Raw genomic sequence first — 56,896 nt, 5'->3', positions numbered from 1 at the left:
CCAAGGGCCACGGCGCCTACGGTGAGCTGCACATCACCGAAGACGTGTCCGCCTACACCAAGGCCAAGGTCTTCCAGAAGGGCACCGTCACCCCGATGATGGGCCGCTTTTCCACCGTCGCCGGCGAGCAGGGATCCCCGGATACCTGGCGCGACGTGCACGGCTTTGCCCTGCGCTTCTACACCGAAGACGGCAACTTCGACATCGTGGGCAATAACACCCCGGTATTCTTCCTGCGCGATGGCATGAAGTTTCCAGACTTCATCCACTCCCAAAAGCGCCTGGGCTCCAACGGCCTGCGCGATGCCGATATGCAGTGGGATTTCTGGACCCGCAACCCTGAATCCGCCCACCAGGTGACCTACCTGATGGGTGACCGCGGCACCCCGAAGACCACCCGTCACCAAAACGGCTACGGTTCCCACACCTTCCAGTGGGTCAACGAAGATGGCGAGGCCTTCTGGGTGAAGTACCACTTCATCTCCCGCCAGGGCGTAGAGAACTTCACCGATGAAGAGGCCACCGTGGAAGCCGGTAAGAACCCGGATAGCCACCGCGCGGACCTCTACAATGCCATCGAAGAGGGCAACTACCCCATCTGGGACGTCAAGGTGCAGATCATGCCGCTTGCGGAGGCAGAGGACTACCGCTTCAACCCCTTCGATCTGACCAAGGTCTGGTCCAAGAAGGACTACCCGCTGCACGATGTGGGCTATTTTGAGCTCAACCGCAACCCGCGCAACTTCTTCGCCCAGATCGAGCAGGTTGCGCTGGATCCCTCCAATATTGTGCCGGGCGTTGGCCTGTCCCCGGATAAGATGCTGCAGGCTCGCGTCTTTGCCTATGCTGACCAGCAGCGCTACCGCATCGGGCCGAACTACAAGCAGCTGCCGGTCAACCAGCCGCGCAATGCGGAGAAGGTCAATACCTACGAGCACGAGGGTCCCATGCAGTATTTCTACAATGCTCCAGAGGATCCGGTGTACTCGCCCAACCGCCATGCGAAGGGCGCGGGTGTGCTTGACGATGCCTCCGTCAACAACCGCGAGGACCTCGAGACCACCACCGCGGCGGACCTCTACGTGAACCCAGACCCCCACGGTCAGGACTTGGTCCGCGCGCCATACGTGCGCCACGCGGAAGACGATGACTTCGTCCAAGCACGCGACCTGTACGAAAACGTCTATGACGATGCCGCCAAGGAGCGCTTGGTCACCAATATCACCAACGCGATGGCCGGCGTGTCCGAAGAAACCGAAGAGCGCGTGTACCAGTACTGGACCAACGTCCACCCGGACTTGGGTCAGCGCGTGCGCGAGGTCTTCGCTGAAAAGAAGTAGCCCACTACTGCGGTGTACTGCTTCTTAGAGGCGTAAAGCAAAGCCGCCTTCGACCATCCCTGCGTCCTCACCCCACAGTGAGCTGCTGTGAGTTGGGTGGAGTAATTGGTCGAAGGCGGCTTGTGCGTTAGGCGGGATTAATCGCAGCGGCGCATATTGTCTGCAACAAAGCTCGGCGCGCCCTGATTGATCCATTTGTCTACGTCATAGCACGGTGCGGTCAAACCACTATTTGTTTCACCGATGGGTTCAATAGTTGTCCATGCGCCATCGCTAAAACGTGCCCAAGCGGTCCAATCTGTACTGTCTTTGCCAAAATGAGCCCATTCCCCGTCGCAATCCGACACCACAATTTTGCCCATATCGGGCTCTAGAGACGAGAAGGTACTTGGGGAACAATCACCTTTGGCCTGCGTGGTAGTGGTAGTGACTGTTGTCTCCTGTGGTGCAGGTGGCTGTGCAGTAGTTTCTACCGTTTCTACCGGGGAGGTTGTGGGCGAGTCCGTCGTAGTCGCCGTTTGCTCCGTGGAACTTGTAGTGCTGGAGCTGGAGCTGGATTGCGCCACGGCATCAGAAAACTGGGGCTCACTGGAATCGCCAGAGTTATCGGCATCATCGGTGCAGGAGACCAATGCCATGCACAGCGGAAACGCGGCTACGCACGCCAAGGCGCGGGAGTGAGAGAGTTTTAGAGGATTAGACATGTCTTAATAGTAGATTCTCTTTGTAATGCGTGGGGATCGGCGCGCCTGCAGAAAGGGAATGACCTGCAGCGATAGGTTACTAGCATGACCAAACGCCTTGCCTCGACCGCGCCCACCGCGTCCGCGAGTTCCTCGCGGTGGCGCACACTCTTACTGCTCGTATTGCTCGCCGTACCGCTTATCGTTGGTACCGCAGTGGCGGCCTGGTCGCAGTGGGAACCGGCGCATGCGTGGTCGAGCGCCGCGCAGCCTTATGGCGCGCCGCAGGCGAATTCGACCTCGCCAGAGCTTAAGGAAGCCGCCGAGGCCGCCAGCCACGCCCAAGCGCAGGCTAGCATCCTGAAATCTGGCGCGGATCGGTTAAACAAGGGCACCAGTGAGCTGGATAAGGGTGCTGGGGAATTAGGCGAGGGCGTCGAAAAGCTCGCCGGTGGTTCGCAAGAGCTGGTGTCGGGGCTTAACCAGTTGCAGTCAGGGACCAATACCCTCGGCGGTGGGGCGACGGAACTGGCCAATACCGTCGGAGGGGCCGTTGACCAGGTCGTGGGCCTGGGAGCCGTCCAAGGCCAAATCCTAGAAGCCATCGACGGTACGGTGCGCGACCTGAAAGGAAATGATTCCAAGGAAGCGAAACAAGTTCGTTCCCAGCTGGGGGATTTGCGCAAGCAGGTGGAAAACTTCCGCCTCGATGAATCCCTGACTGGGGAGCTGAAGAAGCTGAAGGATGGCTCGCGCGATCTCTCCAATCAGCTGGCGGTAAGCGGTTATGCCTACCACGATGGCATCAACCAGGCCGTGGCAGGTGCGCAACAGCTCAACCAGTCCATAGCGGAGCTCAATAGCCGTGTGGATGAGGCTCTCGATGGGGTGGGCCAGCTTGACGATGGCGCCGGCAAGCTCACCGGCATGGCGGAACAAAACCAATCGAACCTGGGCGCGGTGCAGCGCGCCCTGCCTCCCGCGCACGTGGCCGCGGAGGAAGATGCGCGCCAGCTGAGCCCGGTCATCGCCATGCTCATTTCCGCGCTCGTCCTGCTGGCTGGATCCGCGGCCGGAGTGGCGTGGAAATTGGGATTCCGCCCGTGGCTGATGGTTCTCGGCGGATCGCTGGCAGCGGTGGCTATCGGGGAGATCCTGCTCTTCGTCTTGTCCATCGGCCTTACCCCCATCGCCGCGGTGGCCGCCGGAGGGGCGCTGTTCTTGGGTGCCCTGTCCTCCGCTCTTATCGTGCGTGGCCTGCTCGAACTGTGTGGCATGACCGTAGGATCCATCCTCGCCGCGATCTTTGGCATTGGGCAGACCGCATTGGTGGGGTGGCTGTGGAAATCCGCGGCCATCGCCGGGGTGGACAAGGTGTGGCAGGTAGTAGCTAACCTTTTGCCGCTCAACTGGACAACGGCGGCTGTCACCGTGGCGGGCAACGATGGTGAGGCAGTGGTGCTGTGGACCGGCCTTGCCGTATTGGGCGCTATCACTCTTGTAGGTCTGAGTGCAGTGAAATGGATCGTGCCTGCCAGGAAGAACCCAAAAACAGGCGCTAAAGTATGAAATTGTGTACTTAAATAGGCAAAAGCTTGTATGAAGCTGGCAATATTTGCCATCGCTATGGTTGGAATGCGAGGAGTGTTATTCTTGCTAGTGCTCACACCGTCTACTTAGGGGGTAGGCGAACGGCTTGCGCCGTTGTGAGTGATAGGGAATAGGGGCGACGCGGTGCTGTAGGGGCGCCGCGTCGTTTCCCGTTTTGCCCAAAGCTATTTATCCAGGTCGGCCCAGGGGGATATGTGCGGCTCACGGCAGGAATGTGCGCTACCACACAGCAGTGTTTAACATTAGCTATACGTCCATTGGCTAATGGCGTGCGCCAGGCGGGCGCCAGTGACTTTTGAAGGAGCGCAATGCAGACCTCCCTGGGGCTGACCCTGATGGGACTGGCCATCATCTTTGTGACGGTGGGCATCCTCATCCGCGGCCGCGTTAATCCCATCATCCCCATGACCCTGGTGCCTGTCATCGGCGCTGTGATAACCGGTTTCGGCGTAGAAGATATCGCGGATTTCTTTGGTGAAGGCTTAAGTTCTGTCATCAACGTCGTGGTGATGTTCATCTTCGCCATCATTTTCTTCGGCATTTTGCAGGATGTGGGGCTTTTTACCCCGGTGATCCGCAGCCTCATCAAGGCGACCCGCGGCAATGTCATGGCCGTGACCATAGGCACGGCCGCCATCGGCATCGTGGCACACCTCGATGGATCGGGTTCCACGACCTTCCTTATTACGATTCCCGCATTGCTGCCGCTGTACCGGGCGCTGCACATGTCGCGCTATGTCCTAATTACCATCGTGGCCCTAGCCGCTTCGGTGATGAATATGGTCCCGTGGGGCGGGCCACTGGGGCGTGCCGGTGCGGTGGTTGAGCAAGACCCGAACGATATTTGGCTGCACTTATTGCCCATTCAGGGTGTGGCAGTGGTCCTCATCTTTGCTACTGCCACCCTGTTGGGCTGGCGCGAAAACCGCCGCTTGGCCAAGCTACAGGAAAGCGGCGAGATTAAGGGCACCATCTCTGTGGACGTGAATTCGTTGGCGGATGATTTTTCCGCCAAGCAGGCCGAGGAACAGCAGAAACTCGGGTTTAGGTACCGGAAATCCCGGTGGGTTACCATCGCGAATATCGTCATCGCTTTGGCTGTGCTCGCCGCCCTGCTTTCGGGCCTGCTGCCGCCGGCGCCCGCGTTCCTCATTGCTACCACCATTGCCTTGGTGGTGAACTTCGACGGCGCGATGGAGCAGGGCGATGCCTTGCGGCGTCACGCCCCCAACGCCTTGTCCATGGCCGGAGTGATCATCGCGGCCGCGATGTTTTTGGGCGTGCTCAATGAGACCAAGATGCTAGAAGAAATCGCGCTGAGCCTGGTGAATGTTCTCCCAGAAGGAGTGGCACCGTATTTGCACCTCATCGTGGGATTCTTTGGGGTTCCGCTAGACCTGTTGACCTCCACGGATGCGTATTACTTCTCGGTACTGCCCATCGTGCAGGGCACGGTGGAGTCCTTCGGCGTCAGCGGGATGGGCGCTGCGAGCGCCCTCATTATTGGCAACGTGGTGGGAACCTTCGTCTCCCCATTTTCGCCGGCGCTGTGGCTGGCGCTGGGACTGGCGGACGGTCAGATGGGCAAGTACTTGAAGATAGCCTTCCCCGTCGCATGGGTATTTTCCATCATCCTCGTCGCCATCGCATTCTTTACCGGAATGCTGGCCTAAGTCGCGGGCCCTGGAATCCAAGGGCCCTGCAGACATGGAAAAAGCCCGCAGTTTCCTGCGGGCTATTGTCGGGATAACAGGATTTGAACCTGCGACCTCTTCGTCCCGAACGAAGCGCGCTACCAACCTGCGCCATATCCCGGTCTACTGCTTAAAAGCAGTACTGAGATACTTTAACGCATGGTGAATGAGATCGACAAAACGGCAGGTCTAGTCCGCCTCAGTGATGCTCAGCAGGGTGGCCGAGGGGCGGCAGAATAAACGCACTGGGGCGAATTTGGACGTGCCCAAGCCATTGGAGACGTGCATCTTCATAGGGCCGAAATCATGCAGGCCCTGTGCGCGCGGGCGATCGATGCCGCAGTTGGTCACGATGGCGCGCGACCCAGGTAGGCAAATTTGCCCACCGTGGGTATGACCGGAAAGGGAAAGCTGGTAGCCATCGGCGGCGAATTTTTCGAGCACTCGCGGCTCGGGGGCGTGGAGCAGGGCGAGCGATAGATCGGCATCCTCGTGGGGCGGGCCGGCGATTTCGGAATAATCATCCAAGTCGTGGTGCGGATCGTCCACACCGGCCACGGCGAGGCGGACATTGCCCACCTTGAACTCGTGGCGGGCTTGGTTGCCGTCGTACCAGCCGTGCTCCACGAAGGCCGCGCGCATGCCGCGCCAAGGCAGGTCAACGTAGGAGGGTTCGCGCTTTTTGCCCAGCAGGTACTTAAAGGGGTTGACCGGGCGCGGCGCCCAATAATCATTGGTGCCAAACACGAACACGCCGGGTCGGGCGAGCAGCGGGCCGAGCGCGCGCAGGGTATCGGGCACGGCCTGCTTATCGGAGAGGTTATCGCCAGTATTGACCACGAGGTCTGGCTCCAGTGCATCGAGGGCGGAGACCCAATCGATCTTGGTCTGTTGCCCCGGGATCATGTGCAGGTCAGAAATGTGCAGCAGGCGGAACTCTTCTTCGCCGCGCAGGGTGCCCTTGGGAAGGAGCGGAAGAGTATATTCCTTGAGCTCGAATTTCGTGAGCTCGCTAAAGCCCCAAGCAGCAACACTTAGGCCTGCGGCGACGCCGCCAAGAATCCGTTGAAGTTTCACAGCTTCTACACTACCTGCCTTAAATGGACGTATATTGAAAGGCATGAGCGAGCTAAAAGATACTATCCGAGCAGATCTGAAAACGTCGATGAAGGCCAAGGAAAAGCAGCGCACCAGCGCCATTCGCGCGCTGCTCGCGGCAATCCAGGCCGAGGAAACCACTGGCTCCCGCCATGAGCTGGAGGATGAAGACATCCTCAAGGTCATCGCGCGCGAGATTAAAAAGCGCCGCGAGTCTGCGGAGGTCTATGAAGAAAATGGCCGCCCGGAATTGGCAGAGGCTGAGCTTGTCGATGTCCCCTTCTTCGAGGCCTACCAGCCGCGCCAGCTCGATGATGCGGAGCTTAAGGCATTGGTAGAAGAAGCAATTGCTGAGGTAGAAAAGGAAAACGGTGAAGCACCCACCATGAAGCAGATGGGTGCGGTCATGAAAGTGGCCAATGCAAAAGCCGCCGGCCAGGCCGACGGCAAGCGCCTTTCCGCAGAGGTAAAAGGCCAGCTTAACTAATCTTTAGCGGCCGAGGAGATTGCGGATATCGTTGCGGAAGTTATCGATATCTTCTTGGCGGATTCCAAAGTCCTCTGGGCTGAGGTTTAATCCGCCGCCGTTATTTCCTCCCCAGTTGCTCACACCGGTAGTGTTCGCGCTGCCGGTGTTATTTTGTGCGCCGGTCGTATTCGCACTGCCCACGCCGCTGGAGGGGGATTGGGTGGCAGAGGTGCCATCGGAAAGCTGCAGGGTAATCTCGGCGCCGTCCTTCTTGCCATCCTTCCCGGTAATCGCGCGGACCACTCGGCCGTAGGGGACATCCCCGCCGACGACGCGGGAGGTTTTTACCACATAGCCCTTGGCTTCAAGGGTGCTGCGGGCCTGTGACTCGTTTTTGCCGCGCAAGCTATCGAGCAACTTATCCCCGGTGGTGCCGTCATCGTATTTCTTATTGTAATTGGGCAGACCGCTCTGAGTAGCCTGCGGTAGCTGCGATGCCATGGTGAAAAATGTCTGCGCGGGCTCTAAGCCACCAAAGAGGTTGCCAGCACCGGTGCACTGGCGCACGGGGGAGGTACACAGAGGCTGGGTATCGGTGCCGTCGTTATAAATATAAGGAGCGGCGGCGAGCCCGTCGTTGAATCCCAAAAATGCCGAGGACTGGTTGGACTCGGTGGTACCGGTCTTGGCGGCGATGGGGGAGCTAAAGCCAGCGGCCTGGGCGGCATCCTTAGCGGTGCCCTGCTTGGCATCTTCAGATAGCGCATTGGCCAGGGCGTGGGCCACATCCTGGTCTACCGCCTGCTCACACGGGGTCTCCTTGAGGTAGACCTCATTGCCGTCCTTATCCAGGACCTTGTCAATGGGGTTGGGCTCGCACCACCGGCCATTGGAGGCAATCGTTGCGCCGACATTGGATAGCTCCAGCGGATTTACCGGGTTGGGGCCCAAGGTAAAGGAACCGGAATTGGCGTCCTTCGTGCGCTGCGCGATGGAGGTGTCCTTATCAAAGGTGCCCTTTTCGTCATAGGAGCGCAGGCCAAGGCGCACCGCCATATCTACGATGGGTGCCACGCCAACCTGCTCGGTGAGCTTGATAAATGGCGTATTGGGCGAGTGGGCCAAGGCCTCTTGCAGCGTCATCGTGGCCTTATAATTGCCCGCGTTTTCCACACAGTAGCGGTTGGCGGGGCAGTTATCGGCGCCGCCGTGGCCAAGGCCTTCGGCCTCGTAGCGGGTGGGCACATCCACCGTATTCTTAATGCCGTAGCCAGATTCGAGGGCGGCCGCGGCGGTAAAGGCCTTAAAAACCGAGCCCGCGCCATTGCCCACCAAGGAGTTGGTCTGCGGCAGCAGGGTTTCATTATTGTCCTGGTCCAGCCCGTACGCACGGGACGAGACCATGGCCAGGACCTTGCGGTCCGACGTGCCCGGTTCGATAACGTCCATCACCTCAGCGACGCCCTGGGCATCCGGGTTGGTACGCGACTGCACCGCAGATAGCGCCGTATCCTGCACCTGCGGGTCCAGCGTGGTCTTTACGGTATATCCACCGTGGGCGAGCTGGTCTTGGTCTATGCCCTTTTCCTCGAGGTACTGCAGCACATAATCGCAGAAAAAACCGCGATCATCTGCGCCGATGCAGCCATTGGCCAGGGTATTGGGCTGCTTGCCGACGCCCAATTCTTCCCCCTTATACTCATCCGCATCCGCCTGCTCCAGATAGCCGTTATCCACCATGGATTGGAGCACGACGTTGCGGCGGTCAAGCACCTCTTCCTCATTGGTATAAGGGTTGAGGCGCTCTGAAGACTGCACCATACCCGCCAGCATCGCCGCCTGCGGCACCGTGAGGTCCGCGGCGTGGCTATCAAAGTAGGTCCGCGCGGCGGCTTCCACACCGTAGGCATGGTTACCAAAGGAGACCAGATTGAGGTAATTGGTGAGGATTTCCTGCTTATCCAACTCCTCATTCATCTGCGTTGCCATGCGCATTTCGCGCAGCTTGCGGGTGGCGGACTGCTCTGTCGCAGCAGCCCGTTCTTCATCGTTTTGTGCGGAGACGAGCAGGAGGTAGTTCTTGACGTATTGCTGGTCAATGGTGGATGCGCCCTGAGATACCCCGCCGGAGGTCAGGTTGGTCCACAGAGCGCGGAAATTGCCTTGGAGATCAACGCCGCCGTGCTCGTAAAAGCGCTCGTCTTCAATGGAGACGATGGCGTTTTTCATCGCATCCGAAATCTCGTCACCATCTACGGGGTGGCGGCGTTGGCTATAGACATAGGCCATATCTTTGCCCGAGGCATCCTGCACCGTGGTAACACCAGGGATATTGCCCGCTGTTAGGTCTTGCAGGTCTGATTGCATGGTCTGGTTGGTGCGGGCGATCGCCACGCCGGAAATGCCCGCAAAGGGGGCGAGCGCGAGCGCGATGAGCGCGGCTACCAAGACCGTGGACAGGGCTATCTTGGACAAAGATTTGAAGACAGTCACGCCCAATACCCTACGTGGTCTGCCTAGCAATGGGGAAGGTGACCTGCACCCCCTAAAGTGTGACCTCGTAGACAATCTCGCGTTCTAGTGAATAGACTCAGGCCTCGGTACATAGTATTCCGTCTGGGAAGGAGAACACTCACCCATGACCGTTCGAGTGAAGACTGCGGGGATGTCCAATACAGCCCGAAATCCCGAGCGTGGTGAGTGGGTCACTCAAGCAAAGTGCCGCAATGAGGACCCAGACGCATTATTCGTGCGCGGCGCTGAACAGCGCAAAGCCGCCGTCATTTGCCGCCACTGCCCCGTATTAACGGAATGCCGTGCAGACGCCCTTGATAACCGCGTGGAATTTGGTGTGTGGGGCGGGTTGACCGAGCGCCAGCGCCGCGCGCTCCTGCGCAAGAACCCCCACATCACGGACTGGGCCAATTACCTGGCTAAGGGTGGCGAACTCGTCGGCATTTAAGGCGGTCAGGGGTGTGACTGTCCTTGCAGCGGCGACAGCGCTGCGAAATAGGGGCGGCATAAGTCGTATTAAATCGCTAGAATGAACCCCATGACTAAATGGGAATACGCAACCGCACCAGTACTGACCCACGCCACCAAGCAGATTCTTGACTCTTGGGGCGAAGACGGATGGGAATTGGTCTCCATCACCCCTGGCCCAAACCCGGAGAACGTGGTGGCCTACTTCAAGCGCGAGGTGGCAGAGTAAATGAGCTTTTCCGCTCGCTTGAAAGAGCTAGGGGTGGAGCTGCCGGGCGTCGCTAAGCCGCTGGCTTCCTATGTGCCCGCACTGCGCGTGGGCAACCAGGTATGGACCTCTGGCCAGCTTCCCTTAGTGGAAGGCTCCCTGCCGGTGACCGGCAAGGTTGGTGCTGAAGTCACCACGGAGCAGGCCCAGGACCAGGCCCGCACCGCCGTGCTCAACGCCTTGGCGGCCGTTGATGCGGAGATCGGACTGGATAATATCTCCCGCGTGATCAAGATCGTTGGCTTTGTGGCCTCGGACCCTGGCTACGAGGACCAGCCCGCGGTGGTTAACGGGGCATCGGATTTCATCGGGGAGGTATTCGGCGAGGCTGGCACGCACGCGCGTTCTGCAGTCGGCGTAGCTGCCTTGCCAAAGAATGCCCCGGTGGAGATCGAATTGATCGTAGAGATCGCTGAGTGATCGGTTAGGCTGGTAGGCATGGAGCACCCCGCATACAGTCAATTGCGTCCCGTAAGCCAATCCGTTGGCGTAGTTCTTTGTGATAATCCCAGCTATACCGCCCTCGAGGGCACGAATACCTGGATTATCAGTGCCGCTGAAGACTCTCGGTCGATCGTCGTAGACCCGGGGCCGGAAGATGAAGGCCATCTCAACGTTGTGCATCGCCATGCCGGTGAGGTGGCTTTAATTCTGCTTACCCACCGCCACGATGACCACGCTTCGGGCGCGCAACGGCTTCGGCAGATGACCGGCGCGCCCATCCGCGCCTTCGATCCCAGCTATTGCAATGGCGCGGAGGCATTGCAGAATGGTGAAATTCTGACTTTGGAAGGCATCACCCCGCAATTGGAGGTCCTGCACACGCCGGGCCACACCGCGGACTCCACGTCCTTCTTCGTGTGGAGCGGTGAGGTAGAAAATTCCCGGCTAGAAGGCATTATCACCGGCGATACCATCGCGGGGCGCCACACCGTTTTGCTTTCAGAAACGGACGGTGATTTGGCCGATTACCTGCATACCCTGGATGTGCTGGAATCTCGCGGCAAGGATGTTCCGCTCTTCCCAGGCCACGGGCCGGATTTGGAAGATACCTCGCAGGTGGCGCGCAAGTACATTGACCGCCGCCACTACCGCCTAGACCAGATCCGGGAAATTCGCTCCCGGCTGGGCGATGACGTGGATCTGACCACCTTGGTCAATGAAATGTATGACGATGTGGATCCGGTGCTGCGCCATGCCGCAGAGCAGTCCACGCGCACCGCGTTGAAGTACCTCGACGGTACGGATAACTAACGCGCTGCGCGGCAGGCAGCCGGCTTAAAACGTTTATTCCCTCCACCCCTAGTGCTTATGCACGGGGGACGGAGGGAATTGTTTGGCTTTAGCGCGCGCGGCGGGCGAGGTGCTCGGTATCGACGATGAGCACGGACTTGCCCTCGAGGCGAATCCAGCCGCGGTGGGCGAAGGTGGCTAGGGCCTTGTTGACGGTCTCGCGGGAAGCGCCCACCAACTGGGCAATCTCTTCCTGGGTGAGATCGTGGTTGACGCGCAGCGCGCTGCCTTCCTGGACACCGAAGCGGTTAGCCAGCTGCAGCAGGGTCTTGGCAACGCGGCCAGGCACGTCGGTGAAGATGAGGTCCGCCAGGTTGGCGTTGGTGCGGCGCAGGCGGCGGGCCAGCACGCGCAGCAGCTGCTGGGCGATGGCGGGGTGATCGCTGACCCACTTATCCAGCAGCTCGGAGTTCATGGTGGCGGCTTGGACCTCGGTCACGCAGACGGCAGACGAGGTGCGAGGGCCCGGATCGAAGATGGAGAGCTCACCGAACATATCGGAGGGGCCCATCACGGTCAGGAGGTTTTCGCGTCCATCCGGGGCGTGGCGGGCCAGCTTAATCTTGCCGGAGGTGATGATATACAAACGGTCACCGGGCTCGCCTTCATCGAAGATGGTGGTACCGCGCGGGAAGCGCACTGTCTCCATCTGCTCGAGAAGATTCTGCACTGCTACGGGATCAACGCCTTGGAAGATTCCGGCGCGGGAGAGGGTGTCCTGTACGCCTTCCACGTTTTACTCCTTGGATGTCGACTGCGAAAAGTCACTAAAGTGCTTGGGCCACATCCTTTTGCGGGCTCCAGGGAGGCACGCTAATGCGGAACAAGCGGGGTCAATTTTTAGCGTACCCCATTTTACAGTGCAGTTAGTCACTTTTGGGCACTGTCCCCATAATGGTCACACGACAGAAATGGGTTCACTTACGCCCCTAGCGTTACAGCCAGCGGGTTTCCGGCTAATCGGCGAAGACAACTGCTTCCAATTTTTCCATGAGGAGGGCGAAAAGGGCGATGCCAAGCGGTACAAAAATAACAAGTGAAATCATGTATTCCTATCCTACTAAGCTTGGCGGCATGAGTTCATCACTGTCGGCCACCGCGGCCCCGAGTAAGAGAGCGCCCATCATTAACGAGCGATTGGCAAGCGAACACCCCGATGCGCGGTGCGAGCTCGATTTCGATTCTCCCCTCCAGCTTTTGGTGGCCACGGTGCTTTCCGCGCAGTGCACGGATGCGCGCGTGAACTCGGTAACCCCTGAGCTGTTTCGCGCCTATCCCACCGCGGCCGATTTTGCGGCAGCCAGCCGGGAGGATCTGGAGGCGATCCTGCGGCCGCTGGGGTTTCAGCGGGCGAAGGCGGGGCATCTCATGGGTATCGGCGAGCGCCTAGTTTCTGAGTTCGATGGCGAGGTGCCACAGACCGTAAAGGAACTGACCTCCCTGCCTGGGGTGGGCCGCAAGACGGCGCTGGTGGTGCTGGGCGATGCCTTCGGGGTACCGGGCCTTACCGTGGATACACACTTTAGCCGCCTGATGCAGCGCCTGGAGCTGACGGGGGAGAAGACGCCGGTGAAGATAGAAAGGGACATCGCCAAGCTCATTGCAGAGGAACAGTGGACGATGTTTTCCCACCGCGTCATTTTTCACGGCCGGCGGATCTGCCATGCCCGGAACCCGGAGTGTGGGAATTGTGTGGTGCGGGATCTGTGCCCGGCTGCATTAAGCTAGCGGTATGAAAAAATACGTCTTCGGCACCGTCATTGCGGCCATTGTCATCGCAGCCCTCGTGGTGGTGGGGGTCATGCAGCTGCGTGGGGATGACAACAGCACGGGCGATTCGGCGCAGGCCCCTGGCGCGGGATCGGAATCGGGCTCGGCGGGTGACCAGGACGTGGCCGAACGCCCAGATTGCCCCGCAGGGCCCATCGCCGGAGTGGATCTGGAATGCTTGGGCGGCGATGATGCACGCGAAGGGGACAAGGCGGATGAAGGCATTACCATCGCCAATGTGTGGGCGTGGTGGTGCGAGCCGTGCCGCGCGGAATTGCCCCACCTGGACGAGGTGGCAAAGTCCCACCCTGACTGGAAGGTCGTTGGGGTGCACGCGGATAAAAACGCCGCCAACGGGGCCGCGTTCCTCAATGACGTGGGGGTAGACCTGCCGAGCTTCCAGGATCCGGATAATAGCTTCGCGGGCACGCTGGGCCTGCCGGGCGTGGTTCCCGTGACCGTGATTCTCCGCGATGGGGAAGTGGTTAAGCAGGCAGCCCAGCCGTTTACCTCGGCGGCCGAAATCGAAAAAACGGTTGAGGAGGCGCTCGCCGGATGAGTGAATTATGGCCCGAGTACGCACCCGAGTGGATAAAACCCGCGCTGGGCGTCGATCCGAGTCAGGTGCAGGAACTTATTGGGCAGCGGCAAGCATCGCAGCTCAATGGCTCAGAGGAAGAGGTGCCAACCAAGCGGGAAGCCGCGGTGCTGATGCTGCTTAGCGGGAACAGTGTGGAGGATGGCGAAATTTTGCTTACGCACCGCTCGCCGTCCCTGCGCTCGCATTCCGGTCAGATTGCCTTTCCTGGCGGCCGGCGGGATCCGGGCGATACCTCGCTGGTAGATACCGCCCTGCGGGAGGCGTGGGAGGAAACCGATCTGCAGCGCCACACGGTCACGCCCTTAGAGCAGTGGGAACAGCTGCACATTCGCGCCACGGGGAATCCGGTAAGCCCCATCCTGGCCCATTGGAACCAGCCGGGCGAAGTCTATCCCGCTAGCCCGGCGGAGACCGATGATGTGTTCTTCGTCCCGCTCGGGGAGCTCATTGACCCCCGCAACCGCCTGCTGGTGGGATTTAAGCAGTGGCAAGGCCCGGCGTTTTATGCCAATGACTACGTGATTTGGGGCTTTACTGCCGGAGTTCTGTCAGCATTATTGGAGCATTCTGGGTGGAGCGTACCGTGGGATAACAATTCGGTCATAGACCTGCGTGACACCCTCAAAAAGTCCCGCAATAATGAGAAGATGTCCTAATTGCCCGCGCGCTTAAGGTGCCGGAGGACGCACGAGATTTCGATCGAGAAAGAACCAAAGCCATGACTGCTGCGCTCGTTGTTGACGGCCTGATCGTGCTTGCCGTATTAGCAGCATTGCTAAGTGGTTGGCGCAATGGCGCGCTCGCCGCGGTGCTCTCCGCCATTGGCGTGGGCGCGGGCCTCGTGGTGGGCATCGCCGTAGCACCCAGCGTATTGCGCACAGTGGAGGAGCCTTCGCTGCGCCTGCTCCTGCTCGTGGGCATCCTAGTTTTGCTGGTGGGTATTGGGCAGATCATTGGTTCCTCCTTGGGCACCAGCATGCGCGATCGCATGAAGGCGCGCACCACCCAGCGGAAAGATTCGCTATTCGGCGCGGTCTTTCAGTCCTTCATCGCGCTCATCGTCATCTGGATGATTTCCATTCCCGTGGCCACCAATTTGGGCGGATCCGCGGGGCAGGGGCTGCGCGATTCCCGCATCCTGAGCAACCTCAACGCGGCCGCCCCGACGCGCCTGGCTTCCCTTCCCAATGGCGTGGCGGCGTTGCTCAATGAATCGGGGCTTCCGCCCTTGGTCTCGCCGTGGGAAAATTCCATCAGCGGCAAGGACGTTGAGGACCCCGCCCCAGACGTGCAGGATCCGGAGCTGGTGCGCAGCATCCGCCCGTCCATCATTCACGTGCTTGGCGATGCCGAAGAGTGCTCCCGCCGCCTCATGGGTTCCGGTTTTGTGGTGGACAATGACTATGTGGTCACCAATGCCCACGTGGTGGCCGGCACCCAAACGGTGAGGTTGGATACGAAGCTGGGGCTGAAAGACGCCACGGTGGTCTACTACAACCCAGAGGTCGACATCGCCGTCTTGCACGCGCCGGATTTGGGCATCCAACCCCTGCCGTGGGCGCAGCAGCCGGCCCAGACCGGCGACGATGCCATGGTCATGGGCTTCCCACACTCCGGCCCCTTTAATGCGGAAATGGCACGCGTGCGCGATCGCATCACCATCGCCGGGCCAGATATCTACTCCCAAGGCAGGGTAGAGCGCGATTCCTATACGGTGCGCGGCAATATCCAACAGGGCAACTCTGGCGGCCCCTTGGTCAATACCGCGGGTGAGGTCTTGGGCGTTATCTTCGGTGCCTCAGTGGATGATTCTGAGACCGGATACGCGTTGACCGCAGACGAGGTCATCGGCCACATTGGGGATGTCACCCAATTGAAGCGCCCGGTAGAAACGGGCGAGTGCGTGGCGCACTAGCTTTCGTACTAGAGATCCGCGTAGGGCAATCCGCCCTACGCGCCCCACACGCCGCCCTACGCGCCCTACGCGTCGAGCCAGCGGCGCAGCTCGTCGACGAACTGTTCAGGGGCCTCGAGGAAGGGCAGGTTCTTGGCCCCTGGAATCGAAGTGGCGCTAAAACCAGCGCGGGCGCGCAGGGAGGCCCGCTGGATGACGGGGTTCCACAAGCGCTGCTGGGCGTGGATGAAAAGGACGGGGCGTTTTACGCTTAATTCGGACCAGTTCAAGGGCACCACGGCGGTGCGCATCCGATGATTCCACAGGATGCCGCGGCGTACCTTGCCAATCTGGGAGGCGCGCAGGCGCAGGGCAAGGATGGACTCTAGGGTGGCATCGGCAAGCGCGGGCCCCGTATCCAGGCTGAGCTCCTTGCGGTAGGCCCGGGGACTGAGCAGCAAGGTATTCGCGCGGGTGACCTTTGGCAGGTGGCAGAGCAGGGAACGCAGGATCATCCACCCAAAATCCCAGGGGCGCGCGGCGATGGCGCGGCGGATATCCACGGGGTGCGCGGCCGAGACCGAGACCAAGCCGCGCACGCGATTGGGGCGCTCGGCGGCCAGGCACCACGCCACCGCGCCACCAGTATCGGCGCCGACGATATAGGCATCATCGTGGCCCAATGCCTGAATGAGGCCATCCAGATCCCCGACCAAGGTGCGGATATCCTGGCCGGGATCGATGGGCGGCTTATCGGACATGCCAAAGCCGCGCATATCCACCGCGGCGACGTGGTACCCGCACTGGGCGAGGGGCCCGATGACCTCCTGAAAATCGAACCAGCCGCCAAAAGCTCCGTGAATAAAAACGACGAGGGGATCGGCGCTATCGCCCGCTATGGCCACGTGCAGGCGGATGCCCCGAGTGTGGACAAACTCGTGCGCAAAGGGTCCTTCCAGCTCAACCGTGGAGGGGGGAAGTGGTGCTAAGGCCATGGAGGGCAAGGCGCCTTTCTATGTGTACAGAAAATCCGCCCCAGGAAAGGCTGAGGCGGATCTAATGGTGCGTGCGGTTTAGGTGTACAGGCCGTGAGTGTCCTTGCGGTCCAGCGACTTCTGCGCCTTGCCCGGAATCAGGTTCTTGAGTTCCTTGGTGGAATCTATGGTCTTTTGCGGTGCCTTGACCTTCTTGACATTCTTGACGCCGAGCAGGGCGAGGGCACCGGCCGCGACGATCATCACGAGGAAGACGATCAGGAAGGCAGCCCAGCGGTCCAGCCAGAGGGCGAGGAGCTCAGCGAGGAAGAAGAAAAAGAAGAAGGAGCTGTACAGCGCGATGGTGCCCGCCGCGCCGAAGAAGCCGGCGCCGATGCCGCCCTTCTTGGCGGACTCCGCCAGCTCCGTCTTGGCCAGCTCTACCTCAGAGCGCACGAGCTGGGACATCTGCTCGGTGGCATTGGAGACCAACTTGCCGATGGAGGTTTCGGAGGACGATGCATCAACATCGCTCAAAGGAATCGAATTAACCTTTGGTGCGAATTGATCGGTGCCGTCAGTAAATAATCCATCGTTGCTCACGATTAATTCTCCTCGTTTTCATCTAAACCTTGTAACGGCCCCAATGATAATAGATACAGCGCGGTTTTATGGTGCCGCGCCAGTCACAGGGGGCGTTCGGGGCTCGGGGCGTCTAGGGCTATCCTAATGTATATGCCAGAAAATGACGCGTTATCCCCGCTATTTCGCCTCCCGGGGGTGAAAGAAGGTGCGGAAAAAGCCGCGGGCTCCATCGCGCGCGCCCACCGCAGGCCGGCTGGGCTGCGCAGGTATGAGGTCATCTCGGCGGAGTCCTTGATGCGGGGCGCGCGCGCCAGCGTGGCCTTGGATGGGCATGCCATCCCCCCGCACCCTGGCCCGGGCGATGTGGAAAGCGGTCCGCTCGCCGGCGCGGTCAGCGCGTATTCCGTGGCGGCACCTGAGGTGGTGGATTCTACCGTCCGCTCCTTTGCCCGCGCGCCGCTGCAGGTGCTCGCACGCATCGACGTCGCCGCTGGTGGAACTGGGATTCCCAGCGGCGATAGTGCGCGCTTGCAGGGCTTGGCGCGCCTGATTGCGCAGGGCAGTGGCCCCGCATTCCGCGATCTCTTACCAAGCGTCGTGCATGCCGAAATCGCGGCAGGCGAATTCTTCGGCCCGCGCAGCGGTGTCGTAGCGCGCGTTGCGGCCCGCCTTGCCGCTATTCATACCGGCTTTGATCCCCGCGGGTTCGCCGTGCCAGAGGTGTATTTCCACCGCCATTCCAAGGACTACCGCGAGTGCCGCGCGAACTACCGCGACAGGCCCGGTGAGGTGGTGCTTTTTCACCTCTCAGCCTGGGCGGCAGGCGGTAAAGAAGCCGATGCCATCGCCCGCGCGGCCTAGCCGTATCCTCGTATTCGGTAGGCGGTGAACATCCATTCGGCGCAGGTCAGCGCCGTGCAGGTAGATTATTTTTCTTAGCTGTTGTGATCGGGTAATGAACGTGTCATAATAATCGGTGCAAGGCCCCGATATACTGTGTGGCCTGCCCCGGCTCGCCCCCCGAGGCCGGGTTACTGACGGCCCGCGCGCACCCCCCGATGCGCGGGCCGTCACCTATATCTACGGTTATCCACAAGGATTTGTTGGAAATTCAACTAACTGAGCGCTAAGTGGTGGCTTTCGCCCGCTTATCCACAGGCGGGAAGTCCCGTCCCTAGTGCAGGTGGCGCGGGTGCTTCAGGCTAGGGAGCATGAACACAGCACACTCTCGCTCCACCATCGTCGTTGCCATAGGTGAGGAAGCCTTGCGCGCTGAGGCGGTTCATGCCGCCGCCGCGACCAGCCACGAGGTCATCACGGCAACCGATCCCCGCGATATCCCGCGCAGCCTCCCCGGAGCCTATACGGTCTTGGTCGACGCGCTCATGGCGCGCGTTATAGCCTCGGCCCAAGCCGCGCAGACCGCTCCCGCTCCGGTGCTTTTCCTCGCCGCGGACCCGGGGCCCATCGATTATGAGGCAGCGCTTGCCTGCCATGCGGACCGCGCCTTTATTATCCCCGCGGAGATTAAAGAGCTGCTGGCGGCTATTGCCCAGGCAGCGCACCCGCCGGAAGATCGCCCCGGTAGCGCTACCATCGCGGTGGTGGGCGCCAGCGGTGGGGTAGGCACCTCCACCTTTGCCGCAGCCCTTTCGCGTTCCCACTGCACGGCGAGTGAGCAGGCGCGGGCGCTGCTTATCGATGCCACCGCGCACTCCGGCGGCCTCGATCTCCTCCTCGGCGTGGAAACCGCGCCAGGTGCCCGCTGGCCGGAGCTCAACATTGGCGATGGCAGCATCGATGCCGCCGACCTTTACCGCGCCTTGCCTTCTACCGCCGATGGCATAGCGGTGCTATCCGCAGCGCGCAGCACGGTGAAAGACACCTTCACACTAGATGCCACGCTTCTGGCGGCGGCGACGTCTGCGGCGCACGCAGGCGAGGGCCTGTGCGTTGTGGATTGCACGGCGGAAAATATCCCGGCTGCCTGCACGCACGTGGTGTTGGTGGTGGCTGCGGAGGTGCGATCGGCAGCGGCGGCCGCACAACTCATCCTGCGCATGGATGAGGCCCGGCGCGACATCGTGGTGGTGCTGCGCCAACGGCAGTGGGCGGCGCTGAGCGCGCCGGAGGTAGAAGACATTATCCACCACCGGGTCAGTGCCCAATTGCCTACCGTGCGCGGGCTAACCCGCAGCATCGAGATCGGCGGACTCCCGGCCCGACTTCCCGCGGCTTTGGCCAAAACCGCCACTGCGGTGCGCGAGGAGGTAGGGGTATGAGCGCAGCGATGGATAGTTCGACCGAAACCATGGAAAAGACCATGGAGAAGATGCAGCGGCTCATTGCTGCCGAACCAGGTCTGGTGCACGACGCCTCTAGCTTGGCCCGGCGGATCCGCGAGGAAGCGGGGGTTATCAGTGACGTTGCCGTAGTGGATCTGCTTCGGCGCCTGCGCCAGGACGCCACCGGCATGGGGCCACTGGATGCCTTATTGGCCCGGCAGGGCGTGACCGATGTCGTGGTCAACGGGCCCGAAGACGTCTTTATGGACCGCGGCGAGGGGCTAGAGCGCAGCGATATCACCTTTCGCAACGATGGGGAGGTGCGCCAGCTCGCTTCCCGGTTGGCGGCGGCCTCGGGCACGCGGCTTGATGATGCCCAGCCTTTTGCCGATGGCCGCGTCACGCGCCCCGATGGCGTCGTGCTCCGCGTGCACGCCCTTTTAAGCCCACCCGCCGTGGGCGGAACGTGCATTAGCCTGCGTGTATTGCGCCAGGCACAGACCACCCTGCCACAGTTGGTGGCCAATGGCACCGTGCCCGAAGACATTCGCCAGCTGCTTGCCGCGATGGTGGACAAGCGGGTGTCCTTCCTCGTCATTGGCGGCACCGGTTCCGGCAAGACGACGCTGCTCTCGGCGCTTTTAGGGACCGTATCTGAGCGCGAGCGCATCGTGGTCATCGAAGATACGGCGGAGCTTTCACCCCACCACCCGCATTGCGTGAGCATCGTCTCGCGTCGGGCAAACGCGGAAGGCAGCGGGGAAATCACCATGGCGCAATTGCTGCGGCAGGCGCTGCGCATGCGCCCGGACCGCATCGTCGTCGGTGAAATTCGCGGCCCAGAGGTAGTCGATCTCCTCGCCGCGCTGAATACGGGACACGATGGTGGCGCGGGCACCTTGCACGCCAATTCCCTCTTTGAGGTACCCGCCCGCATGGAGGCCCTCGGCGCGCTCGGCGGCCTGGACCGCAGCGCCCTGCACTCGCAATTAGCGGCCGCCGTCAACGTGGTGCTGACCATGGAGCGCACGCCACATGGCCGGCGCCTGGCCCATATCGGCGTCTTAGAGGGCAATCCGGTCACCCCGCGCATTGTCTGGAGCGCAACCGAGGGCCCCGCGCCTGGCTTCGCGGAATTCTCGGCTGCGTTGCTGGATGAACCGCACGAAGAAGCAGGGGGTCAGACGGATGCTTAGCTTCTTATTGCTCGCCGCAGCTCTCTTGCTGTCTGCGCCCTCGAGCGCGGCCCGCATTGCTGGCAAGGGCAGCCGGATAAAGGCCAGCTCCTTAGTCATTTTGGGCGCCGTATTCTGTGGCAGCTTGGTCTTCTTCTCGGTCGGGCGGATGAGCATTGCGGTTGCGGCAGCGATCATCGCCTGGTGCGTGTCGTGGTATATCAAGGACATCATGGCCGCCCGCGCGCGCCGGCGCGGCCGCGAAGCCCTAGCCGGATACTTTGGGGTCGTCACCGCTGACCTGCGCGCCGGGGCAACCCTTGCAAGCGCGCTATCGCGCGGGGCGGAGTCCCTTCCCGCGACGACGCCGCGGGATATGATCGCAGCCTTAGAATCCACCGCTACCGCCGCTGCGCGCGGTGCGCCCCCACACGTGGCGCTCTCTGGCGCCCATGCGGATGCAGAACTTACCCGGCTGGGACACCTGCTCGAATTATCGACACAGCACGGCATCGCGGTGGCCAGCCTCTTTGAGCAGGCCCAAAGCCGGATGGATGCGCTGCGCCGCCACCACCAATCCACCGCGGCCGGCCTGCAAGGGCCCCAAGCTACGGCCACGGTCTTGGCCTGCCTGCCCATTGCGGGCATCGCCATGGGTGGGGCGATGGGGGCCAATTCGCTGGGCTTCTTGCTCGGCGGGGGATTAGGCGGAATCCTGCTGGTCATCGGGGTGGGGCTTGCCTGCGGCGGCTTTGCCTGGTCCCGCGTCATTATCAGGAAGGCGGCACCATGATGGCCTTTATCTGCTTAGCGCTGGCTGTGCTCGTCGGGTTGCCGGCCACCAAAGGGCGGCTGGGACCTGCTACGGCACAAAACGCAGCGCAGCACACGGCGAAGACCCCGCGCGCCGGCCCAAGAAAGCGCGATGGCGCAACAGCGCGCGGGGGATTGATGAGCAAACTCCAGCCCTCTACCACCGTGGATCCACTCCTCGTGGCCGGGGATATCGAACTTTTCGCAGCTTGCCTGAGTGCGGGCCTGACGGTGCACGCGGCTGCTACGGCAGTCGCGCGCACGGCAGAGGCCGATTCCCAGCACCTGTGGGAGACGGTATCCGCGCTCCTAGGGGTTGGCGTACCCACGGAATCTGCATGGGACCACATGAAAGGCCATGCGGGACTAGAGGACGTGGCGGGGCTTGTCATCTTATCGGGCCAATCCGGCGCCACCATAGCCGCCGGATGCACGCGAATCTGTACTTCTTTGCGCGCCGAAGCATCTGCTCACGCTACGGCTAAAGCAGAGCGTGCAGGAGTATTCATTGCCCTCCCGCTGGCGGTGTGCTTCCTGCCAGCATTCATCGTTCTAGGCCTCGCGCCCGTAGTGATCAGCTTGGGTGCGCAGCTTTTCTAGATACACCACCTTTCACTTCTACTCAACCACCACACCTTTTAAGAAAGGACTCCTAAAATGTCTGCACTATTTATTAAGTACTCCCAGCTCACCCGCGCCCTCGTCCGCAACGATGAGGGGATGAGCACGATTGAATACGCCATGGGATCGCTCGCGGCCGCAGCGCTTGCCGGCGTGCTGTACATGGTCATCAACGGCGGCGGCGTGGTCGATGCCATCGAGGGAATTATCACCGATGCGCTATCGAATACTCCAAGCTAGCCGGGCGCACTAGAGAAACAGAAAGGAGGAATCATGCGCACGGTAGTCGATGACGATGGTTCCGTGACCATCGAGGCCGCCCTGGCATTAAGCTCCCTCGTCCTCGTGGCGGCGGGCATCATCGGTGCGATCGCGACGATGGCGTCCTATATCGCGGCGGTGGATATGGCGGGCGCGGCGGCTAGGTCGCACGCCATCGGCGTCGAGTACCAACCGGCGCGCGAGGATGCCCGGGTGAACGTGCAGGAAAGTGCGGGGCTTATCAGGGCATCGGTAAGCGTCGATGCTCCCATTGGCACCATGAGCGCGGAAGCGGTCTTTCCCGCCGAGGTGGCCGGCAATGACTAGCAGGCTCCGCGGCGAGGATGGATACGCCACCATCGCAGCCACCGGAATCATCGTCGCCATTGTCAGCTTATTGCTGGTCATCGTGGCGGTGGGATCTCGTGTGACCGCGCGCCATGAAGCGCAAGTGGCCGCGGACCTTGCCGCCGTGGCCGGCGCGTGGGCCTTAGCCACCGGCAAGGATGCATGTGCGGCCGCAGAAAGCACCGCGCGGGATAACGGCGCGAGCCTCGAGGAATGCACAGAAAATGTACCCGATATCATCGCCGTTGCCGCGGTGCGCGGCCAGAGCGCCAAGGCCAAGGCGGGCCCAGTCTAAACCGCGGCATCCTGCGTCATGGTGACGAGCGCGCCGAGCAGCTTGATGGCGCCGTCCTTGCTCAGAGGGTTATTGCCGTTGCCGCACTTGGGCGATTGCACGCACGATGGGCACCCGGCCTCGCACGGGCAGGAGCGCACCGCCTCAAAGGTGGCCGCGATCCACTCGGGGAAGCGGCGGAATCCCTCTTCGGCAAACCCGGCACCACCGGGGTGGCCGTCGTAAACAAAGACGGTGGGAAGCTGTGTATCCGCGTGCAGGGCGGTGGATACGCCGCCGATATCCCAGCGGTCGCAGGTGGCGATAAGCGGCAGCAGGCCAATGGCGGCATGTTCGGCCGCATGCAGGGTGCCGGGGATATCGGCGGCGGTAATGCCCATCGCAGAAAGCGCCAGCGGGTCGATGGTATAGGCCACGGCGCGGGTGGTCAGCCGCTGTTCGGGGAGATCGAGGGGGATATCGTCGCCGATGGTGCCATCGGCAAGCCGCACCTGGTAGCCGGTGACGCGGTCGGTGACCTCGACCTCCACGTCCGCCACCCACAAGCCCGGGGAATAATTGACCAGGTTATCGGCCTCGCGCACGATGCGAATATCCGTCGTGGAGCGCGGGGTAGTCGAATACTCGGGAGTCTCCGGGCGGGCGAGTGCCACATAATCGGCCAGGAGGAGCTCCTCGATGACAAAACTTTCGCCCTGGTGCAGGTAGACCGCGCCGGGGTGGACTTGGCTGGTCGCGCGGGCTGCATCGATGGTTCCCAAGAGCCGTCCATCAGAGGCATCCACGATCATGACCTCCTCGCCCGCCCCGCCGCGCAGCGATACCGCCGAGTGGGCGGTTTCCGGCGAGAGCTCTTCTGCGCTGGAAGCGGGAATCGGCACGGCGAACCACCCGCGCTCGCGGCGGCGCACGAGGCCTTGCTCCGCAAGCTGGTGGATGACATCGCGTGCACCCCACTCAGCAATGGTGGCATCATCCAGCGGTTTTTCCACCGCCGCGCAGTAGAGGTGTCCAAAGAGGATGTAGGGATTCGTGGGGTTAAAGACGCTTGCTTCTACCGGTTTTCCCAGTAGCGCATCGGGGTGGTGCACCAGGTAGGTATCCATGGGTTCATCGCGGGCGACGAGCACTACGAGCGAGCCTTGACCGCGGCGGCCTGCGCGCCCGGCTTGCTGCCAAAAACTGGCCACGGTGCCCGGAAACCCGGCGGTGACCACGGCATCGAGGCCGCCGACGTCGATGCCCAGCTCGAGGGCGGAGGTGGTGGCGACGCCTAATAGGGAGGCATCGTCAAGCGCCTGCTCCAACCGGCGGCGGTCCTCGGCCAAGTAACCGGCGCGGTAGGCGGCGATGCGCTGCGCGAAATCCGGCCGGCCCAAACTGCCGGAGAGAGTCTCGGCGGCTACCATCGCCACGACCTCGGCGGAGCGGCGGGAACGCACAAAGGTCATGGTCCGGGCGCCTTCCGCGATGAAGGTCGCCATCATCTCGGCGGCCTCAGTCGTGGCCGCGCGCCGGACGGGGGCGCCGTGCTCGCCTTCCGCACCCTCCAGGAATCCAGGCTCCCAGAGCGCGACCGTGCGCGCGCCGGTGGGGGCGGAATCCTCAGTAATCGCATGCGCCGGGCGGCCGGTGAGGCGCTCGGCATGCCGCGCCGGATCATTCATGGTTGCGGAGGCATAAATGATGGTGGGCCGCGATCCATAATGCCGGCACAGACGGAGCAGGCGGCGCACCACCAGGGCCACATTGGCGCCGAATACGCCCCGGTAGGAATGGCATTCATCGATGACAATGAACTCCAGGTGGCGCAGCACCCGCGCCCACCGCGCGTGCGCGGCCAGCATGGACATGTGCACCATATCGGGATTGGAAAACACCAGGCGCGAATGCTCGCGCACGCCCGCCCGCGACTCCTGGGGCGTATCGCCGTCATAGGGCGCGGGCACCACGTTCTTGAGCTCCGGAATCCCGCGGCACAGCTCGAGCGTGGACTGCAGCTGGTCCGATCCGAGGGCCTTGGTGGGGGCGAGGTAGAGCGCGCACGCGGTCTGATCCTCTGCCAGCCGGGTGAGGATGGGCAGCTGATAGCCCAGGGATTTTCCGGACGAGGTACCGGTGGAAATTACCGCGTCGCGGCCCTGCCACGCGCATTCGGCGAGCTCGGCCTGGTGCGCATAGAGCTTGCCGATGCCCCCATCTACCACCTTCTCCTTCAACCCCGGCAGCACCCACTCCGGCCAATCGGCGTAGCGGGCCCGTTGCGCCGGGAGCGTGGTGTGAAACGTCAGGGTGGACTCAGAAAGGCGCCGCTGGATGAGGTCTAGGAGCTCTTCACCAATGGGGTTATCGCCAGCCGGGTGAGACAATTTTTACCCCCTTGTGAGTTAAATCTATCGCTTTGGCGTGGAACGTGTCACACTGTTGACAGGCCAATGTTGTCTTGGTGCGGTTTTATACTTCACGGTACTGCTCGAGGACCCATTTACCGAATAACTACCGGCGCGGTTGTCCGCGCTACCTCTTTAAGAAAAGGAACTCAGTTCACCATGACTCAAGGAACCGTTAAGTGGTTTAACTCCGAAAAGGGATACGGCTTCATCGAGCGCGAGGACGGCGGCGGAGACATCTTCGTGCACTACTCCGAAATTCAGGGCAGCGGCTTCCGCACCTTGGAAGAAAACCAGAAGGTAAGCTTCGAGGTTGGATCCGGCCCGAAGGGCGACCAGGCGCAGGCCGTTTCCATCCTCTAACGCCTTTAGGGTTTTAAGCGCCCTAGGGCGTTTCGGCGTAGCCGCGGCGGGTATCCCACCACTCCATGATGTTGTTTTGGGCCTTTTGCAGTCCCAAGCCGATGAATACGGCGGCGATAATGCTGATAACCATCGCAAACAGTGGGGTATCGGAGAACGCTAAGCCGCCCACATAACCAATGGCCAAGGCCTGGAATGCCCAGAGCATCACGCCAATGGTGTCGAAGAAAAGGAAGACCGGCCAGGGAAAGCGCATTGACCCCAGCAAAATGGTCATAAAGAGCCTGGCTGAGGGGATAAAGCGCGCAATGATAATGGCCGCGCCACCGCCGCGGCGCATATTGCGTTTTACCCAGGTGAGGGCCTCGTAGGCCTTCGTACCTTTTTGAATGCGATTGAGCAGCGGCATGAACCGCGTGCCCAGCAAAAAGCACAGGTTATCGCCCAACATGGCGGCTACGAGCGCCGCAAAGAACATGGTGGGCAGGTGCGGAAATCCCTGCGATCCGGCCCAGGCGCCGGCCATATTCAGCGGGATTTCAGAGGGGAGCACTGGAAAGAAACAGTCCCCGAAAATGAGCAGGCCCACGATCGGATACACCCACTCCGTGCCCATGATGGCTTCAATCCACATCGTTACTGTGTCAACCATCTAATCCTCCACGGGGTGTGTTGTGGGTGTGCTATCGTCCCCAACAATGCTTTCACAGCTGCTGGACTTTCTAAAAAGGTCAGTATAGACCGGTTCGGTGGGGGTGCGAAGTGCCCCCTACAAAGCCTTTTGGTAGTACCAAGTATATGGTGCGAAGAACGGTATAAACCACCTGTGTACGCTAGGGGCGATTGCTGAAAGCGCACAAATTTTAATGTTCGCATCATCGAAAGGGATGAAGTCGAAGTGGCAGAAGCGGCCGAGCCGGGCAAAACTTTAGTGATTGTGGAGTCGGCGACTAAGGCGAAGAAGATCCAGCCGTACCTGGGAGATAACTACATCGTGGAGGCCTCCGTGGGGCATATCCGCGATCTCCCGCGGGGCGCTGCCGACGTGCCGGCGAAGTTCAAGAAAGAATCTTGGGCCCGCTTGGGTGTTAACCCGGAAGATGATTTCGCCCCGCTTTACGTCGTCAGCCCGGATAAAAAGAAAAAGGTCGCTGACCTCAAATCCAAGCTGAAGCAGTGCGATAACCTCTTGCTGGCAACAGACCCGGACCGCGAGGGCGAGGCCATTGCTTGGCACCTATTGGAGGTTTTAAAGCCCAAGGTGCCGGTGCGCCGCATGGTCTTTAATGAGATCACCAAGTCCGCAATTCTGGAGGCGGCGGAAAACACCCGCGACTTGGACTATGACCTTATCGATGCCCAAGAAACCCGTCGCATCCTCGACCGCCTCTACGGCTACGAAGTCTCCCCGGTGTTGTGGAAGAAGGTTATGCCGCGGCTTTCGGCCGGGCGCGTGCAGTCGGTGGCCACGCGGGTCATCGTCGAGCGCGAGCGCGAGCGCATGGCGTTTATCTCCGCCGATTACTGGGATTTGCTCGCCACCTTGGACGCGGGCGCTGGCAGCGGCGAGGGCCCGTCGGCCTTTGACGCGCGCCTGACCGCGGTTAATGGCAAGCGCGTGGCTTTGGGCCGCGATTTCGATGATCGCGGAAATGTGAAAACCAAGGACGTCATCGTCATTACCCAGCCGCAGGCGGAGGCCTTGGAAAAGGCCCTGCAGGGCGCGGGCATGAGTGTAGCCGGGGTAGAGCACAAGCCCTATACCCGCAAGCCTTATGCGCCGTTTATGACCTCGACGCTGCAGCAGGAGGCGGGCCGGCGCCTGCACTTTACCTCGGAGCGCACGATGCGTATTGCGCAGCGCCTCTATGAAAACGGCCACATTACGTATATGCGTACGGACTCCTCTTCGCTGTCCCAGCAGGGCTTGAACGCCGCGCGCAGCTCCGCGACCAGCATTTATGGCGAAGAATACGTCTCGGATTCCCCGCGCGTCTATGACCGCCGCGTGAAGAACTCGCAGGAGGCGCACGAGGCTATCCGCCCCGCCGGTGAGTCCTTTGCCACCCCGGGCCAGCTTTCTAGCCAGCTGGATGCGGAGGAATTTAAGCTCTATGACCTAATTTGGAAGCGAACCGTGGCCTCGCAGATGGCCGATGCCAAGGGCACTTCCATGAAGGTGGCGGTCGCTGGCACCGCGAACACGGATAACGGCACCTATGACGTCGAGTTCTCTGCAACCGGCCGCACCATTACCTTCCCGGGTTTCTTGAAGGCTTACGGCGCCGACGAGGATACGAGCAAGAAGAGTGAAAACCGCCTGCCGCACCTGGAGGAGGGCCGCGATCTTCAGGCCGAAGAGGTTTCGGCAGAAGGTCACTCCACCAACCCGCCGGCGCGCTATACAGAGGCCAGCCTGGTGAAAAAGATGGAAGATTTGGGCATCGGGCGCCCCTCGACGTATGCCTCCATCATCAAGACCATCCAGGACCGCGGCTACGTCGTCTCGCGCGGCAACGCCTTGGTGCCTTCGTGGGTGGCCTTCGCCGTGGTGGGCCTATTGGAAGAGAACTTCACCGAGCTGGTGGATTATGACTTCACCTCGTCCATGGAAGATGAGCTGGACTCGATTGCCACCGGCACGGAGGATGGCACGGACTGGCTCAACGGCTTTTACTTTGGCAACGCTGAGGCCAACGAGCACAAGGCGGCCTCCATCGCGCGGCATGGCGGGCTGAAATCGCTTATCGATGTCAACCTCGAGGCCATCGATGCCCGCAAGGTCAACTCGCTCAAGCTCTATACCGATTCTGAGGGCCGCGAGGTCTTCGTGCGCGTCGGCCGCTACGGGCCCTATATCGAGCGCGCGATCGGCACCAATGAGGACGGCAGCGTGGAATACCAGCGCGCCAACCTCTCAGAAACCGTGACCCCGGATGGGCTGAATGAACAGCTGGCGGAAAAGCTCTTTGCTACCTCGCAGGGCGGGCGTCAGTTGGGCGAGAATCCCGAAAACGGCCGCATGGTGGTGGCGAAGGAAGGCCGCTTTGGCCCCTATGTCACCGAGGTCGTCCGCGATGATGAGCGGGAGAAGGCCGAGGCAGAGGCCTTGGAGATCGTCGCCAAGGAGCGCGCCGAAGAGGATAAGCAGCGCGCCGAGGAAGGCAAGCGCGCCAAGAATTGGGAGACTAAGACGGCCGCGAAGCAGAAGGAAAAGCGCATCAATGACTACATTGATGAGAAGCTGAAGCCTGGCACAGCCTCGCTCTTTAGCTCGATGGAGCCGCTGACCGTCACGCTGGAACAGGCCCTTGAGCTGCTATCCCTGCCGCGCGAGGTGGGCGTGGACGACGGGGAGATGATCACCGCCCAAAACGGCCGTTACGGCCCATACCTGAAGAAGGGCACGGATTCGCGCTCGCTGGCTAAGGAAGAGCAGATCTTTAGCATCACCTTGGATGAGGCCCGCCGCATCTATGCGGAGCCGAAGCGTCGAGGCCGCGCAGCCGCACAGCCGCCGCTGAAGCAGCTCGGCGATAATGACGTTTCGGGCAAGCCTATGACCGTTAAGGATGGCCGCTTCGGCCCGTACGTCACGGACGGCACCACCAATGCGTCCCTGCGCCGCGGCGACGATCCGGAGCAGCTTACCGATGCCCGCGCCAACGAGCTCCTTTCCGAGCGCCGCGCCAAAGAGGCCTCTGGGGAGACGAAGAAGAAGTCCACGAAGAAGTCTTCTAAGAAGAGCACAAAGAAGTCGACGAAGAAATCGACGAAGAAGGCCACTAAGAAGGCCACTAAGAAGGCTTCTAAGAAGGCTTCTAAGAAATCCAGCTCGAAGCCTTCGCCCGGCACGAAGAACGTGGTGAAGGCCGGCTCGCGCAAGAAATAAGTGTAGAAATAAGTAAGGTGGCGGGCATGAATGATTTTCTTGCCCGCACCGAGGAGGGCACCGCGGCCTTGACCCGCGCGGTGTCCGAAACTTTTGCTGATGTCACCGACCCAGCCCGGCGCACGCCGCGGGGCTGGCGGCGTTTTGCGTACCTAACGCTAGGCGAGTCCACGGTGTGGGCCCGCCTCTTTGGCTGGAAGAAGGCCCATGCCGCCACGAGCGCGCCGCTTCTGCCGCTATTGGCAGCGGAGGCGCAGGACCCTACCCTGAGCCCCGCCCTGCTGGCCGGCGCGGTGGGGCAGGCGGAAAAGTCGCGCCGCTTGCACCGCCCCTCCCTCCTCGGGGTAGCTGGCGTTAGCGCTAGCCACGCGGCGTATTCGTGGGTGCTTTATCGGCGCGGCGCGCGCAACGATGCCCGCGGGTGGGGCCTGCGCGCCATCGCTTGGGTAGCGGCGATCGTCGCTGCGCGCAAGCAGCCCACCCGGACCGCGGTAGCGGTCGGCGGCGCGGCGGTGCTCACGACCTCGGCGCTGGCGGGCGATCCGTGCCTGCGCACCGATGCGACGAAGGGCTTGAGCCACGGCGCGAACCTCTTGGTTGCGGCGGAAGGCTTGACGGCGCTGCGGGCGCGGCTGTCTTTTGCTGAGTCTCAGCAGAAGACGCGGATACTGAAGAAAAACAAGAAACATCCCAAGCCCACGAAGGTGGCCCGGGCGGTGGGCGCGGCGGAGGCCGGCGCCTTTGCCCTGGGGCACTTCCTGCTAGTCGATGCCCTGACTAGGTAAGGCCCTGACGAGGTAAGCTCCGCTCCGGCTGCATGCTCGGCCCATAAGATAGCCGGCGGTGCACCACCTCGAGGGGCCCGCGCAGGCCCAGCGCCTCGAGCACGCAGGCACCAATTACGGTCACCAGCCACACGCCGCAGGCGAGGGCGGCTTGGCCGAAGGCGCCTAGCTCGTGGCCGTAGTCCAGCGTGAAGGGGTGCACGATAAGGAAAAACAGTATCGACTGGCCCACATAACCGCTCATGGATCGCTTCCCCAGCGCGACGAAGGGCCACAAGAGCACGGGCACGGAGGCACCGGCCGCTATCCGTTCTTGCACGGGCTGCAGGATAAGCGCGAGCCCGGCAAGGATCCCCGGCCCGGTTAGCACGCCGAGGGTGGAATTGGCGCTACTGGCGGCGTTCGCCCAGCGCTGATCTATGACCCCGAGGGTGCCCAAAGACCACAGCGTGCCAATGACCAGCGTTACGGCTGCGGCGATGGCCACCCAGCGCAGGAGTTGGGGGCGGTGAGAGGGGACATCGGCAAGCACGCCCTCGCGCGCCCACACAAAGCCCACCAGCATGACCGGCAGGTACATCAGCACGATGAGCGGGGCGGAGATGATCTGCGCGCCGAGGGTGAGAAGCTGGCTTAGCAGCAGGTCACCATAGGAATTCACGGTGCCGATGGCATCGACGGGGATATCGAGCCCGCCGTCCACCGCGGAGAAAATTAACGTTGCGATGCCGAGCACCGTCAGCGCCCCAAGCGCGATATAAGAAATCTTGCGCAGCGTAGAATTGTGCAGCGTGAGCAGCAGGGCAATGACTATGCCCGCTATGCCATAGACAAACATGATATCGCCCCAAAACAGCAGCACCATATGCACCGCGCCCAGTAGCGCGAGGAAGCCATAGCGCTTGGCGATGACCCTCCTCGCCTCCCGCAGCGGAAATCCCCGCCGCCACAGGCTCATCGCGATGAGCCCCACGCCGAAGCCCAGCAGGGTAGAAAACATGGGCAGGCCGCGGTTGTGCACGAAGAAAGCGCCGAAGACGACGGCGATTTTATCCAGCACGCTGTCATTGAGGATGCCGCCGAAATACGCGCCCGGCCGGTCTTCTGTGATGATCCACGCGGTGGTCATATTCGCTATCGCGATGCCTAAGAGCGCCATTCCGCGCGCCGCATCGGGCACGATGAGGCGGGTGCTTGCCATTAGATTTCGCACCTTTCTGCCAGGCTGGCGCGAATGGGGCGCGCCAACTGGGTCATGCGGCGGCGCCCGCGCAGCTCGATGGATTTCATGACGGTCCAGCGGGCCTGCTCCGCCTCGTTGGCGGTCTTTAGGGTGGCGGCGTTGGTCAAGACCTGGCCGGGGGTGTCCTTGGCCATTTCGGTTAGGCGGGCGGCCTCATTGACGGCATCGCCGATGACGGTGTACTCGAAGCGATCCGCGCCGCCGATGTGGCCGGCCACCACGTGGCCGGAGGCGACGCCGATGCCGGCCTGCAGCTCGAGCCCGCGCAATTCGCCGCGTAGCTCGCGGGCGGCCTGCAGCGCCATCGAGGTCGAGTCGTACACGTTGAGCGGCGCGCCAAAGACGGCGAGGGCGGCATCGCCCTGGAACTTATTGATGATGCCCTTATTGCGGTGCACTACCGTCACGACGTGTTCGAAGAATTTATTGAGCTCCGTGACCACTTCTTCGGGCGAGTGGTTGACAGCGAAGGTGGTGGAACCGATGACATCGATAAATAGCACCGCGACCTTCCGGTCCTCGCCGCCCAATTCGGGGCGCTCATCAAGGGCGCGCTGGGCCACCTCGGTGCCTACGTAGCGGCCGAAGATATCGCGGACACGCTGGCGCTCGCGCAGCCCGCGCATCATCTCATTGAAACCTGCCTGCAGGACGCCGAGCTCGGATCCATCGTAGATATCGACCTCGGCATCGGCCTCGCCGCGGCGCACGCGGTTAATTGCATCCTGCAATTCTACGATGGGATCGACCACGCTCATGATGGCGAAGCTGGTGCCGATAAATCCGGTGGCCAGCGCGGTGAGCGCGAGCGCCACGATGGCCGGAATAATCTCGCTAGCGTCGCCGGAGAAGAGCCTGGTGTGCTGGCCCAGCAGCACCAACACGATGCCGAGCAGCGGCACCCCGGAGGTCATCAGCCAGGTGGAAAACAGGCGATACTTGATGGGTGGCTCGACGGTGGAATCTTCAAAGCGGCGGGCGACGGCCTGCGCGGCGACGGGCCGCACGAGGCGCTCTGCCTGCAGGTAGGTCAAGATGATGACCACTAGGCCCGCCAGGGTGGTGGAGACACCCACGACGAGCCCGAGCCGCCCGGATTGCCCGCTGGAGATAGCCACCGTCAAGATGATGCCGATGAGCCAGACCGCGGCCGCGACCAGGGATTGGTACACGGGGATGCGCAGCACGAGGGTGCGCACCATATTTGGATCGTGCGCATCGGGATTGCGCTGCCAGTCCAGCACGGGGCGGAAGAGCAGCAGGGTAGCGGCGATGCCGATGATGACGGCAAAGATGAGGTAGACCGCCGCCACTCCCTTCAGGTTGGGTAACTCGGCGGCAAAGTCCTCGATTTCCGGCATGGGCAGGAAATAGAGGATGAAGGTCATGATCGCGATGGCGCCGATGAGATTGGCGCCCAAGACCAAGGCAGCGTATACCGGCCATTGGGTTCCCATAAGCCAACGAGCGCCACGCAATAGTCTGTTCATAACTACTTACTGTAGTAAGACCAGTAGGCTAGAGCGAGTGAATACGGGAAGCGTTGCGCAACGATTGGCAGATACCCCAGGTGTGGCCCGCACTATCTTGGGTGCCGCGCGGGCGGCGCGGGGGATGCCGGGGGCAGATCCGCGGGCGATGAGCCATTCCTGGCTCTTTACTGGACCTCCCGGCTCTGGGCGTTCCTTGGCCGCAATCGATTTCGCGGCCGCGCTCATGTGCACCGATCCAGAGGAACCGGGCTGCGGAAAATGCGAGGCCTGCCGCGCCGTGCTGGAGACTAAGCAGCACACGGATTTGGTCTTGGTGGACCCGCAGGAGGTCATCATCCCGGTGGATACGGTGCGCGAGGTCATTGGGCGCGCCGCGAGCTTGCCCACGGTCGCCCCGTGGCGCGTGGTGATCTTCAATAACGCGGATCGCCTCAACAATAACGGCGCCAACGCGCTGCTCAAGACGGTGGAGGAGCCGCCGGAGCGCACCGTGATCATCATGTGCGCGCCTTCCGATGCCCCCGAGGACTTCTCCCAAACCCTCCGCTCGCGCTGCCGGCACCTGTACATCCCCTCGCCGTCGGTGGACAATATCGTTGCCCAGTTGGTGAGCGAAGGCGCCTCGGATCACGATGCCCGCCTCGCCGCCGTCACTTCCCTGCGCCACGTGGGCAGGGCGCGCCACTTGGTAGCAGATCCGACGGTGCAAAAGCGCCGCGCTGTGGCCATCAACCTGGCCGAGGACATCTTCCACGAATCCCAGGGCTTTCAGGCGGTGACCTCGCTTCTCAAGCTGGTGGATGCGGAGGCGAAGGAATCGCACAAGGAGGAAGAAGAAGCGGAGCTGGCCAAGCTGGAAAATACCTTTGGCGTGGGCGCGAAGGGCAAGGGCGCGGCGAAGGCGCAGCGCGATGCCCGCTCCGCCATCAAAGACTTGCAGGAACAGCACAAGAAGCGGGCGAAGCGGCGGGTCATCGATAACCTCGATTTGGTGCTCGTCGATCTCTCCGGAATCTACCGCGACGCGCTGATGACAAAGGTGGGCACGCAGGTGGAGATGACCCACCCGGATTTCGCGGGGCTATCCGGCGAACTGGCGCAGCGGGTGAGCGAGGAGGGCCTCTTGGAGTGCCAGTCCGCCATTTCTTATTGCCGCGAGCAGCTGACCCAGAACGTGGGCACGCAGATTGCCTTCGACGGCTTGGTGGGCAGGTTGCGGCGGGCCTGCCTCTAAGGCCGGTCTTTAGCGCCGGCCCGCCAAAAACCGACCCTGAGCCCCGATTTCTTTTCCGCGCCACCCCTGCGATAGAATCGCCAGTGCTGCTTAAGCAGCGCGCCGCCTTAGCTCAGTCGGTAGAGCATTTCACTCGTAATGAAAAGGTCGCGAGTTCGATTCTCGCAGGCGGCTCCATTTTTTATATGTGCGGGTTTCTTCCTTAATATAAACTCTCCTTCAATAGACGCAGGCCATATGGCCTCGATGAGAGAAGGAACGAGACACTGCTTATTGCTACCGTCGCAGCAGAAATCCTCTTTTGGGCGTGCCTTATTCTGGGCGGTGTTCTCCGATACATCGTCAAGGCCCCAAGAATTGGACTGGCATTCTTTATCGCTACGCCAATTATTGACATAGTCTTGTTAATTTTCTCATTTTTCACTCTGCATACTGACGGCGAAGCGGGATTCATGCACGGTTTCGCAGCTTTTTATATCGCATTTTCGCTGGTCTTTGGCGGTGACATCATTCGCGCAGTTGATCGGAAACTCAGTGGGAGGTCGAAAACCGAGTCTGGGAATCAGTCCGATAATAATTTAAGAAAATCCGTATATGCCAGTGCGGTGACGGCTGCGATCCTTATAGTTAGCATCGCGGTGGTAGGGCTAAACGGCAGCTTCTGGTTGATTTATTGGCTTATTGCCGTGCTCTTTACCCCACCGATGTGGTGGGGCATTGAAAAATTTAGTCGCCGTGCTTAAGTAGGCGCGGAACCACCTTGCCGGTGGCATTGCGCGGTAGCTTGGATAGGAAGTGTACGTCGCGGGGCACGGAGTGCTCGGCGAGCTTATCGTGCACCCAGGCGCGGATGGCATCGGCAGTCAGATCGCGGCCGGCGGCATCGGCAGTAGGCACCGCCCAGACGGCGATGCGGCTGAAGGTCTCGCTATCCTCCACGCCACCCGCGTGCACCTCATCGATGCCGGGCATGGCCTCGAGCACCTCGGTCACGGACTGGGGGTGGACATTCTCGCCACCCACGATGATCATGTCATCGGCCCGGCCCACGACGTGGAGGAAGCCCTGCTTGTCGATGTACCCCAGATCACCGATCGACAACAATCCATCGACCCGATTGAGCTTGAGCTTGGGGTTAGTATAGCCGGTCATGGCGGTGGAATTGGTGAGGTAGATTTCGCCCACCTCGCCGCGGGGAACGGGGTAGCCCTCCTCATCGAGGATGCGAAGCTTGGTGCCATTGGCTACCTTGCCCACCGCATCAGGGTTTTCTGCGACCTGTTCCATCGTGGCCGTTGAGGCAAGAGCAAGCTCCGTGGAACCATAAACGTTGCACAGGATGGGGCCGAAGCGCGCGTTGGTGTCCTTGACCACCTGCGGGGTAAGGGCATTGCCGGCGGAGGCGATGAAGTTCAGGCTAGAGGTATCGAAAGCGCCCTCGGGATCGTGATCCACCAAGCGCTTGAAAAAGATGGGGGAGGAGAGCATGCCGTCGAGGCGGTAGCGTTGGACATCATCAAGCACCTGCTCCGGTTCAAAAACGCGGCGGGTGACGATGGTATTGCGCAGCCCCAAGGCAATATTGATGCAAGCCCAGCCCCAAGTGTGGAAGATGGATGCCGTCATCTGCACGCGCTGATCGGCGCGCCACGGGATATTGCCCACGATGGAGGCGAGGACAACCGGCAAGGTCGGCTCGGGGCGGACGATGCCCTTGGGGATGCCGGTCGTGCCGGAGGACATCAGCACGATGGGGCCGTGCTTGGGAAAGGCGGGCAGCTCGATATCCAGGGGGTTCTTCACGATCTTATCGAGCGTGGGTAGATCGCTTGCCCCCGTATCGTGGGCGATGATGACCGGGATATCGAGGTTGGGATTGACGCGGTCGATGAATTCATCATCGATGACGAGGACGTTAATGCCATTTTCTTCGATGCAGCCGGCGAGCTGCTCTGGGGAAGAACCGACATTGAGCAGGTAGATCCCGGCACCGGCGTAGCCCTTGGCGCCCAAGGGAATGATGATGCCTCGGCCGTTGCGGGCCATGACGCCGAGCCGGATTTCCGGCAGTTCCAGGGACTCTAGGTAGCGGGCGAAATTCTGCGCGTGGGATCGCAACTGGCGGTAGGTGAGGGTGCCGTCGTCATCGATAAGCGCGAGGCGATCGGGGCAGGTTAAATAGGCCTGCTCGATTTCGCGCGCCGTGGTGAAGCGGTAGCGCGCGAGGTTGGGCAGGAGCTTGATCTGCCCGCTCAGCCCGCCTTGCCGGGTAATCAGCCCCGATTTGAAGAGGGCAGGGAAGAACTGGCTGAGCGCGGACGCGTGGAAGGAAACATCAGACAATTTCATGAAAGAGATAACTCCGAAAAGGCGAAGATAACAAAAATATAACTACGATCGATATCGTTAGAAGGAAAGATGATGTTGCTTCTAACTCGAAAAATGTTACTGGAGTGACTAATCTACACTTAAGTTACAAGGTTTGAAGAAAAGGTCCCTCAATGAAATCCCTAAAACTCAAGGCATTTTCGGTCGTCGCTTCCGCGATCGCGGTGGTGGGCGTGGCGGTAGCGGCGCCGCAGGCTAGCGCGGCGGAGCGCAATCTCGTTTCCTTCGGTGACTCGGTCATGGCGGATCCGAACGGCGGAGAATACTTGAAGGACCGCTTCAATCCAACGCGGGTCATCGGGGAAAACTGCCCCACCTCCTTCAACTATGCGAAGCGGGCTGGCGCCAAGATGGGCCTGCCGGTGCGCGATTTCTCCTGCTCTGGTGCGGTGTCGATGTCCAATGGCCCGCAGATCTGGCAGCAGGTTGATGCCGCCATCGGATCTGGCGCGCTGACCCCAGATACGGCGCGCGTGTTGATTACTACCGGCTTCAACGACACCTATAACCACCGCGATCTGAACATGGATCAGATCCGCCGGGAATTTACGGATCGCACCGCCCCGCAGGTTGAGCGGATTAAGCACGCCGCGCCGAATGCCCGCATCCAGATCGTGGGCTACCCCACCATCGGATCGGGTCCGCACTACTGCCTCGTTCACGTTGGCCCGACGCCGCTGGATTCGACCTTCCTGCCCATGGTTCAAGACTACGAGAATAAGGCGCAGTGGATGCAGGTTGATCTGGCGGCACGCACGGGCGTGCAGTTCCTGGATATGAAGCCATCGACCCGTAATAACGGCATGTGTGCCAATGCGAATGACCGCATGTGGGCAGGTCTGGTGGACTTTACGGCGGGTGCGGGTAACCTGCCCATCCATATGAACCAGCGTGGCCACGAGCATGCGGCCAATGTGATTGCGGCTTCCTAGCAACCATTTTCATTACCGCGGACATATTGAAAATGTAGGTATGGTTGTGGACATGACTGTAAAAGCTGTTATTGCCCGCTCTAAGGGTGCGGAAGTTGAGACCGTAAATATCGTCGTTCCCGATCCCGGCCCCAATGACGTCATCGTGCGGGTGCAGGCTTGCGGTGTATGCCACACCGACTTGGCCTACCGCGATGGTGACATCGAGGATGCCTTCCCCTTCCTGCTGGGCCACGAGGCGGCAGGCGTGGTGGAGACCGTAGGTTCTGCGGTCACCCACGTGGAGGAGGGCGATTTCGTCGTCCTGAACTGGCGCGCGGTGTGCGGCGAGTGCCGCGCTTGCAAGAAGGGTGAGCCCAAGTACTGCTTCAATACCCACAACGCGTCCGCTCGCATGACACTCGCAGACGATGATCCGGACGCCGGCACCGAGCTCACGCCTGCGCTGGGCATCGGTTCCTTCGCGGAGAAGACCCTGGTCCACGAGGGCCAGTGCACCAAGGTTGATGAGATGGATCCTGCCGCTGCTGGCCTGCTGGGCTGCGGCATCATGGCTGGCCTCGGTGCTTCCGTTAATACCGGCGATATCCAGCTGGGCGAGTCCGTGGCCATCTTCGGCTGCGGCGGCGTTGGCGTGGCAGCGATTGCCGGTGCGAAGCTGGCGGGCGCGGCGAAGATCATCGCCGTAGACATCGACGAGTCCAAGCTGGAGACCGCGCGCGAGTTCGGCGCCACCGACACCATTTGCTCGAAGGGCATGTCGGAGCAGGAGGTCATCGATGCGGTGCGCGATCTCACCGGCGGCTTCGGCACGGATGTTTCCATCGACGCGGTGGGCATCCAGCCGACGTGGCGCCAGGCCTTCTACTCCCGCGATCATGCCGGCCGCATGGTGATGGTGGGCGTGCCTAACCTGACCGATCACGTGGACATCCCGGCCATCGATCTCTACGGCCGCGGCGGTTCCATCAAGCCGGCTTGGTACGGCGACTGCTTGCCGGAGCGCGACTTCCCCGCATACGTTGCCCTGCACAAGGCCGGCAACTTCCCGCTGGATAAGTTCGTTTCTGAGCGCATCGCGCTTGACGATGTCGAGTCTTCCTTCCAAACTATGAAGGACGGCAAGGTACTACGTTCGGTGGTGGAATTTTAATGCAGATTGAAAGCACAGTAACTTCTGGCAAGTTCCGCTTGGATGGCGGCGAATGGGACGTGGACAATAACGTCTACGTGCTTGGCGATGCCTCCAGCGTCTACATCGTCGACCCTTCCCACGACCTCGATGCCGTGGCAGAGCTGGTGGGCGATCGCAAGGTTGAGGGCATCATCTTGACCCACGGCCACAACGATCACTGCGAGCTCGCGCCGGAGGCGGCGAAGCGCTTCGACACGGATGTCTACATGCATCCGGACGATGACATGCTCTGGCGAGAGGCGAATGGCGATGCCCACTACATCGACCTAGCCGATAACGGCCAGTTCGACATCAACGGTGAGAAGATCACTGTCTACCACACACCGGGCCACTCGCCGGGCTGCGTTGTCCTCTACGTCGATGGCACCCTGCTGTCTGGCGATACCCTGTTCAACGGCGGCCCTGGCGCGACGGGGCGCAAGTACTCGGACTTCGATGTCATCATCGAATCCCTGCGCAACGTCGTATTCAACCTGCCGGATGACACGAAGGTCTTGCCGGGACACGGCGATGCCACGACGGTGGGCGCGGAAGCGGCGCGTATCGACGAGTACATCGAGCGCGGCTACTAATAATCGCGCAAGTACTCCCCGTAGCCGGATTTGAGGAGGGGCTGGGCTAGCGCTTCCAGCTCCGCCTGCGAGATGAATCCGGCTTCATAGGCTGCCACTTCGGGGGAACCGATGACGATGCCCGTCCTTTTTTGCATCACCTCTACGTAGGCGGCGGCCTCGCTCATGGAATCGACGGTGCCGGTATCCAACCACACGCTGCCGCGGTGGAGGCGCTGCACGCTCAGCGCGCCGCGGCGCAGGTAGGCCTCGTTAATGGAGGTGATCTCGAGCTCCCCGCGATCGCTAGGCGTGATGGACTTAGCGATATCGATAACCGAATTATCGTAGAAATACAGCCCGACGACGGCGTGATTAGACCGCGGTTCCTCCGGCTTTTCTTCGATGCTCAGTGCTTGACCAGCTCGGTCGAATTCCACGACTCCGTAGCGCTGCGGATCCGATACCTCATAGGCGAAGATGATGCCGCCCTCTGGATTGCGGCACTGGCTTAGCTCCCCGCCGAAGCCGTGGAAGATATTATCGCCGAGGACCAGCGCAACGCCGTCATCACCAATGAAATCCTCCCCAATCAAAAAGGCCTGCGCCAACCCTTCTGGGCGGGGCTGGACGGCGTAATCGATCATCAACCCGAGTTGGGATCCATCCCCGAAGAGCCTCTGAAAGGCCCCAGCGTCCTCTGGGGTGGTGATGATGAGGATCTCCCGAATGCCCGCTTGGATGAGCGTGGTCAACGGGTAGTAGATCATCGGCTTGTCATAAATGGGCATGAGCTGCTTAGAGATGCCCTTAGTGATGGGATAAAGCCGCGTTCCGGATCCACCGGCAAGGATTATTCCTTTCATCGCTACTCCTCGCTGGCCTCTGCGGTCTCAGCGGTTTTGGCGGTTTCTGCGGCGCTGGGCTCGCTGGTATTGCCAGTATCGCTGGGCTCACTAGGGTACAGCGCGAGGTACAAGGCGAGTGCGGCCCGCCAATTCTGCGGGGAAAAGCCCGTGGCCTCGATTTTGTCTAGGGCAAGCGTTGATTCTTTGGGCCGTGGTGCTTCGGGGCCAGCGATTTCCCGATACTGTTCGGTGCTTACCGGCGTGACCTCTGATGGGTCATGGCCCAAGCCGATGAATACGGACATCGCCATTTCATCGCGCCCGACGGTATCGCCAGAATTGGAAATATTATAGATTCCGTACTCGGGCTGGGTGTGCAGGAGATGCGCGATGCCCTTCGCCAGATCCTCGGCAAAGGTGGGTCGCCCGCGCTGGTCATGAATGACCTTCGGCTCTTTATCGGCTTCGGCGAAGCGGCGCATGGTGGCGATGAAGTTTGGGCCATCGCCAAATACCCACGAGGTGCGCACGACATAATGCTGCGGTGCGGTCTGCGCGGCGGTTTCGCCCGCGGCCTTCGACGCCCCGTAGGCGGAAAGGGGCGAGGGAATCTCGTCTTCGGTATGCAGCTCCTTAGAACCATCGAAAATGTAGTCGCTGGATACGTGCACGAAGGTCAGCTGGTTTTCGGCAGCGATGCGGGCGAGCTTGGCCGGCGCGTCGGCGTTCACGGCCCAGGCGGCGGCGCGATCGTCCTCAGCGCCATTGACGTCGTTGTAGGCGGCGCAGTTGATGATGGCCTCGTATTGCTTCCACTGGCGCTGCGGGGGATTGGTGATGTCGAACTCCGCATGGGTGCAGAACTCGGCATTCTTAAGAACCCGCTTCAGCGCCCTACCGAGCTGGCCATTCGCACCGGTAACGAGGATTTTGCGGGGAGGCATGGGGGCTACGTCGGCAAGCGCAGGCAGGTGCTTATCCTTTTCTGATACCTCACGCGGTTCGAGGGGCCACTCCACGGCGCCGAGGTTGATTCCGGTATAGCGCGCCTCGGGGGACCAGTGCTCGTTGACCAGGTAGGAGTAGGAAGTTTCCTCGAGCGCTTGAAAGCCATTGGCAACCCCGCGCGGTACAAATATGGCGGTCTCCGGACCCACTTCATGGGTGACGATTTCCCCAAAGGTTTCCGATCCTTCGCGGAGATCGCACCAGGCGCCAAAGATCTTGCCGTGCGCGACGGAGACGAGCTTGTCCCAGGGCTCGGCGTGCAGCCCGCGCGTGGCACCAGTGCGGTTAAAAGAAATATTGTTTTGCACCGGCTGGAACGAAGCCAACTCTGGCGCGGCCTCGCCAAGCTTTTCGCGCTGCCAGTTTTCCTTGAACCAGCCACGGTTATCCCCGTGCACGTCCAGCTCGATGATGCGTAGGCCTTCAATGGCGGTGTTGTGTACCTGCATAATTACTGTCCTTGCTCTTTATAGCGGGCTTCTACAGAATCCTTTTGGGAGCGCCACCACGTTTCGTTATCGCGATACCAGGCGATGGTATCTTCCAGACCCGCCCGGATATCGGTATAGCGGGGCTGCCACTCTAATTCGCGGCGTAGCTTGGAGGCGTCCATGGCATAGCGCTGGTCGTGGCCGGGCCGGTCCGCCACGTGCTCGTACAGGGCTCGACCTCCCTGGGTATGTCCCATGATTTCGCAGATTATCTCGATGATGCGCTTATTATCGATGTCCGGCTGGTCAGCGCCGATATTATACGTTTCACCGATCCGCCCTTCCTCGATGATTTTTAGCACCGCCGCGTTGTGATCATCGACGTGGATCCAGTCTCGAACCTGCTCGCCCGTGCCGTAGAGCTTGGGGGTATGCCCGGAGAGGATATTGGTGATTTGGCGCGGGATGAACTTTTCGATGTGTTGGTAAGGCCCGTAATTATTTGAGCAATTAGAAAGGGTGGCGCGCAGGCCAAAGGATCGGACCCATGCCCGCACGAGGTGATCGGAGCTCGCCTTGGTGGCCGAATAGGGGCTGGAGGGCGCGTATGCGGTATCTTCCGTGAACTTGGTATCCGCCCCAATTTCTAAGTCCCCGAAGACTTCATCGGTGGAAACGTGGTGAAAGCGGACATCGTATGTCCGGCAGGCCTCTAGAAGGGTATAGGTACCCACCACATTGGTGTGGATAAACGGGGAGGGATCCCGCAGGGAATTATCATTATGGGACTCGGCTGCGAAGTGCACGACGATATCCGCCTTGGCGACGAGCGGATTCACCACCGTAGGATCCGCGATATCGCCCTCCACTAATTCCACATCGAGCCCCGCAAGGTTATCCCGGTTGCCGGCATAGGTCAGCTTATCCAGGACGGTGATGCGGGTATCTGGGCGCACCTTGGTCATGAGGCGCACGAAATTGGCGCCGATGAAGCCGGCGCCGCCAGTAACGAGCATGGTGTGCATGAGTCTCCAGTGTAGGGCAGTCCGTACAAGCGCTGCGCGTGGCCAGCCCCAAAACGCTTGTACACGCACTTCTAGGCCGCACGACATGATCGTACGGCCTGAAGGCACGGTAGCGGGTGGATAGTAGGGCATGCTCACGCTGCGCCGGGAGGTGGTGGACTAGGTGGTGAATCCGTCCCGGAAGTGTGTGGCGAATAGGCCGGGGAACTGGGTGGTGAATCCACCGGTTCATGAGGCTGAGCAGGCGGGTTAGCGAGCTTGCGCGCCGGGGCTTGCTCTGCAGCGGGGGAGTTATTGAGCTCCACCGAAGGAGAAAGCCCTCCGGTATGCGCTGAGCGGTAACCCACCCGGCCCGTTTCTGGGTCTCTTTCCGCATGCCCCATGCCATTGCGGCCATCGCGGTTATCGTTATTGTCCACGTGGTGCCGGCGGCAGAGCAGAGTGAGGTTCTGGAGGTCTGTAGCTCCCCCGTGGGACCACGCCTGCAGGTGGTGGACATCGCAGTCTTGCCACGGCCGGTTGCAGTCTGGGTGGGTGCACACGATTTCACTGGCGGCGAGCGCCAGCTTTTGCCACAGCGACGCGGTGCGCTTGGTGCGGCCGAGCTCGAGCGGGAAGCCTTTGTCATCGACGGCGCAGAAAAAGTCGTTCCGCGCAGCGCCCAAGCGGAGAAGATCGAGCGGGGATAGGTCGATTCCCACGCTCGTGGTGAAGCGAGTATCGCTGTTCATCGCTTGTAGCTCTTCAAGGGTAGTGGCCACGAAGAAGGATCCGAGGCCGTCCGATTTCTTTTGGCCTGCGGATAAGTAGCTGCCTAGTGCCGCGGTCAACTGATCCGCCATGCGCTGGGCATAGGTACGCGTATCGTCTTCGGGGCTCAGGCTCTCGCTGCCCTTATTCTTGGCAGGGGCGAAGGCACTGGCCAGGACCGCGGCGGCAGAGGCATCGAGGTAGCCGGAGATGTGCACGCCACCGTCCGCATCTTGGTGAGAAATGCTGAAGCGGCGCTTGCGGGTGGCCGCGTGCGGATCGCGCTTCCCGGAGGGATCCACGGCATGCTTATTCGCCTTGCGGATGGCCTGACGCAGCCAATCCCGCAGGGATTCATAGGAGCGGCGCTTGGCCTCTTCCAGGGCCTTATTGCGCAGCTCCCATGGCCCAGGAACCGCGAACTTATTGAGGTTGCGCAGTTCCCGTTCGATGAGGTTGAGGACGCGCTCTGGGATAGGGTCTTCCTCGAAGAGCTTCTTGCGGCGCTGTTCTTCCGCGCGGCGCTCACGATCGGCGCGGCGGCGCGCTTCCTCCTCGGCTTTCTTTTGCGCCGCCGCGTCTGCCTCGTCATCCTCTGGCGGGGGAGTAGGTTCAGGATCCTCGATGGGAGCAAAGAGGTTCTTGCCATTGCGCAGGCGGGCGGCGGCCTCAGATTCCGTGAGGCCAAGGCGGGCGACTAAGTAATCCTTGGCCTTAGAGGAGCCGACCCGCCTGCCGGCATCATCGCGCTCTGCAATGAAGGCAAAGGCGGCATCGATGGTGGATTTATTGCCCAACGCCCGCTCTAAATGTTCGAAGTTGGGGTGGAGCAACTCGAAGGAGAGATCGTCCGGATTCTGCATAAGGTTGCGCAGGCGCGTAAGCCCCGCAGCCACATCTGAAATGGCTGTATTGATTTCCGTGTGCTTGGCAGTTTCCATGGTTCCCTCCTTCCTGTTTCGCTTTCATGTTCTATTGTAATCCAATAAAACGCCAGCGCAACAGCAAGAAAGGAATTGGTCAATAGACTGTACATTCCCCACTTAAACGGGCCCAGCCGCAACCAAACGCAAGCAACCCCCCACCAAACAGCGCCCAAAACCACTAATCCGGAAACTTGGGCAACGCTGTTTCATCGAGCCATGCGGCAACGGTGGCATCGAAAAGAGCGGCGTCCGGCGCAGCCTCACGGAAGGCGGAGAGGAGATCGGAGGGCTCGACCACGGAGTGCTGATGCTGGGTGAGGTAAAAGGAGAGGGTGGGGAAGAAGGCATCGCCAAGCAGCCGGTGAATGGCGTGTACCGCGAGGGCCCCGCGCTTGTACACGCGATCATCGAACATATCGCGCGCGCCCGGATCAGAAACCTTGATGTCTTGGCGCTTGCGGGACAGGACCTGATAATGCGAGCGCGCCGCCTCGCGCGCGGATGCGCCGCCCTTGTGCTCACCCCACAACCACTCGCTGTAGCAGGCAAAACCCTCATTGAGCCAAATATCCTTCCACTCAGAAAGGCCAACGGAATTGCCAAACCATTGGTGGGACAGCTCGTGTGCGATGAGCCGCTCAAAGGCGTGATCACCCTTCACATGGTTGGAACCAAAGATGGACAGGCCTTGGGCCTCGAGGGGAATCTCCAGCTCATCCTCGGTAATGACGACCTGATAGGTGGGGAAGGGATAAGGCCCGTAAATAGAGGAGAAGAAATCCACCATCTCCTGCTGCTGGGAAAATTCCTCCCGCACGCGCTCGCGCAAGAACGCCGAGGCCCACGCCTGGGTATCAGGCCCCAGCGAATAAGAAGAAAACTCTCCTACCTGCACCGTTGCCAGGTACGTGGCCATGGGGTGGCGAGTGCGGTAGTGCCACCGGGTGGTGGAACCGCCGGCCTTGCGGGAGACCAACTCGCCATTGGAAATGACGGTAAAGGGGCTATCGGCGGTGATGATGATGTCATACGGAGCCTTTTCTGAAGGCGTGTCATCGCACGGGAACCAGCTGGGCGCGCCATTGGGCTGGCTGGCCACCAATGAGCCGGATTCGGTTTCCTCCCACCCAATTTCGCCCCAGGTGGTGCGGATGGGGCGCGGGCTGCCGCCGTAGCGAATGTGCAGCTCAAACTCGGTACCGGCAGAGATCTCGGACGCAAAACGCAGACGCAGCTTCCCGGAAGATTGGCGGAACTTAGCCACCCGCGGGGCATGCTTGGCGGTCACGCGCCGGGCCACCATCGCCCCGCCGAGGTCCAAAGTTAAGGAGGTCAGCTCTTCCACCGCGCGCACGCTTAAAATGGCCTCACCCTGCAGCAGGTTAGGCTCCACGCGGTAGTTCAAGTCCAGCGTGTAGTGGGTGATTTCAAAACCAAGGTTGAAGTCCACGCCGGTATAGGGATCAGTATGCGCACTCGAAAAGGCGGTAGGAAGCAATGTCATAATATTGCGATCCTACCGCCCGTCACGCGCAGCCGAAATTTAGCTATTGAATGCCCGCTCGAATACTGGCCAAGAATCCTTCAGATCCTCTTTCCAGTGCGGCCACGAGTGGGTTCCGGTATTGCGGAAGTTGTAGGTGGCTGGCACTCCGGCCTGGTCAAGCTTGGCCTTGAAGTTGTGGGTGCAGTAGTTCACCCCAGCTTCGATGCCGCCGCCCTCAACCTGCAGGGTAGAAGACCCACGGATGGCATCTTCTTGGTCCAGACCCATAGAGCGCAGGTAGCTATAAGTGTCCTCTTCACTTGCCAGGCCGGAACCGGAAGAAATGTATAGCTCGGTACCGTGCAGCTTATCGGCGTTCATCATGGCGTCGTTGTAACGGTTGGTCTCAGAGCCGTACGGGCCCCACATCTGGTCCACGCTGCCGCCGCCGCGGTTGACGGTCAGCTCTACGGCCTGGCGCTCCAGCGGGTAAGCGGTAGCGGCACAACCGGCGTATGAGCCCACTGCATCGTAGAAGCCCTGGTTGTGCTGAGCTAGCAGCAAGGAAGAGGTGGCGGACATGGACATGCCCGCGATGGCGCGGTGGTTATCGGCATTGATGTGCTTCTCGATGGCCCCCGGCAGCTCCTTGGTCAAGAAGGTCTCCCACTTTTGTGGTCCCTTGAGGAAGCCCGAATTCGGCTCAGAGATCCAGTCGGTGTAGTAGGAGAAAGCGCCGGCCTGCGGGACGACGACGTTGACGTCCTTCGAGTGGTAGAAATCAACGGCATCAGAAAGCTTCAGCCAATCCATGTCTTGTTCTGCCCCGCCTGCGCCATTGAGCAGGTAAATGGTTGGGCGGTTTTCGCTCTTGGCGCGGATGACGGCTAGCGGAATCTTCCGGTCATTCATTGCCGGTGAGGTTGCCTCGAGCTTTTCAACGCGCGCATCGTCCTTGTACTTCTTGTACCAGGACTTACCCTCGATTTCCGGGGTAGGCTCCAGCGGGGAAATCGTGGACTGTGCGGCATCGCCCGCCACCTGCTGCGGGGTCAGCTCGGCCGCGCCTGCCACGGGGGCATAAGCCAAGCCCGTGCAAACCGCAGCTGCCGCGAGGACAGAATTGAGACGCTTCATGGTGCTTCTTTCCTGTAGGGAGTGGACTCGATAACTATACTTCGGCCGCGAAAAATCGGCATGTTGAGGGAAGTATATTTAGTATTCCTACATGTAGACCTAACCATTAATAGTGCCCAATAAACGCCTGGCGGTAAAGACTTTCACTGATGTGGGGGAATAGTGGGGGTAGGCATACCTTCATTGCCTTTTCTGCTATCAATAATAAGTAACGCTGGGACAACTGAGGTTTCTATGTCATAATTTCCCAATGAAGCACGGCGTGACGCGGTTGGCACCTGTAATAACACACCTGTAATAACATCAGTAACGGCTGCGTTAGTGCTTTTAGTGTGAAAAGCTAAGCAGCGAGATTGTCTACTCGCGCCCCATCAAGAGAAAGAACTTCAATGAACCTTTTTGACTCCGCCCTCGTGTCCTTCAATGAATTCATTGGGCCATTCATCCACTCTGCAATGGATGCATATTCCAAGCTGCTAGCATCCTTGGGCGTGATTTAAGTCCAAGATTGCTTAAGGGCCCTGCGGAGGTGTATCTGCTGCTTGCCGATGCCCCCTTGCAGGGCCCTTTCCCTATCCTCACCGCGGCTTGGGGTGGGGTGCCCCCAAGTGTGACCAATTACGCGACATTCAGGACAAAGTTACGTATCCTGTAGGGCGTGACTAACGAACATTATGACGTAGTAGTACTCGGTGCGGGCCCTGGCGGCTACGTTGCCGCCATCCGTGCAGCTCAGCTTGGAAAGAAAGTCGCTGTTATTGAAAAGCAGTACTGGGGCGGAGTCTGCCTCAACGTAGGCTGTATTCCCTCCAAGTCGCTGCTGAAGAATGCAGAGGTTGCCCACACCTTCAACCACGAGGCGAAGGCTTTTGGCATCTCCGGCGATGTTTCCTTTGATTTCGGTGTAGCCCACAAGCGCTCCCGCAAGGTTTCTTCGGGCATCGTCAAGGGCGTTCACTACTTGATGAAGAAGAACAAGATCACCGAGATCAACGGTCTGGGTTCCTTCAAGGACGATAAGACCATTGAGATTACTGAGGGCGATGACGAAGGTAAGACCGTTACCTTTGATGACTGCATCATCGCCACCGGCTCCGTGGTCAAGTCCCTGCCTGGCGTTGAGCTCGGCGGCAATATCGTCTCCTATGAGGAGCAGATCCTGAACGAGGAAGCACCGAAGTCCATGGTCATCGTGGGCGCCGGCGCGATCGGCATGGAGTTTGCTTACGTGCTGGCCAACTACGGTGTGGACGTTACCATCGTGGAGTTTATGGACCGCGTCCTGCCGAACGAGGACAAGGACGTATCCAAGGAGATTGCCAAGCAGTACAAGAAGCTCGGCGTTAAGCTCCTGACCGGTTACAAGACCACCTCTGTAAAGGACAACGGCGACGATGTCACCGTTGAGGTGGAATCCAAGGATGGCTCCAAGCAGGACACCTTGACCGTGGATCGCGCCATGATCTCCATCGGCTTTGCCCCGCGCGTTGAGGGCTTTGGCCTTGAGAACACCGGCGTTGAGCTGACTGAGCGCGGTGCCATCGACATCGATGACCGGATGCGCACCAACGTTGACCACATTTACGCCATCGGTGACGTCACCGCGAAGCTGCAGCTGGCCCACGTGGCAGAGGCGCAGGGCGTTGTAGCGGCAGAAACCATTGCTGATGCAGAAACCCAACTCTTGGGTGACTACAACAACATGCCGCGCGCTACCTTCTGCAACCCGCAGGTTGCATCCTTCGGTTACACCGAAGAGGCAGCCAAGGAGAAGTTCCCGGATAAGGACATCAAGGTTGCTACCTTCCCGTTCTCCGCAAACGGTAAGGCAGCCGGCCTGAATGAGACCGCCGGCTTTGTGAAGCTTATTGCTGACGGCGAGTTCGGCGAGCTCATCGGCGGACACATGGTGGGCTCCAATGTTTCGGAGCTCTTGCCTGAGTTGACCTTGGCGCAGCGTTTCGACCTGACCACTGAGGAAATCGGCCGCAACGTACACACCCACCCGACCTTGTCTGAGGCCATGAAGGAAGCCGCCGAAGGTATCAGCGGCCACATGATCAACCTCTAAACAAGCGTCCCCCTATACCGCATAACGGCACCGCAGCGTTCTCCAGAAAGGAGGACCGCGGTGCCGTTTCGCTGTGTGCGGATAAAGCCCAGCTAGTAAGGCGCGACCGCCGAGCGGTGGATATCGATATTGATTGCCTCGTTGATGGGCGGGAAAGCGCGCTGCGAGCAGTTTTCCCGGGCGCAGGTGCGACACCCTGGCCCGATGGGGGTGGCGGCGTGGAGATTGGTGAGGTCGAGGCCCTCCGCATAGACCGTGCGATCGGCGTGGCGGGCCTCGCAGCCCAAGCCAATGGCGAAGAGCTTATTGGTATCGCCGTAGCGTCCCTGATGGTGCTGCACGGCGCGGGAAATCCACAGGTAGTTGCGGCCATCGGGCATTTGCGCGAGCTGGCGCGAGATGACACCTGGACGGGTGAAGGTCTCGTAGACATTCCAGAGCGGGCAGGTGCCGCCGTTATTGGAAAAATGTACGCCGGTAGCGGATTGCCGCTTGGACATATTGCCGGCGCGATCCACGCGCACGAAGGTAAACGGAATGCCGCGCAGGTTATCGCGCTGCAGGGTGGAAAGCCGGGAGGCGACCGTCTCGTATCCCACGCCGAAGACCTGGCATAGGTATTCCACGTCGTAGCCGGCGCGCTCGGCCTCGCTGTGCATCATGGTATAGGGCATGAGTGTGGCGGCGGCGAAGTAGCTGGCCAGGCCGCGTTTTGCCAAGCTGCGGGAGGAATCAGAGGTAAAGGGCTCATCGGCCACGAGCACGGAGATCTGGTCCTGGGCCTCGAGCAGGCCGAGCTCGGCGGCCATGCGGAAGGCGCGTTGGCCCTCGCTCAGGCGCGAGGCGAGCGTGAACTGCCCGCTCTCGCGGTCAAAGCGGTGCAGAGTGCCATCCATCTGCGCCGTCAGCTCGATATCTACACTGTGTTTCTCGCGCAGCCGGTTTGCCAGCGCTTGCTCGGTATCGCGAATGCCGAACCCGGAAACGCCGAGGTCACCGGCAAGCTCCTCTGCGTGATGGTCCAGCCCGTCCAAGTAATTCTGCCGGGCGTAAAAGAAGTCCCGCACCTCATCGTGCGGCATGGATAGGGCAGCGGCGCTTTCCGATGTCCTCCTCGTATCCGTAGCCAGCGACAGCTTATCGCGTACATTGCGGTAGCGGCGGTGTACATCGACAAGCGTGCGGGCGACCGTGGGGTGGTTATACACCAGTTCCGATAGCTCCTGGAGCTCCACGGGGGAGGGGCAGAGCTCCTTGTCTTGGATGACGTCCTGGATCTCCGCGAGGAGGCGGGAATCATCATCGCGGGAGAAAAACGTGGCGTCGACGCCAAAGACCTCGGTAATGCGCAGCAGTACCGGCACGGTCAGGGGGCGGACGTCGTGTTCAATCTGGTTGACATAACTGGCGGAAAGGCCGAGGGTGCCAGCTAGGGAGGCTTGGCTGAGATCGCGTTCACGGCGAAGCTGGCGAAGGCGAGAGCCCACATACGTCTTACTCATGCGCCAAAGATTACTAGTAGAAAGCGCGGCTGTGCATCTTTATGGCGAAAATTTTGTGAAGACTCTTCGCTACCTGGACACAGGGTTTGTGGGGTTTCATGCGAAAGTTTGACACATAAAGGGGTGGGTTAATCACTCACGTAACACGGGGTGGTGAAGCTCACAGTTTGGTCCACAAATATGAAACATCTGCATTGCGGAAATGAAGGTACCCAAGGTAACAGCGTTTTCGCATTCTGCTTCTCAGGATACCCTTACCTAAAAGATCTCACCGCCTCATCGTGCCTGCGAACCGGGAGCAAATAACCGCTCGAAAATAACTAGTAACCAGCGGTTAAGCCCGGTTAAGGTGAGTATGACTATGGAGGTGTCATGACTTTAAAAAATCCGGACCGTGAGGCAATTGCTCACGGACACATCACTAATGAACCAATTCGTCAGAATCCCGGAACGCCATCGTGGGTACTGAAGCTCATCATGGCCGTTACCGGTTTGCTCTTTGCGCTTTTCGTGGTCGGCCACATGGCCGGCAACCTGAAGCTGTACATGCCGGCACACAACGGTGAGCCTGCCCTGGATGAGTACGGCGAGTTCTTGCGCTCTATGGGTGAACCGCTGCTGCCGCACGGCTCTGCCCTGTGGGTCATCCGCATCGTGCTGATCGTGGCAATCCTTGCCCACATCTACGGTGCCTTTACCTTGGCTTCCCGCTCCAAGGCATCCCGCGGCAAGTTCAAGCGCACCAACCTGATGGGTGGCCTGGATTCCTTCGCCACCAAGTCCATGCTGGTAACCGGTGTAGTGCTGCTGCTCTTCATCATCTTCCACTTGCTGGACCTCACCTTGGGCGTACAGCCGGTGGCCCCAGAGGCCTTCGTTGAAGGTTCTGTCAAGGCCAATATGATCGAAACCTTTAGCCGTTGGCCGGTCACTATCTTCTACGTGCTGGCAATGTGCTGCCTCTTCCTGCACCTGACCCACGGCATCCGCCTTGCCGCATCTGACCTGGGTATCACCGGTGCAAAATGGCGTCAGACCTTCTTGGTCTTGGCGTACATCATCCCGGCCGTTGTATGCATCGGCAACATCGTTATGCCTTTGTCCGTTGCCCTGGGCTTGGTCAGCTAAAGGAGATAGGAACCCATGACTACTACTGAACTCAAGCGTGAACACCCCAACTTCTCGCACCCAAAGTCCATCGTTGAGGGCGTCTCCGCTGGTAATATCCTGGAATCCCAGGAACCGCACGGTGTGCCGATGAAGGATATGTGGTCTCACCACGTTGACCACATGAACTTGGTCTCCCCACTGAACCGCCGCAAGTTCGAGGTCCTCGTCGTAGGTACCGGCTTGTCCGCGGGTGCTGCTGCGGCAGCCCTTGGTGAATTGGGCTACGGCGTCAAGGTCTTTACCTACCACGACTCCCCACGCCGCGCGCACTCCATTGCTGCGCAGGGTGGTGTCAACGCCTCCCGCGCCAAGAAGGTGGACAATGACTCCGCTTACCGCCACACCAAGGACACCGTGAAGGGTGGCGACTACCGCTGCCGCGAGTCCGACTGCTGGCGCCTGGCCAACGAGTCCGTTCGTGTTATCGACCACATGAACGCCATCGGCGCCCCGTTCGCCCGTGAGTACGGCGGCACCCTGGCCACCCGTTCCTTCGGTGGTGTGCAGGTCTCCCGTACCTACTACACCCGTGGCCAAACAGGTCAGCAGCTGCAGCTGTCCACGACCTCTGCACTGTACCGTCAGATCGGCCTGGGCAATGTGGAGCTTTTTGCCCACAACGATATGCAGGACATCATCACCTACGATGACAACGGCAAGAAGCGCGCGGGCGGCATTGTCACCCGCAACCTGATTACTGGTGAGCTCAAGGCCTTCACCGGCCACGCCGTCATCCTGGGTACCGGTGGTTACGGCAACGTCTACCACATGTCCACCCTGGCAAAGAACTCCAACGCCAGCGCCATGATGCGCGCTTATGACAAGGGCGCTTACCTGGCTTCCCCGGCGTTCGTGCAGTTCCACCCAACGGGCCTGCCAGTCAACTCCGACTGGCAGTCCAAGACCATTTTGATGTCGGAGTCCCTGCGTAACGATGGCCGCATCTGGTCCCCCAAGAAAGAGGGCGATGACCGCGACCCGAACAGCATTCCGGAGGAAGAGCGCGACTACTTCTTGGAGCGCCGCTACCCGGCCTTCGGTAACTTGGTTCCCCGTGACGTTGCCTCCCGTGCAATTTCCCAGCAGATCAACAAGGGCTTGGGCGTTGGACCGCTGAATAACTCGGTCTACCTTGACTTCCGTGACGCCATCGAGCGCCTGGGCAAGGACAAGATCCGCGAGCGTTACTCCAACCTCATTCAGATGTATGAAGAGGCCATTGGTGAGTCCGCCTACGAGACCCCAATGCGCATCGCTCCTACCTGCCACTTCACCATGGGTGGCCTGTGGACCGACTTCAACGAGATGACCTCTATTGACGGCCTCTTTGCCGCCGGTGAGTGCTCTTGGACCTACCACGGCGCTAACCGCCTGGGCGCGAACTCCCTGCTTTCGGCTTCCGTTGACGGCTGGTTCACCCTGCCGTTTACCATCCCGAACTACCTGGCTGACCACCTCAACGAGGACAAGCTGGCCGAGGATTCCGCTGAGGCACAGGAAGCCGTGCAGAAGTCCCAGGAGCGCATCGATAAGCTGATGCAGGTCCAGGGCGATGACCCGCACGGTCCGTCCCACTACCACCGCCAGCTGGGTGACCTGCTGTACTTCGGCTGCGGTGTGTCCCGTAACGTCGATGACCTGAAGGACACCATCGAGAAGATCCGCGCGCTGCGCGATGACTTCTGGAAGAACGTCCGCATCCCTGGTGAGGCGAATGACATGAACCAAGTCCTGGAATACGGCCTGCGCGTTGCCGATTACCTGGACCTGGGTGAGCTCATGTGCATCGATGCCCTTGACCGCGATGAGTCTTGCGGCGCTCACTTCCGCGAAGATCACCTTTCTGAAGAAGGCGAAGCCGAGCGTGACGATGAGAACTGGTGCTTCGTTTCCGCCTGGGAGCCGGGCGCGAACAAGAACGAGTTCATCCGCCACGCAGAACCCCTGTACTTTGACTCGATCCCGCTGATGACAAGGAACTACAAGTAATGAAATTGACACTTGAGATCTGGCGTCAAGCCGGACCCACCCAGGAAGGTAAATTCGAAACCGTCCAGGTGGATGATGCCTCCGAGCAGATGTCCATTCTGGAGCTATTGGACCACGTCAACGAAGGCTACATTGAGCGCGGCGAAGAGCCGTTCGCTTTCGCCTCTGACTGCCGCGAGGGCATCTGCGGTACCTGTGGTTTGACCGTCAACGGTCGCCCACACGGCCCGGGCCAGAACACCCCTGCCTGCCAGCAGCGCCTGTTCAACTTCAACGATGGCGACACCATTCAGCTGGAGCCCTTCCGCTCCGCTGCGTACCCCGTCATCAAGGACATGGTGGTTGACCGCTCCGCACTGGACCACGTGATGGAGCAGGGCGGCTACGTATCCATGGACGCCGGCACCGCACCGGATGCCGATACCATGCACATCAACCACGAGACCGCCGAGTACTCGCTGGACCACGCAGCATGCATTGGTTGCGGTGCCTGCGTTGCTGCCTGCCCGAACGGTGCGGCACACCTGTTCACCGGTGCCAAGCTGGTGCACCTGTCCATGATGCCGCTGGGTAAGGAAGAGCGCGGTAGCCGTGCCCGCAACATGGTTGCTGATTTGGAATCCAACTTCGGCCACTGCTCCCTCTACGGTGAGTGCGCCGATGTCTGCCCGGCTGGCGTCCCACTGATCGCAGTGTCTGCCGTTACCCGCGAACGTGCACGTGCTGCTTTCCGTGGCAAGGACGACTAAGCTAGAGTTATTCCGTAGGAATACTAGGAACGAGAGAAAGACAGAAAGACTCCGCCATGAGCGATAACACCCACGTAGTTGCTGACTACCAGAGCGAAACGTATCCGGAGTTCTCCGGCAAGATTCAGGACAACTACATCGAAGGCTACGACCCGGTATCCTTCGCAGCTCCTCACTCTTCCCTTCTCCGCACCTCCACGTGGGTCGGCATGGGCTTGATCCTGTCTTGCCTGCCAGCAGCCGGCATCCTCATCTGGGGCCTCGGCGTCTGGGACACCCCGCTGGGTACCGCAGGTGAAGGCAACTACGGTCTGACCATCGCCATCGGCGTCATTTCCCTGGTTGTGGTGGCCATCGCCGCCGCCGGCACCATCCACTATGGACGCCGCTACTACCGCCAGTACCGCAAGGAAACCGGCCGAGTTAACTAGTATTCGCTCTTAAAACACCTCCAGCCCCGCCTCCAATAGCATTGAGAACATGCCAGGAGGCGGGGCTGTTCCTGTTTTGACGGGGAGCTGGCGCTTGGCGATGCCCCCTTAGTACCCCACACCCCGCATCTGCTCGCGTTAGGGGAGGGGCTGCTGCCGGGAACAGCCGGTTCCTTCAGCTAGGACATAAAAGCACACAGGAAGACCTCTTAAGTCCTGAAATCAATCGGCCTTGTCGCATTCACGGCACGCTTATTCGGTGAAACCTTGTTTGACCGCGGCAATCATGTTGAAGTGCCCCGGGTTTTGTTCCTAGGCATGTGCCTTGATTTCTATTATTGCCTGTGGCGGGTTCTGCTTCCAAAACTCGGTTTCGACCTCGACCGGGGTTCGGTATCCCAAGCTTTGGTGGAGCCTTGTCTCGTTCCACCATGACACCCACTCGAACGTCGCGATTTCCACTTCGACAACGTCATCCCACCTGCGAGTATGGATGAGCTCATTCTTGTAGGAGCCGTTAACGTTTTCAGCCAAAGCATTGTCATTTCAGTCACCGACAGTCCCAGTAGAAGCGACAATCCCGTGCTGGGCGAGACGCTCGTTGTAGACAACGCTGACGTACTATAAGCCGTGATCCGAATGGTGAATGAGACCTGTTGTTTCCCTCGCACTCACAATCGCTTGATTGAGTGCTTGCAGCGGCAATGCCTGAAGTGCGCATGGAATCTGATAACGCCCATCCGACGATCCGCCGGGAGTAAACGTCAGTGACAAACGCGGCATACACAAAGCCTTTCTTCGTGCGCACATAGGTAATGTCGGCCACCCACAGCTTATTCGGGCCCCGGGCTTTGAACTCACGCCCCACTAAATCCGGGCGCAGATCCGGCACGTTGAGGTGTGCGGGTTGTGATAGGTGATCCGCCTTTGCCTTTGCCAGAAACACCAGCCAGGCGCATCAGCCGGGTAGCGTGCTCACGACCGATGTCGATTCCGTCACGGTGAAGCGCATGCCACATTTTCCGCACGCCGTAGACACCGTAATTATCCCGATGAACAGCACCAATGCGTTCAACTAGAACAGCATCACGAAGGCGACGAGCACTTAGCCCACGGGCTTTGGACTGGCGATAACCACGCGAAGTGATGAACCCACCAGCCCGGCTATTCTTTTAACGCCAGTGCAGATGAACTCGACAGAGAAATGATTGCGGTATTTATCGATGAACCGGATCATAACCGAGGCTTGGGGCCTGGTCGTGAGGCGAAAAAGCTGACGCAGCCTTCAGCAACTCATTGGTATCTCGAAGCTGGTGATTTTCACGGCGTAGCCTCGCGTTTTCGGCAGCCAAATCTTCAGGCACAGGTTCTGGGATGTTTCCCGCACGACGAGCAGACTTAAGTCCATAGACGAGCCGTGTGCCATGAAACCCCAACTTTGCAGCTACTGCCTGGCACGCGGCCTGCATCGACATGTTTTCCGCCACGATGCGGTCTTCCACGAGACGGACCACACGATCCTTCGCATCCTGGTCAAATTTTCTTGGCATATTCCAGATTTTCCCATCTACTCAAACGGAACAAAACCTGGGACACTTCAGTTGCTTTCGCTCCTTCAATATAGCCGTTGCATTCAATATCGCGTTTTGCTTTCCTCGCTCGCTGGGCAGCGCGCTTGTCTTCGATGTTGCAGATCATCAGCCACAGTGTCTTTAGTGCGGCAGTATCGTTTGGGAATTGACCCCGGTTACGGGTAGCTTTACGCAGTTCGGCGTTGAGCGATTCGATGGAGTTGGTGGTGTAGAGCACTCGCCTGGCCGTTGGCGGGAACTGCAGAAACGGCACGA

The 56,896-nt window shown here is 60.5% G+C and carries 52 protein-coding genes, 2 tRNA genes and 1 pseudogene (1 of these 55 cut by a window edge); 35 read left to right on the top strand and 20 right to left on the bottom strand.

The annotated features are described in order from the left end of the window. The 4 genes from QP970_RS09280 to QP970_RS09265 form a co-directional block, all read left to right on the top strand. A protein-coding gene (locus QP970_RS09280) for a catalase (RefSeq protein WP_239268953.1) crosses the window boundary here: on the top strand, positions 1-1,340 show its 3' portion. The gene continues 211 nt to the left of window position 1, outside the view; the window shows 1,340 of its 1,551 coding nt (coding positions 212-1,551); its start codon lies off the left edge, out of view; it ends in the stop codon at positions 1,338-1,340. Between the two features lie 426 nt (positions 1,341-1,766). After that, on the top strand, positions 1,767-2,021 hold the full coding sequence (locus tag QP970_RS09275; protein WP_239268952.1) for a hypothetical protein: 255 nt from the start codon (positions 1,767-1,769) through the stop codon (positions 2,019-2,021). A 107-nt stretch (positions 2,022-2,128) separates the two neighbouring features. Further along, on the top strand, positions 2,129-3,592 hold the full coding sequence (locus QP970_RS09270) for a YhgE/Pip domain-containing protein (protein WP_239268950.1): 1,464 nt from the start codon (positions 2,129-2,131) through the stop codon (positions 3,590-3,592). Between the two features lie 350 nt (positions 3,593-3,942). Further along, the gene (locus QP970_RS09265) at positions 3,943-5,307 is read left to right on the top strand and encodes a CitMHS family transporter (protein WP_239268948.1); all 1,365 of its coding nucleotides are present in this window, start codon (positions 3,943-3,945) and stop codon (positions 5,305-5,307) included. 68 nt (positions 5,308-5,375) lie between these two features. Here the strand turns inward: QP970_RS09265 and QP970_RS09260 are convergent. Both QP970_RS09260 and QP970_RS09255 read right to left on the bottom strand, forming a co-directional pair. Next, positions 5,376-5,449 (bottom strand) — tRNA-Pro (locus QP970_RS09260). A 68-nt stretch (positions 5,450-5,517) separates the two neighbouring features. After that, on the bottom strand, positions 5,518-6,405 hold the full coding sequence (locus QP970_RS09255) for a metallophosphoesterase (protein WP_239268946.1): 888 nt from the start codon (positions 6,403-6,405) through the stop codon (positions 5,518-5,520). Positions 6,406-6,448: 43 nt separating this feature from the next. Between QP970_RS09255 and QP970_RS09250 the strand changes: the two genes are divergently transcribed. Then, positions 6,449-6,913: a GatB/YqeY domain-containing protein gene (locus QP970_RS09250; RefSeq protein ID WP_005276488.1), complete on the top strand. Its 465-nt coding sequence runs from the start codon at positions 6,449-6,451 to the stop codon at positions 6,911-6,913. 3 nt (positions 6,914-6,916) lie between these two features. Here the strand turns inward: QP970_RS09250 and QP970_RS09245 are convergent, their stop codons facing one another. Then, positions 6,917-9,388, bottom strand: a complete 2,472-nt coding sequence (locus QP970_RS09245) for a transglycosylase domain-containing protein (protein WP_239275261.1) — start codon at positions 9,386-9,388, stop codon at positions 6,917-6,919. A 145-nt stretch (positions 9,389-9,533) separates the two neighbouring features. Here QP970_RS09245 and QP970_RS09240 point away from each other — a divergent pair, with 145 nt between their 5' ends. From QP970_RS09240 to QP970_RS09225, 4 genes are all read left to right on the top strand, one after another. Then, positions 9,534-9,857 (top strand): WhiB family transcriptional regulator, encoded by a 324-nt coding sequence (locus QP970_RS09240; protein ID WP_005276491.1) that lies wholly within the window; start codon positions 9,534-9,536, stop codon positions 9,855-9,857. A gap of 90 nt (positions 9,858-9,947) precedes the next feature. After that, positions 9,948-10,106, top strand: a complete 159-nt coding sequence (gene sp36 / locus QP970_RS09235) for a Sp36 family protein (protein ID WP_126318073.1) — start codon at positions 9,948-9,950, stop codon at positions 10,104-10,106. Next, positions 10,107-10,565 (top strand): RidA family protein, encoded by a 459-nt coding sequence (locus QP970_RS09230; protein ID WP_239268942.1) that lies wholly within the window; start codon positions 10,107-10,109, stop codon positions 10,563-10,565. 18 nt (positions 10,566-10,583) lie between these two features. Next, entirely contained in the window at positions 10,584-11,399 is an 816-nt protein-coding gene (locus tag QP970_RS09225; protein ID WP_239268940.1) for an MBL fold metallo-hydrolase, read from the top strand. Between the two features lie 88 nt (positions 11,400-11,487). On the opposite strand, the gene glxR is transcribed toward QP970_RS09225, so the two are convergent. Continuing rightward, positions 11,488-12,171, bottom strand: a complete 684-nt coding sequence (gene glxR / locus QP970_RS09220) for a CRP-like cAMP-activated global transcriptional regulator GlxR (protein ID WP_005276495.1) — start codon at positions 12,169-12,171, stop codon at positions 11,488-11,490. Between the two features lie 341 nt (positions 12,172-12,512). On the opposite strand from glxR, the gene nth reads away from it, so the two are divergent. From nth to QP970_RS09200, 4 genes are all read left to right on the top strand, one after another. Further along, complete coding sequence (gene nth / locus QP970_RS09215; protein WP_239268938.1) at positions 12,513-13,166, top strand: endonuclease III; 654 nt, start codon at positions 12,513-12,515, stop codon at positions 13,164-13,166. Positions 13,167-13,170: 4 nt separating this feature from the next. Then, entirely contained in the window at positions 13,171-13,767 is a 597-nt protein-coding gene (locus QP970_RS09210; protein ID WP_239268936.1) for a TlpA family protein disulfide reductase, read from the top strand. Then, the gene (locus QP970_RS09205) at positions 13,764-14,465 is read left to right on the top strand and encodes an NUDIX hydrolase (RefSeq protein WP_239268934.1); all 702 of its coding nucleotides are present in this window, start codon (positions 13,764-13,766) and stop codon (positions 14,463-14,465) included. The genes QP970_RS09210 and QP970_RS09205 overlap by 4 nt, the downstream gene beginning before the upstream one ends. 62 nt (positions 14,466-14,527) lie before the next feature. After that, entirely contained in the window at positions 14,528-15,724 is a 1,197-nt protein-coding gene (locus QP970_RS09200; RefSeq protein ID WP_284869871.1) for a MarP family serine protease, read from the top strand. Positions 15,725-15,789: 65 nt separating this feature from the next. On the opposite strand, the gene QP970_RS09195 is transcribed toward QP970_RS09200, so the two are convergent. Both QP970_RS09195 and QP970_RS09190 read right to left on the bottom strand, forming a co-directional pair. After that, a complete protein-coding gene (locus tag QP970_RS09195) occupies positions 15,790-16,698 on the bottom strand; it encodes an alpha/beta fold hydrolase (protein WP_284849736.1) in 909 nt (302 codons plus the stop codon). 78 nt (positions 16,699-16,776) lie between these two features. Continuing rightward, on the bottom strand, positions 16,777-17,280 hold the full coding sequence (locus tag QP970_RS09190; RefSeq protein WP_023025036.1) for a phage holin family protein: 504 nt from the start codon (positions 17,278-17,280) through the stop codon (positions 16,777-16,779). Between the two features lie 126 nt (positions 17,281-17,406). Here QP970_RS09190 and QP970_RS09185 point away from each other — a divergent pair, with 126 nt between their 5' ends. From QP970_RS09185 to QP970_RS09150, 8 genes are all read left to right on the top strand, one after another. Then, positions 17,407-18,123, top strand: a complete 717-nt coding sequence (locus QP970_RS09185) for an oxidoreductase (RefSeq protein WP_284849735.1) — start codon at positions 17,407-17,409, stop codon at positions 18,121-18,123. Positions 18,124-18,473: 350 nt separating this feature from the next. Then, positions 18,474-19,544, top strand: a complete 1,071-nt coding sequence (gene ssd, locus QP970_RS09180; protein WP_284849734.1) for a septum site-determining protein Ssd — start codon at positions 18,474-18,476, stop codon at positions 19,542-19,544. Beyond that, the gene (locus QP970_RS09175; RefSeq protein WP_284849733.1) at positions 19,541-20,743 is read left to right on the top strand and encodes a TadA family conjugal transfer-associated ATPase; all 1,203 of its coding nucleotides are present in this window, start codon (positions 19,541-19,543) and stop codon (positions 20,741-20,743) included. The genes ssd and QP970_RS09175 overlap by 4 nt, the downstream gene beginning before the upstream one ends. Then, positions 20,736-21,515, top strand: coding sequence for a type II secretion system F family protein (locus QP970_RS09170; RefSeq protein ID WP_284849732.1), 780 nt, complete (start codon positions 20,736-20,738; stop codon positions 21,513-21,515). The genes QP970_RS09175 and QP970_RS09170 overlap by 8 nt, the downstream gene beginning before the upstream one ends. Next, positions 21,512-22,135: a type II secretion system F family protein gene (locus QP970_RS09165; protein WP_284849731.1), complete on the top strand. Its 624-nt coding sequence runs from the start codon at positions 21,512-21,514 to the stop codon at positions 22,133-22,135. The genes QP970_RS09170 and QP970_RS09165 overlap by 4 nt, the downstream gene beginning before the upstream one ends. 57 nt (positions 22,136-22,192) lie before the next feature. Continuing rightward, on the top strand, positions 22,193-22,396 hold the full coding sequence (locus QP970_RS09160) for a DUF4244 domain-containing protein (protein WP_005276515.1): 204 nt from the start codon (positions 22,193-22,195) through the stop codon (positions 22,394-22,396). A gap of 33 nt (positions 22,397-22,429) precedes the next feature. Next, positions 22,430-22,744, top strand: a complete 315-nt coding sequence (locus QP970_RS09155) for a hypothetical protein (RefSeq protein WP_284849730.1) — start codon at positions 22,430-22,432, stop codon at positions 22,742-22,744. Further along, positions 22,737-23,060 (top strand): Rv3654c family TadE-like protein, encoded by a 324-nt coding sequence (locus QP970_RS09150; RefSeq protein WP_284849729.1) that lies wholly within the window; start codon positions 22,737-22,739, stop codon positions 23,058-23,060. Before QP970_RS09155 ends, QP970_RS09150 begins: the two co-directional genes overlap by 8 nt. On the opposite strand, the gene QP970_RS09145 is transcribed toward QP970_RS09150, so the two are convergent. After that, a complete protein-coding gene (locus QP970_RS09145; RefSeq protein ID WP_284869870.1) occupies positions 23,057-25,429 on the bottom strand; it encodes a DEAD/DEAH box helicase in 2,373 nt (790 codons plus the stop codon). The two genes, QP970_RS09150 and QP970_RS09145, sit on opposite strands and share 4 nt — an antisense overlap. Before the next feature lie 180 nt (positions 25,430-25,609). Between QP970_RS09145 and QP970_RS09140 the strand changes: the two genes are divergently transcribed. After that, positions 25,610-25,813 (top strand): cold-shock protein, encoded by a 204-nt coding sequence (locus QP970_RS09140; protein WP_005276524.1) that lies wholly within the window; start codon positions 25,610-25,612, stop codon positions 25,811-25,813. Between the two features lie 22 nt (positions 25,814-25,835). Here QP970_RS09140 and QP970_RS09135 read toward each other — a convergent pair whose 3' ends face one another. Next, complete coding sequence (locus tag QP970_RS09135) at positions 25,836-26,465, bottom strand: DedA family protein (RefSeq protein WP_284849727.1); 630 nt, start codon at positions 26,463-26,465, stop codon at positions 25,836-25,838. A 246-nt stretch (positions 26,466-26,711) separates the two neighbouring features. On the opposite strand from QP970_RS09135, the gene topA reads away from it, so the two are divergent. After that, positions 26,712-29,705 carry a type I DNA topoisomerase gene (gene topA, locus QP970_RS09130; RefSeq protein WP_284869869.1) on the top strand — a complete coding sequence of 998 codons (2,994 nt, stop codon included), beginning with the start codon at positions 26,712-26,714 and terminating at the stop codon, positions 29,703-29,705. A gap of 26 nt (positions 29,706-29,731) precedes the next feature. Further along, the gene (locus QP970_RS09125) at positions 29,732-30,490 is read left to right on the top strand and encodes a hypothetical protein (RefSeq protein WP_239275269.1); all 759 of its coding nucleotides are present in this window, start codon (positions 29,732-29,734) and stop codon (positions 30,488-30,490) included. Here QP970_RS09125 and QP970_RS09120 read toward each other — a convergent pair. Beyond that, on the bottom strand, positions 30,483-31,691 hold the full coding sequence (locus QP970_RS09120) for a DUF418 domain-containing protein (RefSeq protein ID WP_239275271.1): 1,209 nt from the start codon (positions 31,689-31,691) through the stop codon (positions 30,483-30,485). The two genes, QP970_RS09125 and QP970_RS09120, sit on opposite strands and share 8 nt — an antisense overlap. Continuing rightward, complete coding sequence (locus tag QP970_RS09115; protein WP_239268910.1) at positions 31,691-33,223, bottom strand: adenylate/guanylate cyclase domain-containing protein; 1,533 nt, start codon at positions 33,221-33,223, stop codon at positions 31,691-31,693. The genes QP970_RS09120 and QP970_RS09115 overlap by 1 nt, the downstream gene beginning before the upstream one ends. 37 nt (positions 33,224-33,260) lie before the next feature. On the opposite strand from QP970_RS09115, the gene QP970_RS09110 reads away from it, so the two are divergent. The 3 genes from QP970_RS09110 (at position 33,261) to QP970_RS09100 (ending at position 35,203) form a co-directional block, all read left to right on the top strand. Next, positions 33,261-34,460 (top strand): DNA polymerase III subunit delta', encoded by a 1,200-nt coding sequence (locus QP970_RS09110; protein ID WP_239268908.1) that lies wholly within the window; start codon positions 33,261-33,263, stop codon positions 34,458-34,460. A gap of 101 nt (positions 34,461-34,561) precedes the next feature. Next, a tRNA-Thr gene (locus QP970_RS09105) sits at positions 34,562-34,637 on the top strand. Positions 34,638-34,861: 224 nt separating this feature from the next. Continuing rightward, positions 34,862-35,203, top strand: a complete 342-nt coding sequence (locus tag QP970_RS09100) for a hypothetical protein (protein WP_239268906.1) — start codon at positions 34,862-34,864, stop codon at positions 35,201-35,203. On the opposite strand, the gene QP970_RS09095 is transcribed toward QP970_RS09100, so the two are convergent. Next, positions 35,187-36,809: an AMP-binding protein gene (locus QP970_RS09095; RefSeq protein ID WP_239268904.1), complete on the bottom strand. Its 1,623-nt coding sequence runs from the start codon at positions 36,807-36,809 to the stop codon at positions 35,187-35,189. The genes QP970_RS09100 and QP970_RS09095 overlap by 17 nt on opposite strands. A gap of 152 nt (positions 36,810-36,961) precedes the next feature. On the opposite strand from QP970_RS09095, the gene QP970_RS09090 reads away from it, so the two are divergent. The 3 genes from QP970_RS09090 to QP970_RS09080 are packed head-to-tail and all read left to right on the top strand — an operon-like array spanning position 36,962 to position 39,547. Further along, positions 36,962-37,780, top strand: a complete 819-nt coding sequence (locus QP970_RS09090) for a GDSL-type esterase/lipase family protein (protein ID WP_239268902.1) — start codon at positions 36,962-36,964, stop codon at positions 37,778-37,780. Positions 37,781-37,832: 52 nt separating this feature from the next. Continuing rightward, positions 37,833-38,933, top strand: coding sequence for an S-(hydroxymethyl)mycothiol dehydrogenase (locus QP970_RS09085; protein WP_239268900.1), 1,101 nt, complete (start codon positions 37,833-37,835; stop codon positions 38,931-38,933). Further along, on the top strand, positions 38,933-39,547 hold the full coding sequence (locus QP970_RS09080; RefSeq protein WP_239268898.1) for an MBL fold metallo-hydrolase: 615 nt from the start codon (positions 38,933-38,935) through the stop codon (positions 39,545-39,547). The genes QP970_RS09085 and QP970_RS09080 overlap by 1 nt, the downstream gene beginning before the upstream one ends. On the opposite strand, the gene rfbA is transcribed toward QP970_RS09080, so the two are convergent. From rfbA to QP970_RS09050, 6 genes are all read right to left on the bottom strand, one after another. After that, a complete protein-coding gene (gene rfbA / locus QP970_RS09075; RefSeq protein WP_239268896.1) occupies positions 39,544-40,392 on the bottom strand; it encodes a glucose-1-phosphate thymidylyltransferase RfbA in 849 nt (282 codons plus the stop codon). The two genes, QP970_RS09080 and rfbA, sit on opposite strands and share 4 nt — an antisense overlap. A gap of 2 nt (positions 40,393-40,394) precedes the next feature. Further along, positions 40,395-41,831 (bottom strand): dTDP-4-dehydrorhamnose reductase, encoded by a 1,437-nt coding sequence (gene rfbD, locus QP970_RS09070; protein ID WP_239268894.1) that lies wholly within the window; start codon positions 41,829-41,831, stop codon positions 40,395-40,397. A 2-nt stretch (positions 41,832-41,833) separates the two neighbouring features. After that, entirely contained in the window at positions 41,834-42,838 is a 1,005-nt protein-coding gene (gene rfbB / locus QP970_RS09065; protein WP_239268892.1) for a dTDP-glucose 4,6-dehydratase, read from the bottom strand. 134 nt (positions 42,839-42,972) lie between these two features. Beyond that, a complete protein-coding gene (locus tag QP970_RS09060; protein ID WP_284849724.1) occupies positions 42,973-44,529 on the bottom strand; it encodes an HNH endonuclease signature motif containing protein in 1,557 nt (518 codons plus the stop codon). A gap of 163 nt (positions 44,530-44,692) precedes the next feature. Then, complete coding sequence (locus QP970_RS09055) at positions 44,693-46,018, bottom strand: M1 family metallopeptidase (protein ID WP_284869868.1); 1,326 nt, start codon at positions 46,016-46,018, stop codon at positions 44,693-44,695. A 39-nt stretch (positions 46,019-46,057) separates the two neighbouring features. Beyond that, on the bottom strand, positions 46,058-47,137 hold the full coding sequence (locus tag QP970_RS09050; RefSeq protein ID WP_239268888.1) for an alpha/beta hydrolase: 1,080 nt from the start codon (positions 47,135-47,137) through the stop codon (positions 46,058-46,060). Positions 47,138-47,795: 658 nt separating this feature from the next. Between QP970_RS09050 and lpdA the strand changes: the two genes are divergently transcribed. Next, positions 47,796-49,208, top strand: coding sequence for a dihydrolipoyl dehydrogenase (lpdA, locus tag QP970_RS09045; protein WP_005276561.1), 1,413 nt, complete (start codon positions 47,796-47,798; stop codon positions 49,206-49,208). A 92-nt stretch (positions 49,209-49,300) separates the two neighbouring features. Here lpdA and ramB read toward each other — a convergent pair whose 3' ends face one another. Further along, positions 49,301-50,710 carry an acetate metabolism transcriptional regulator RamB gene (gene ramB, locus QP970_RS09040; RefSeq protein ID WP_284771959.1) on the bottom strand — a complete coding sequence of 470 codons (1,410 nt, stop codon included), beginning with the start codon at positions 50,708-50,710 and terminating at the stop codon, positions 49,301-49,303. Between the two features lie 372 nt (positions 50,711-51,082). On the opposite strand from ramB, the gene QP970_RS09035 reads away from it, so the two are divergent. Genes QP970_RS09035 through QP970_RS09020 form a run of 4 tightly spaced genes read left to right on the top strand, consistent with a single transcriptional unit; the run spans position 51,083 to position 55,049 of the window. Continuing rightward, positions 51,083-51,838, top strand: coding sequence for a succinate dehydrogenase cytochrome b subunit (locus QP970_RS09035; protein ID WP_284771958.1), 756 nt, complete (start codon positions 51,083-51,085; stop codon positions 51,836-51,838). A gap of 15 nt (positions 51,839-51,853) precedes the next feature. Further along, positions 51,854-53,869 carry a fumarate reductase/succinate dehydrogenase flavoprotein subunit gene (locus QP970_RS09030; protein WP_284771957.1) on the top strand — a complete coding sequence of 672 codons (2,016 nt, stop codon included), beginning with the start codon at positions 51,854-51,856 and terminating at the stop codon, positions 53,867-53,869. Further along, the gene (locus tag QP970_RS09025; protein ID WP_284869867.1) at positions 53,869-54,618 is read left to right on the top strand and encodes a succinate dehydrogenase/fumarate reductase iron-sulfur subunit; all 750 of its coding nucleotides are present in this window, start codon (positions 53,869-53,871) and stop codon (positions 54,616-54,618) included. Before QP970_RS09030 ends, QP970_RS09025 begins: the two co-directional genes overlap by 1 nt. Before the next feature lie 56 nt (positions 54,619-54,674). Beyond that, positions 54,675-55,049, top strand: coding sequence for a hypothetical protein (locus tag QP970_RS09020; protein WP_005276566.1), 375 nt, complete (start codon positions 54,675-54,677; stop codon positions 55,047-55,049). A 312-nt stretch (positions 55,050-55,361) separates the two neighbouring features. Here the strand turns inward: QP970_RS09020 and QP970_RS11705 are convergent. Beyond that, a pseudogene (locus QP970_RS11705) lies at positions 55,362-56,599 on the bottom strand (IS3 family transposase). Continuing rightward, positions 56,583-56,896 (bottom strand): transposase (locus QP970_RS08995; RefSeq protein ID WP_284869865.1); only part of this gene is annotated, 314 nt, incomplete at its 5' end. The gene QP970_RS08995 and the pseudogene QP970_RS11705, both read right to left, overlap by 17 nt.

The organism is Corynebacterium sp. MSK073 (assembly GCF_030232085.1).
Classification (GTDB): domain Bacteria; phylum Actinomycetota; class Actinomycetes; order Mycobacteriales; family Mycobacteriaceae; genus Corynebacterium.
Note: the sequence above shows the minus strand (reverse complement) of the source record. Positions and strands in the feature narration are given on the sequence as shown.

Excerpts from the sequence above, each read along its gene's own strand:
- QP970_RS09120 (WP_239275271.1), bottom strand. The coding sequence starts at position 31,691 with ATGGCAAGCACCCGCCTCATCGTGCCCGATGCGGCGCGCGGAATGGCG.
- QP970_RS09175 (WP_284849733.1), top strand. The coding sequence starts at position 19,541 with ATGAGCGCAGCGATGGATAGTTCGACCGAAACCATGGAAAAGACCATG.
- QP970_RS09085 (WP_239268900.1), top strand. The coding sequence starts at position 37,833 with ATGACTGTAAAAGCTGTTATTGCCCGCTCTAAGGGTGCGGAAGTTGAG.
- QP970_RS09225 (WP_239268940.1), top strand. The coding sequence starts at position 10,584 with ATGGAGCACCCCGCATACAGTCAATTGCGTCCCGTAAGCCAATCCGTT.
- QP970_RS09210 (WP_239268936.1), top strand. The coding sequence starts at position 13,171 with ATGAAAAAATACGTCTTCGGCACCGTCATTGCGGCCATTGTCATCGCA.
- QP970_RS09200 (WP_284869871.1), top strand. The coding sequence starts at position 14,528 with ATGACTGCTGCGCTCGTTGTTGACGGCCTGATCGTGCTTGCCGTATTA.
- QP970_RS09035 (WP_284771958.1), top strand. The coding sequence starts at position 51,083 with ATGACTTTAAAAAATCCGGACCGTGAGGCAATTGCTCACGGACACATC.
- QP970_RS09115 (WP_239268910.1), bottom strand. The coding sequence starts at position 33,223 with ATGAACAGACTATTGCGTGGCGCTCGTTGGCTTATGGGAACCCAATGG.
- QP970_RS09055 (WP_284869868.1), bottom strand. The coding sequence starts at position 46,018 with ATGACATTGCTTCCTACCGCCTTTTCGAGTGCGCATACTGATCCCTAT.
- QP970_RS09125 (WP_239275269.1), top strand. The coding sequence starts at position 29,732 with ATGAATGATTTTCTTGCCCGCACCGAGGAGGGCACCGCGGCCTTGACC.
- QP970_RS09165 (WP_284849731.1), top strand. The coding sequence starts at position 21,512 with ATGATGGCCTTTATCTGCTTAGCGCTGGCTGTGCTCGTCGGGTTGCCG.
- QP970_RS09160 (WP_005276515.1), top strand. The coding sequence starts at position 22,193 with ATGTCTGCACTATTTATTAAGTACTCCCAGCTCACCCGCGCCCTCGTC.
- QP970_RS09060 (WP_284849724.1), bottom strand. The coding sequence starts at position 44,529 with ATGGAAACTGCCAAGCACACGGAAATCAATACAGCCATTTCAGATGTG.
- QP970_RS09150 (WP_284849729.1), top strand. The coding sequence starts at position 22,737 with ATGACTAGCAGGCTCCGCGGCGAGGATGGATACGCCACCATCGCAGCC.
- QP970_RS09025 (WP_284869867.1), top strand. The coding sequence starts at position 53,869 with ATGAAATTGACACTTGAGATCTGGCGTCAAGCCGGACCCACCCAGGAA.
- QP970_RS09080 (WP_239268898.1), top strand. The coding sequence starts at position 38,933 with ATGCAGATTGAAAGCACAGTAACTTCTGGCAAGTTCCGCTTGGATGGC.
- sp36 (WP_126318073.1), top strand. The coding sequence starts at position 9,948 with ATGACTAAATGGGAATACGCAACCGCACCAGTACTGACCCACGCCACC.
- nth (WP_239268938.1), top strand. The coding sequence starts at position 12,513 with ATGAGTTCATCACTGTCGGCCACCGCGGCCCCGAGTAAGAGAGCGCCC.
- QP970_RS09030 (WP_284771957.1), top strand. The coding sequence starts at position 51,854 with ATGACTACTACTGAACTCAAGCGTGAACACCCCAACTTCTCGCACCCA.
- QP970_RS09230 (WP_239268942.1), top strand. The coding sequence starts at position 10,107 with ATGAGCTTTTCCGCTCGCTTGAAAGAGCTAGGGGTGGAGCTGCCGGGC.
- QP970_RS09090 (WP_239268902.1), top strand. The coding sequence starts at position 36,962 with ATGAAATCCCTAAAACTCAAGGCATTTTCGGTCGTCGCTTCCGCGATC.
- QP970_RS09265 (WP_239268948.1), top strand. The coding sequence starts at position 3,943 with ATGCAGACCTCCCTGGGGCTGACCCTGATGGGACTGGCCATCATCTTT.
- QP970_RS09095 (WP_239268904.1), bottom strand. The coding sequence starts at position 36,809 with ATGAAATTGTCTGATGTTTCCTTCCACGCGTCCGCGCTCAGCCAGTTC.
- QP970_RS09155 (WP_284849730.1), top strand. The coding sequence starts at position 22,430 with ATGCGCACGGTAGTCGATGACGATGGTTCCGTGACCATCGAGGCCGCC.
- rfbD (WP_239268894.1), bottom strand. The coding sequence starts at position 41,831 with ATGCAGGTACACAACACCGCCATTGAAGGCCTACGCATCATCGAGCTG.
- QP970_RS09195 (WP_284849736.1), bottom strand. The coding sequence starts at position 16,698 with ATGGCCTTAGCACCACTTCCCCCCTCCACGGTTGAGCTGGAAGGACCC.
- QP970_RS09205 (WP_239268934.1), top strand. The coding sequence starts at position 13,764 with ATGAGTGAATTATGGCCCGAGTACGCACCCGAGTGGATAAAACCCGCG.
- ramB (WP_284771959.1), bottom strand. The coding sequence starts at position 50,710 with ATGAGTAAGACGTATGTGGGCTCTCGCCTTCGCCAGCTTCGCCGTGAA.
- QP970_RS09140 (WP_005276524.1), top strand. The coding sequence starts at position 25,610 with ATGACTCAAGGAACCGTTAAGTGGTTTAACTCCGAAAAGGGATACGGC.
- QP970_RS09135 (WP_284849727.1), bottom strand. The coding sequence starts at position 26,465 with ATGGTTGACACAGTAACGATGTGGATTGAAGCCATCATGGGCACGGAG.
- QP970_RS09050 (WP_239268888.1), bottom strand. The coding sequence starts at position 47,137 with ATGAAGCGTCTCAATTCTGTCCTCGCGGCAGCTGCGGTTTGCACGGGC.
- QP970_RS09185 (WP_284849735.1), top strand. The coding sequence starts at position 17,407 with ATGTATATGCCAGAAAATGACGCGTTATCCCCGCTATTTCGCCTCCCG.
- QP970_RS09270 (WP_239268950.1), top strand. The coding sequence starts at position 2,129 with ATGACCAAACGCCTTGCCTCGACCGCGCCCACCGCGTCCGCGAGTTCC.
- QP970_RS09250 (WP_005276488.1), top strand. The coding sequence starts at position 6,449 with ATGAGCGAGCTAAAAGATACTATCCGAGCAGATCTGAAAACGTCGATG.
- QP970_RS09020 (WP_005276566.1), top strand. The coding sequence starts at position 54,675 with ATGAGCGATAACACCCACGTAGTTGCTGACTACCAGAGCGAAACGTAT.
- ssd (WP_284849734.1), top strand. The coding sequence starts at position 18,474 with ATGAACACAGCACACTCTCGCTCCACCATCGTCGTTGCCATAGGTGAG.
- QP970_RS09240 (WP_005276491.1), top strand. The coding sequence starts at position 9,534 with ATGACCGTTCGAGTGAAGACTGCGGGGATGTCCAATACAGCCCGAAAT.
- rfbA (WP_239268896.1), bottom strand. The coding sequence starts at position 40,392 with ATGAAAGGAATAATCCTTGCCGGTGGATCCGGAACGCGGCTTTATCCC.
- rfbB (WP_239268892.1), bottom strand. The coding sequence starts at position 42,838 with ATGCACACCATGCTCGTTACTGGCGGCGCCGGCTTCATCGGCGCCAAT.
- QP970_RS09170 (WP_284849732.1), top strand. The coding sequence starts at position 20,736 with ATGCTTAGCTTCTTATTGCTCGCCGCAGCTCTCTTGCTGTCTGCGCCC.